Origin of the sequence: Plantactinospora alkalitolerans (assembly GCF_015690345.1) — a bacterium.
GTDB lineage: Bacteria > Actinomycetota > Actinomycetes > Mycobacteriales > Micromonosporaceae > Plantactinospora > Plantactinospora alkalitolerans.
This window is the reverse complement of sequence record NZ_JADPUN010000074.1, coordinates 1-57,361: the sequence shown is the minus strand read 5'-3', so window position 1 is coordinate 57,361 and position 57,361 is coordinate 1. Positions and strand designations below refer to the sequence as shown.

52 protein-coding genes (1 of these 52 cut by a window edge) are annotated in these 57,361 nt (G+C 71.8%); 18 read left to right on the top strand and 34 right to left on the bottom strand.

Annotated features, from left to right (window positions below):
- Positions 1-1,963: the 3' portion of a 1-deoxy-D-xylulose-5-phosphate synthase gene (gene dxs / locus I0C86_RS05175; RefSeq protein WP_196200035.1), read on the top strand. 38 nt of this gene lie to the left of the window's left edge; only the last 1,963 of its 2,001 coding nucleotides appear in the window; the start codon falls outside the window, past its left edge; it ends in the stop codon at positions 1,961-1,963.
- Positions 1,964-2,098: 135 nt separating this feature from the next.
- Here dxs and I0C86_RS05170 read toward each other — a convergent pair whose 3' ends face one another.
- Positions 2,099-3,289 (bottom strand): hypothetical protein, encoded by a 1,191-nt coding sequence (locus I0C86_RS05170; protein WP_196200034.1) that lies wholly within the window; start codon positions 3,287-3,289, stop codon positions 2,099-2,101.
- A gap of 398 nt (positions 3,290-3,687) precedes the next feature.
- Between I0C86_RS05170 and I0C86_RS05165 the strand changes: the two genes are divergently transcribed.
- Together I0C86_RS05165 and I0C86_RS05160 are read left to right on the top strand one after the other, a co-directional pair.
- Positions 3,688-5,487 (top strand): hypothetical protein, encoded by a 1,800-nt coding sequence (locus I0C86_RS05165; protein ID WP_407676266.1) that lies wholly within the window; start codon positions 3,688-3,690, stop codon positions 5,485-5,487.
- Positions 5,484-7,466, top strand: coding sequence for a hypothetical protein (locus I0C86_RS05160; RefSeq protein WP_230393579.1), 1,983 nt, complete (start codon positions 5,484-5,486; stop codon positions 7,464-7,466). Before I0C86_RS05165 ends, I0C86_RS05160 begins: the two co-directional genes overlap by 4 nt.
- Positions 7,467-7,514: 48 nt before the next feature.
- Here I0C86_RS05160 and I0C86_RS05155 read toward each other — a convergent pair whose 3' ends face one another.
- The gene (locus I0C86_RS05155; RefSeq protein WP_323373471.1) at positions 7,515-9,314 is read right to left on the bottom strand and encodes a hypothetical protein; all 1,800 of its coding nucleotides are present in this window, start codon (positions 9,312-9,314) and stop codon (positions 7,515-7,517) included.
- Positions 9,315-9,441: 127 nt separating this feature from the next.
- Here I0C86_RS05155 and I0C86_RS05150 point away from each other — a divergent pair, with 127 nt between their 5' ends.
- The 3 genes from I0C86_RS05150 to I0C86_RS05140 all read left to right on the top strand — a co-directional run bounded on the left by I0C86_RS05150 (position 9,442) and on the right by I0C86_RS05140 (position 12,821).
- Positions 9,442-10,809 carry an outer membrane protein assembly factor BamB family protein gene (locus tag I0C86_RS05150; RefSeq protein ID WP_196200031.1) on the top strand — a complete coding sequence of 456 codons (1,368 nt, stop codon included), beginning with the start codon at positions 9,442-9,444 and terminating at the stop codon, positions 10,807-10,809.
- Between the two features lie 103 nt (positions 10,810-10,912).
- Complete coding sequence (locus tag I0C86_RS05145; RefSeq protein ID WP_196200045.1) at positions 10,913-11,599, top strand: response regulator transcription factor; 687 nt, start codon at positions 10,913-10,915, stop codon at positions 11,597-11,599.
- Positions 11,600-11,621: 22 nt separating this feature from the next.
- Positions 11,622-12,821 carry a sensor histidine kinase gene (locus I0C86_RS05140; RefSeq protein ID WP_196200030.1) on the top strand — a complete coding sequence of 400 codons (1,200 nt, stop codon included), beginning with the start codon at positions 11,622-11,624 and terminating at the stop codon, positions 12,819-12,821.
- 53 nt (positions 12,822-12,874) lie between these two features.
- On the opposite strand, the gene I0C86_RS42930 is transcribed toward I0C86_RS05140, so the two are convergent.
- Complete coding sequence (locus I0C86_RS42930) at positions 12,875-13,807, bottom strand: DUF2637 domain-containing protein (RefSeq protein WP_323373468.1); 933 nt, start codon at positions 13,805-13,807, stop codon at positions 12,875-12,877.
- Between the two features lie 218 nt (positions 13,808-14,025).
- Between I0C86_RS42930 and I0C86_RS05130 the strand changes: the two genes are divergently transcribed.
- On the top strand, positions 14,026-14,406 hold the full coding sequence (locus tag I0C86_RS05130; protein WP_196200029.1) for a VOC family protein: 381 nt from the start codon (positions 14,026-14,028) through the stop codon (positions 14,404-14,406).
- 89 nt (positions 14,407-14,495) lie between these two features.
- Here the strand turns inward: I0C86_RS05130 and I0C86_RS05125 are convergent, their stop codons facing one another.
- The 5 genes from I0C86_RS05125 to I0C86_RS05105 form a co-directional block, all read right to left on the bottom strand.
- A complete protein-coding gene (locus I0C86_RS05125) occupies positions 14,496-15,248 on the bottom strand; it encodes a class I SAM-dependent methyltransferase (RefSeq protein WP_196200028.1) in 753 nt (250 codons plus the stop codon).
- Between the two features lie 76 nt (positions 15,249-15,324).
- Complete coding sequence (gene pip / locus I0C86_RS05120) at positions 15,325-16,290, bottom strand: prolyl aminopeptidase (RefSeq protein ID WP_196200027.1); 966 nt, start codon at positions 16,288-16,290, stop codon at positions 15,325-15,327.
- A gap of 65 nt (positions 16,291-16,355) precedes the next feature.
- The gene (locus I0C86_RS05115; RefSeq protein ID WP_196200026.1) at positions 16,356-17,843 is read right to left on the bottom strand and encodes a B12-binding domain-containing radical SAM protein; all 1,488 of its coding nucleotides are present in this window, start codon (positions 17,841-17,843) and stop codon (positions 16,356-16,358) included.
- Between the two features lie 167 nt (positions 17,844-18,010).
- Positions 18,011-20,113 (bottom strand): 3-hydroxyacyl-CoA dehydrogenase NAD-binding domain-containing protein, encoded by a 2,103-nt coding sequence (locus tag I0C86_RS05110; RefSeq protein ID WP_196200025.1) that lies wholly within the window; start codon positions 20,111-20,113, stop codon positions 18,011-18,013.
- Positions 20,110-21,309, bottom strand: coding sequence for a thiolase family protein (locus I0C86_RS05105; RefSeq protein ID WP_196200024.1), 1,200 nt, complete (start codon positions 21,307-21,309; stop codon positions 20,110-20,112). Before I0C86_RS05105 ends, I0C86_RS05110 begins: the two co-directional genes overlap by 4 nt.
- A gap of 127 nt (positions 21,310-21,436) precedes the next feature.
- Here I0C86_RS05105 and I0C86_RS44345 point away from each other — a divergent pair, with 127 nt between their 5' ends.
- The gene (locus I0C86_RS44345; protein ID WP_255527613.1) at positions 21,437-21,571 is read left to right on the top strand and encodes a hypothetical protein; all 135 of its coding nucleotides are present in this window, start codon (positions 21,437-21,439) and stop codon (positions 21,569-21,571) included.
- Positions 21,568-22,602 carry a UDP-glucose 4-epimerase GalE gene (gene galE, locus I0C86_RS05100; protein ID WP_196200023.1) on the top strand — a complete coding sequence of 345 codons (1,035 nt, stop codon included), beginning with the start codon at positions 21,568-21,570 and terminating at the stop codon, positions 22,600-22,602. Before I0C86_RS44345 ends, galE begins: the two co-directional genes overlap by 4 nt.
- 104 nt (positions 22,603-22,706) lie before the next feature.
- Here the strand turns inward: galE and I0C86_RS05095 are convergent, their stop codons facing one another.
- Both I0C86_RS05095 and I0C86_RS05090 read right to left on the bottom strand, forming a co-directional pair.
- A complete protein-coding gene (locus tag I0C86_RS05095; RefSeq protein WP_196200022.1) occupies positions 22,707-24,026 on the bottom strand; it encodes a ribonuclease D in 1,320 nt (439 codons plus the stop codon).
- A gap of 94 nt (positions 24,027-24,120) precedes the next feature.
- Positions 24,121-24,693 (bottom strand): DUF3000 domain-containing protein, encoded by a 573-nt coding sequence (locus I0C86_RS05090; protein WP_196200021.1) that lies wholly within the window; start codon positions 24,691-24,693, stop codon positions 24,121-24,123.
- Between the two features lie 179 nt (positions 24,694-24,872).
- Here I0C86_RS05090 and hemE point away from each other — a divergent pair, with 179 nt between their 5' ends.
- The 3 genes from hemE to hemQ are packed head-to-tail and all read left to right on the top strand — an operon-like array spanning position 24,873 to position 28,187.
- On the top strand, positions 24,873-25,955 hold the full coding sequence (gene hemE, locus I0C86_RS05085; protein WP_196200020.1) for a uroporphyrinogen decarboxylase: 1,083 nt from the start codon (positions 24,873-24,875) through the stop codon (positions 25,953-25,955).
- Positions 25,956-25,989: 34 nt separating this feature from the next.
- Positions 25,990-27,468, top strand: coding sequence for a protoporphyrinogen oxidase (gene hemG / locus I0C86_RS05080; protein ID WP_323373467.1), 1,479 nt, complete (start codon positions 25,990-25,992; stop codon positions 27,466-27,468).
- Positions 27,465-28,187 (top strand): hydrogen peroxide-dependent heme synthase, encoded by a 723-nt coding sequence (gene hemQ / locus I0C86_RS05075; RefSeq protein WP_196200019.1) that lies wholly within the window; start codon positions 27,465-27,467, stop codon positions 28,185-28,187. The genes hemG and hemQ overlap by 4 nt, the downstream gene beginning before the upstream one ends.
- Positions 28,188-28,229: 42 nt before the next feature.
- Here the strand turns inward: hemQ and I0C86_RS05070 are convergent, their stop codons facing one another.
- The 3 genes from I0C86_RS05070 to msrB form a co-directional block, all read right to left on the bottom strand.
- Positions 28,230-28,715: a GNAT family N-acetyltransferase gene (locus I0C86_RS05070; protein WP_196200018.1), complete on the bottom strand. Its 486-nt coding sequence runs from the start codon at positions 28,713-28,715 to the stop codon at positions 28,230-28,232.
- A 66-nt stretch (positions 28,716-28,781) separates the two neighbouring features.
- Positions 28,782-29,042: a Prokaryotic metallothionein gene (locus I0C86_RS05065; RefSeq protein ID WP_196200017.1), complete on the bottom strand. Its 261-nt coding sequence runs from the start codon at positions 29,040-29,042 to the stop codon at positions 28,782-28,784.
- Between the two features lie 35 nt (positions 29,043-29,077).
- Positions 29,078-29,512 carry a peptide-methionine (R)-S-oxide reductase MsrB gene (gene msrB, locus I0C86_RS05060; RefSeq protein WP_196200016.1) on the bottom strand — a complete coding sequence of 145 codons (435 nt, stop codon included), beginning with the start codon at positions 29,510-29,512 and terminating at the stop codon, positions 29,078-29,080.
- 134 nt (positions 29,513-29,646) lie between these two features.
- On the opposite strand from msrB, the gene I0C86_RS05055 reads away from it, so the two are divergent.
- Together I0C86_RS05055 and ligD are read left to right on the top strand one after the other, a co-directional pair.
- Positions 29,647-30,108, top strand: coding sequence for a hypothetical protein (locus I0C86_RS05055; protein WP_196200015.1), 462 nt, complete (start codon positions 29,647-29,649; stop codon positions 30,106-30,108).
- Positions 30,109-30,153: 45 nt separating this feature from the next.
- Complete coding sequence (gene ligD / locus I0C86_RS05050) at positions 30,154-31,182, top strand: non-homologous end-joining DNA ligase (protein ID WP_196200014.1); 1,029 nt, start codon at positions 30,154-30,156, stop codon at positions 31,180-31,182.
- Positions 31,183-31,306: 124 nt separating this feature from the next.
- Here ligD and I0C86_RS05045 read toward each other — a convergent pair whose 3' ends face one another.
- The 4 genes from I0C86_RS05045 to I0C86_RS05030 all read right to left on the bottom strand — a co-directional run bounded on the left by I0C86_RS05045 (position 31,307) and on the right by I0C86_RS05030 (position 35,740).
- A complete protein-coding gene (locus I0C86_RS05045) occupies positions 31,307-31,774 on the bottom strand; it encodes a GNAT family N-acetyltransferase (protein ID WP_196200013.1) in 468 nt (155 codons plus the stop codon).
- Between the two features lie 73 nt (positions 31,775-31,847).
- Positions 31,848-32,846, bottom strand: coding sequence for an NAD(P)-dependent alcohol dehydrogenase (locus I0C86_RS05040; protein WP_196200043.1), 999 nt, complete (start codon positions 32,844-32,846; stop codon positions 31,848-31,850).
- A 139-nt stretch (positions 32,847-32,985) separates the two neighbouring features.
- Positions 32,986-34,554, bottom strand: a complete 1,569-nt coding sequence (locus I0C86_RS05035; RefSeq protein WP_230393576.1) for an alpha/beta hydrolase — start codon at positions 34,552-34,554, stop codon at positions 32,986-32,988.
- A 94-nt stretch (positions 34,555-34,648) separates the two neighbouring features.
- The gene (locus I0C86_RS05030) at positions 34,649-35,740 is read right to left on the bottom strand and encodes an ATP-dependent DNA ligase (RefSeq protein WP_196200012.1); all 1,092 of its coding nucleotides are present in this window, start codon (positions 35,738-35,740) and stop codon (positions 34,649-34,651) included.
- A gap of 131 nt (positions 35,741-35,871) precedes the next feature.
- On the opposite strand from I0C86_RS05030, the gene I0C86_RS05025 reads away from it, so the two are divergent.
- Positions 35,872-36,096 carry a hypothetical protein gene (locus I0C86_RS05025; protein ID WP_196200011.1) on the top strand — a complete coding sequence of 75 codons (225 nt, stop codon included), beginning with the start codon at positions 35,872-35,874 and terminating at the stop codon, positions 36,094-36,096.
- Between the two features lie 147 nt (positions 36,097-36,243).
- On the opposite strand, the gene I0C86_RS05020 is transcribed toward I0C86_RS05025, so the two are convergent.
- Positions 36,244-36,447, bottom strand: coding sequence for a hypothetical protein (locus I0C86_RS05020; protein ID WP_192767836.1), 204 nt, complete (start codon positions 36,445-36,447; stop codon positions 36,244-36,246).
- 190 nt (positions 36,448-36,637) lie between these two features.
- A complete protein-coding gene (locus I0C86_RS05015; RefSeq protein WP_196200010.1) occupies positions 36,638-37,837 on the bottom strand; it encodes an FAD-dependent monooxygenase in 1,200 nt (399 codons plus the stop codon).
- A gap of 90 nt (positions 37,838-37,927) precedes the next feature.
- On the opposite strand from I0C86_RS05015, the gene I0C86_RS05010 reads away from it, so the two are divergent.
- Entirely contained in the window at positions 37,928-38,614 is a 687-nt protein-coding gene (locus tag I0C86_RS05010; protein WP_323373466.1) for a TetR/AcrR family transcriptional regulator, read from the top strand.
- A gap of 37 nt (positions 38,615-38,651) precedes the next feature.
- Here the strand turns inward: I0C86_RS05010 and I0C86_RS44340 are convergent, their stop codons facing one another.
- The 8 genes from I0C86_RS44340 to I0C86_RS04975 all read right to left on the bottom strand — a co-directional run bounded on the left by I0C86_RS44340 (position 38,652) and on the right by I0C86_RS04975 (position 47,555).
- Positions 38,652-38,777 carry a hypothetical protein gene (locus I0C86_RS44340; protein WP_255527612.1) on the bottom strand — a complete coding sequence of 42 codons (126 nt, stop codon included), beginning with the start codon at positions 38,775-38,777 and terminating at the stop codon, positions 38,652-38,654.
- Positions 38,778-38,782: 5 nt separating this feature from the next.
- Complete coding sequence (gene nrfD, locus I0C86_RS05005; RefSeq protein ID WP_196200009.1) at positions 38,783-39,808, bottom strand: NrfD/PsrC family molybdoenzyme membrane anchor subunit; 1,026 nt, start codon at positions 39,806-39,808, stop codon at positions 38,783-38,785.
- A gap of 34 nt (positions 39,809-39,842) precedes the next feature.
- On the bottom strand, positions 39,843-40,814 hold the full coding sequence (locus I0C86_RS05000; RefSeq protein WP_196200008.1) for a 4Fe-4S dicluster domain-containing protein: 972 nt from the start codon (positions 40,812-40,814) through the stop codon (positions 39,843-39,845).
- A gap of 5 nt (positions 40,815-40,819) precedes the next feature.
- Entirely contained in the window at positions 40,820-44,104 is a 3,285-nt protein-coding gene (gene fdh / locus I0C86_RS44335) for a formate dehydrogenase (protein WP_323373465.1), read from the bottom strand.
- Positions 44,105-44,148: 44 nt separating this feature from the next.
- Positions 44,149-44,439 carry a hypothetical protein gene (locus I0C86_RS04990; RefSeq protein WP_196200007.1) on the bottom strand — a complete coding sequence of 97 codons (291 nt, stop codon included), beginning with the start codon at positions 44,437-44,439 and terminating at the stop codon, positions 44,149-44,151.
- A gap of 182 nt (positions 44,440-44,621) precedes the next feature.
- Positions 44,622-45,650, bottom strand: coding sequence for a glutathione S-transferase family protein (locus tag I0C86_RS04985; protein WP_196200006.1), 1,029 nt, complete (start codon positions 45,648-45,650; stop codon positions 44,622-44,624).
- A gap of 288 nt (positions 45,651-45,938) precedes the next feature.
- Entirely contained in the window at positions 45,939-46,415 is a 477-nt protein-coding gene (locus I0C86_RS04980; protein ID WP_196200039.1) for a GNAT family N-acetyltransferase, read from the bottom strand.
- Positions 46,416-46,634: 219 nt separating this feature from the next.
- Positions 46,635-47,555, bottom strand: a complete 921-nt coding sequence (locus I0C86_RS04975; protein ID WP_196200005.1) for a DNA-3-methyladenine glycosylase family protein — start codon at positions 47,553-47,555, stop codon at positions 46,635-46,637.
- Positions 47,556-47,815: 260 nt separating this feature from the next.
- On the opposite strand from I0C86_RS04975, the gene I0C86_RS04970 reads away from it, so the two are divergent.
- Entirely contained in the window at positions 47,816-48,559 is a 744-nt protein-coding gene (locus I0C86_RS04970) for a ThuA domain-containing protein (protein ID WP_196200004.1), read from the top strand.
- Positions 48,556-49,617, top strand: a complete 1,062-nt coding sequence (locus I0C86_RS04965) for a Gfo/Idh/MocA family protein (protein ID WP_196200003.1) — start codon at positions 48,556-48,558, stop codon at positions 49,615-49,617. Before I0C86_RS04970 ends, I0C86_RS04965 begins: the two co-directional genes overlap by 4 nt.
- Positions 49,618-49,955: 338 nt before the next feature.
- Here the strand turns inward: I0C86_RS04965 and I0C86_RS04960 are convergent, their stop codons facing one another.
- The 7 genes from I0C86_RS04960 to I0C86_RS04930 all read right to left on the bottom strand — a co-directional run.
- Complete coding sequence (locus I0C86_RS04960; protein WP_323373464.1) at positions 49,956-50,936, bottom strand: Pecanex-like protein 1; 981 nt, start codon at positions 50,934-50,936, stop codon at positions 49,956-49,958.
- A gap of 631 nt (positions 50,937-51,567) precedes the next feature.
- Positions 51,568-52,194, bottom strand: coding sequence for a hypothetical protein (locus I0C86_RS04955; RefSeq protein WP_230393582.1), 627 nt, complete (start codon positions 52,192-52,194; stop codon positions 51,568-51,570).
- Positions 52,195-52,476: 282 nt separating this feature from the next.
- Positions 52,477-53,247, bottom strand: coding sequence for a zf-HC2 domain-containing protein (locus tag I0C86_RS04950; protein WP_196200001.1), 771 nt, complete (start codon positions 53,245-53,247; stop codon positions 52,477-52,479).
- Positions 53,244-53,948: a sigma-70 family RNA polymerase sigma factor gene (locus I0C86_RS04945; protein WP_196200000.1), complete on the bottom strand. Its 705-nt coding sequence runs from the start codon at positions 53,946-53,948 to the stop codon at positions 53,244-53,246. The genes I0C86_RS04950 and I0C86_RS04945 overlap by 4 nt, the downstream gene beginning before the upstream one ends.
- Before the next feature lie 189 nt (positions 53,949-54,137).
- On the bottom strand, positions 54,138-54,995 hold the full coding sequence (locus tag I0C86_RS04940) for a spermidine synthase (protein ID WP_196199999.1): 858 nt from the start codon (positions 54,993-54,995) through the stop codon (positions 54,138-54,140).
- Between the two features lie 99 nt (positions 54,996-55,094).
- Positions 55,095-56,045: a hypothetical protein gene (locus I0C86_RS04935; RefSeq protein WP_196199998.1), complete on the bottom strand. Its 951-nt coding sequence runs from the start codon at positions 56,043-56,045 to the stop codon at positions 55,095-55,097.
- On the bottom strand, positions 56,042-57,361 hold a 1,320-nt coding region (locus I0C86_RS04930), incomplete at its 5' end, for an SbcC/MukB-like Walker B domain-containing protein (RefSeq protein ID WP_196199997.1). The genes I0C86_RS04935 and I0C86_RS04930, both read right to left, overlap by 4 nt.

The following is a 57,361-nucleotide window of genomic DNA, read 5'->3' as shown; positions in this document are numbered from 1 at the left end:
GCTGCTGGGCGCGGTTCGTGGACCGCAGGACGTCAAACGGATGTCCGCCGACGAACTCGCCCTGCTCGCCGCCGAGATCCGTGACTTCCTTGTCGCCAAGGTGTCCCGGACCGGCGGGCACCTCGGCCCGAACCTCGGGGTCGTCGAGCTGACCCTCGCCATGCACCGGGTCTTCGACTCGCCCCGGGACCGCTTTCTGTTCGACACCGGCCACCAGGCCTACGTGCACAAGATGGTCACCGGCCGGCAGGAGGGCTTCGACCGGCTGAAGCAGCGGGGCGGCCTGTCGGGCTATCCGAGCCAGGCCGAGAGCGAGCACGACCTGATCGAGAACTCGCACGCCTCGACCGCGCTCTCCTATGCGGACGGGCTGGCGAAGGCGTACGCGCTGCGCGGCGAGTCGCGCAACGTGGTCGCGGTGGTCGGTGACGGGGCGCTCACCGGGGGCATGTGCTGGGAGGCGCTGAACAACATCGCCACCGCCCGCAATCCGCTGGTCATCGTCGTCAACGACAACGGCCGGTCGTACGCGCCGACCATCGGCGGACTCGCCGACCACCTCTCGACACTGCGCCTCAACCCGGGCTACGAGAAGGTGCTCGACGCCGTCAAGGAGGCGCTCGGCTCCACCCCGCTGGTCGGCAGGCCGATGTACGAGGTCCTGCACGCGGTCAAGAAGGGCATCAAGGACGCGGTGGCCCCGCAGGCCATGTTCGAGGACCTGGGCATCAAGTACCTCGGCCCGGTCGACGGACACGACGTGGCCGCGATGGAATCGGCACTGCGCCGGGCCAAGGGCTTCGGCGGCCCGGTGATAGTGCACGCGGTGACCCGCAAGGGTCTGGGCTACCGCCCGGCGGAGGAGGACGACGCCGACTGCCTGCACAGCCCGGGCGCGTTCGACGTGGAGACCGGCAAGATGCTCGCCGCCTCCTCGCTGAAGTGGACGCAGGTCTTCGCCGACGAACTGGTCGCGGTCGCCGACGAACGGCCCGACGTGGTCGGCATCACCGCCGCGATGGCCGAGCCGACCGGGATCGCCGCGCTGGCCCGCAAGTATCCGGAACGTGTCTACGACGTCGGCATCGCCGAACAGCACGCGGCCACCTCGGCCGCCGGCCTCGCCCTCGGTGGCCTGCATCCGGTGGTGGCCATCTACGCGACCTTCCTCAACCGCGCGTTCGACCAGGTGCTGCTCGACGTGGCGATGCACAAGCTGCCGGTGACGTTCGTGCTGGACCGGGCCGGCATCACCGGTCCGGACGGCCCGAGCCACTACGGCATCTGGGACATGTCCGTGTTCGGGGTGGTCCCCGGACTGCGGATCGCCGCACCCCGGGACGCCGCGACACTGCGGGCGGAGTTGCGCGAGGCAGTCGCGGTCGAGGACGGGCCGACCGTGGTGCGGTTCCCGACCGGAGCGGTCGCGGCCGACCTGCCGGCGATCCGACGGGTCACTGCCGCCGGCTCGCTGTCGGGTGGCGTGGACGTGCTGGCCGAATCCGCCCGTACCGACGTGCTGCTGGTCGCGGTGGGGGCGTTCGGGCACCTCGGCATGGAGGTGGCCGCCCGGGTCGCCGAGCAGGGTTACGGCGTCACCGTCGTCGACCCGCGCTGGGTCCGGCCGATCCCACCGGAGCTGGTCACCCTGGCCAGCGCGCACCGGCTGGTGGTCTCGGTGGAGGACGGCGTGCGGGCCGGCGGCGTCGGCGACGCACTGGCCAAGGCGATGCGGGACGCCGACGTGCGGGTGCCGATGCGCGATCTGGGCGTACCGCCGGTCTGGCAGCCGCACGGCACCCGGGCGCAGATCCTGGCCGACCTGGGGCTGACGGCGCAGGACGTGGCCCGGGACATCACCGGCTGGGTCTCCCAGCTCGACGACGAGTCCATCGCGTCGGTCCGGGTGACCGCCGCCAACGGCGGCGACCGGGCGGCGAAGGGTCGCAACGGGCGCCGCTGATCCCGGCTACCGAACGAGGGGCCCGGTCGACCTGACCGGGCCCCTCGTCGCATGACCGGGCGGTTCGGGTGCGCGCGACCGGGCGCCGGTCAGCCGCGACCGGACGAGCCGCTCAGTTGCCGCCGGACGAGCCGGTCAGTTGCCGCCGAACGAGCGGTCGACGGTCTTCTCGGGGCTGACCATGAGGCTGTACGTCTGCCTGCTGGTCGGCTTGTCCAGCACGATCAGCCCCGGGCGGTCGACCCGGCGGGGCGTACCGGGCGGCAGCGTGAGACTGACGTCCGGGCTGTCCTCCCAGCTCAGTACGACGACGGGGCTGGGCAGCGGCAGGACGTACCCCTGGAGCGGTTCGACCCGGTCCGCGGCCGACACCACCGGCGGACCGGCGGTGGGCCGCACCATCACGGCGGTCATCATCCCGTCGGCGGTGCGCCAGCTGAGCTGCTCGAGCTTGCTCGGCCGTCCGGTGTCGTCGAGCGCGACCTCGGCCAGCGTCTTCGTCTTGACCTGGTCGATCGGCCACGACGCCGGCACCGATCCGGGGTGGGCCCGGCCGTGCACGCGGTGCGGGATGCTGCCGAACGCCCCGGTCTTCTCGCCGAGTGCGCAGGTGTCGAGCCCGCGCAGCGCCGCCGCCGCCGATCCGGTGTCGTCGGTGATCAGCGGATAGCGCGGCCCCACCGCACCGGTGCCGAGATCGACGAGCCGGTCGGCGGACTTGCCGTTCGGCAGCGACTCGCTGGGGCGCAACCGGGCGGTGACGGTCGCGGCGGCGCAGGCCGGCAGGGCGACCGGGCCGGTGAGGCCGTCCGTGATGGCCAGCGTCTGGCGGTCCGGTCCGAGGAGGCGGTCCACCCGGGCCGAGACGAGATAGCGCCGACCGGTGGAAAGCTGCACCGGCAGTACGTCGGAATAGACCAGGTAGCCCGGATCGGTGTACTCGACCGCCCGCTCGACGTGGAAGTCCGGACCGTTCCCGGCCAGTTGCAGCAGCCAGGACGCCGATTCACCAGGTACGTCGGCGGCGACGAGTGCCAGCCGGCCGCCGTCCACCTCGCCGAGCCAGAGGATCCCCGACGACGGGAGGTAGACCCGGTCCTCGACCGGTGAGCGCCACTCGTCCACGGCCTTCGCCACGGCGGTGGTCGCTTGTGGATCCCCGGCCAGCGAGCCTCGGGACGGCCACACCGCGAGGGTGCCGTCCAGTGTGTCGTAGCCGACCCGCAGCGCGACCGCCGGTTCCTTCGGTATGGTGCCGCAGCCACCCGCGAGGAGAGCCAGCACCAACGCCGCGCCGGTGATCCCGGTACGAGGGACTGAACCCACCTCTGCGCCCCCGATCCACCTCAGCTGTCTACAGAAGCCACATCCTACGAGATCTCGGACGCCGGCCGGGCGTCACCCGGCAAAGCCAGCCGATCGGGTACGCCCCGGCGCGGGGGCGCCGCCGGACGCTGCTCGCCCTGCGGTAACCGGCGCCCCAGGCATCCGGGACCAATCGGGTGCTCCTGTAGACTCCGCCGACTGTGACGCTTGCCGAGCCACGTCTCGAAACCACACCGGACCCGGAGGGCCCCGAGTCCGGAGGCCGCACGGCGACCGGAACCGAGAGGGGCGCGGCGCAGCCGGCAGGTTCGGACGCCGGCCCCGGAACGGGGTCGGCCGCCACGCCCGGTACGGGCCCGGCCGCCGACTCCGAGGCGGCTTCGCGATCCGGTGCCGCGATCGAGGATCCGGGTACGCCGGACCGGAACAGCGGAGCCCCGACGGCCCGCCCGGCACGCTGGCCGACCTGGCGCCGCGATCTCGCGGTGTACGCGTTCTTCCTGGTCGCCGCCTTCTGGGTGACCAGCCAGATCTGGCTCGACCCGGCCGGTCGGGTGGCGTCGCTCTACAGCAGCGATCCGGCCCAGGTGCAGTACTTCCTCGCCCACTCGGTCCGGGTGGTGCTGCACGGCGAATTCCCGTTCTTCACCGACCGGTTGAACTATCCTGACGGTGTCAACCTGATGGCCAACACGGCGATCCTGGGGCTGGGCATCCCCATGGTGCCGCTGACGTTGCTGTTCGGGCCGGCGGTCTCGTTCGTGACCCTGGTGACGCTCGGGCTGGCCGGCACCGCCTCCGCCTGGTACTACGTGATCTCCCGCCATCTGGTCAAGGCACCGGTCGCGGCCATCGTCGGCGGCTGGTTCTGTGGCTTCTCCCCGGCGCTGCTGTCGCACGCCAACTGGCATCCGAACATCATCTCGCAGTTCCTCCTGCCGTTCATCGTCTGGCGGGTCATGGTGCTGACCCGGTCCACCCGGGTGATCCGGGACGGTGTGATCCTCGCGCTGCTGGTCAGCTACCAGGCGTTCATCAACGAGGAGATCCTGCTCTTCACCGCGATGGCCTGTGGGATCTTCCTGTTCGCCGTCGTGGTGCAGCAGCCGGGTCGGTGGCGCGCGGCGTGGCGACCGCTCGCCGGCGGCCTGGCGGTCTGCGCGGTACTCGCCGGAGCGCTGCTCGCGTACCCGCTTCTCGTGCAGTTCGCCGGCCGGCAGGCGTACCACGGGCTGAGCGACGCGGTCCGGGACTACGGCAACGACCTCGCGGCGTTCTTCGTGCCCGGCTCCACCACGCTGGGCGGGAACCAGCGGGCCAACCTCGACCTGGCGCCGAACTACTCGGAGGAGAACGCGTTCTTCGGCTGGAGCCTCGCACTGCTGACCGTGGCGATCGTGGTCTGGCTCCGGCGTGAAGTGATCATCCGGGCCCTCGCGGTCACCGGCCTGCTCTTCGCGGTGCTCTCCCTCGGCGAGCGGATCTCCTGGTGGAACCGGGGTGCGTTCTGGGGGCCGTGGGACGTCCTGGTCAAGGCGCCGCTGCTGGACGCGGTGGTGCCGACCCGGTTCGGCCTGATCACCACCGTCGTGATCGGACTTCTTCTCGCCCTGGCGACCGACCGGGCCTGGGCGCTGGAGATCGCCGAGCGACGGACGCTGCGTACGGTGGTGGCGGCCGCGCTGGCCATCGCGCTGGTGCCGATCCTGCCGCTGCCGCTGCGGGAGATCGGCCGGCCACCCGTGCCGACCTTCATCACGTCCGGTCAGTGGCGGCCCTTCGTCGGCCCCGAGCAGACGCTGGTACCGGTGCCGATCCCCGCGATGGGACACACCAACGGAATGCGCTGGGCCGCGTCCACCAACCTGGACTTCAAGATCCCCGGGGGCTACTTCCTCGCGCCCCGCAACGGGAACACCGGCGACCCGGGACGGTTCGGTGGCCGCCCGAGCGGACTCAGCGCGGTACTCGACGACGTGGCCAAGACCGGCCGCCCGGCGACCCTGACGGACCGGCAGCGTCGGCGCGCCATGGACGAACTGCGCCACTGGCGGGCCGCGATCCTGGTACTGCCGGTACGGCAGGACAACGTCGAGGCGTTGCACCGCACCGTCGACCAGATCGCCGGCCCCGCCCAACGCCGGGCGGACGTGTGGGTCTGGGACGTCCGCCCGCTGACCGACCGTACCGCGGGGTGAGCGGGCCGGGTCGTTCCGCCGAGACCGCCACCGGCGTCGCGGTCCCGACGGAGGTGCCCGGGTCGCCGCCGGTGACCGGCCGGTGGCGGATCCGGCCGGACGGCTGGCCGGCCCGCACCGGCTGGTTCCAGGCGCTACGGTCCCGTACCGGCTGGTTCCGAGCCGTACGCTCCGGGGCCGGGCGACGTCGCGGGCCGCTCGTCGACGGAGCCGTTATCGCCGTCTACGTCGCCGTGGCGGGCTACGTCACCTCCGGGCTCTGGCTGCACCGGGACCGGATGACGTACGCGGACAACGACATGATGCTCTTCGAGTGGATGCTCGCCCGGGCCGCCCGGGCGGTGACCCAGCTGGAGAACCCGCTCCACAGCACCGCGTTGAACGCGCCCGACGGGGTCAACCTGATGGCGAACACGTCGGTGCTGGGCCTCGGCGTGCCGCTGACCCCGGTGACCCTGCTGTTCGGTTCGCAGACCAGCTACCTGCTCGCGGTGGTGCTGTCCCTGGCCGGTACGGCCGCCGCCTGGTACCTGTTCCTGTCCCGCCGGATCGTCGCGTCCCGGTTCGGGGCGGCGGTCGCCGGGCTCTTCTGCGGGTTCGCGCCCGGAATGATCTCCCAGGCCACCGGCCACCTGCACATGATCTCGCAGTTCCTGGTTCCGGCGATTCTCTGGGTGGTCTTCGACCCGCGCACGGATCGGGTGGTGCGCCGGGGTGTGCTGCTCGGACTGCTGGTGACCTACCAGGTCTTCCTCGGCGAGGAGGTGCTGGCCTTCCTGGTCCTCGCCTGCGGGCTGTTCACCGTCGGCTACGCCGTGGCGGCTCCGGCGACGGCGCGACGGCTGGCCCCGGCGTTCCTCGGTCGGCTGGGCGTGGGCGCGGTCACCGCGACGGTGCTGCTGGCGTACCCGCTGTGGTTCCAGTTCTTCGGCCCCGGGCACTACCGGGGACTGCCGTTCGACCCCGCCGCGTACGCCCTGGACCTGGAGTCGTTCACCGCGGTGGCCCGGCAGTCGATCACCGGTTACGACTCGGTGCCCGGCCTGCTCTCCCCGAACGCGACCGAGGAGAACTCCTTCTTCGGCCTGGGGCTGATCGTGCTCTGCGCGGTGATCGCGATCTGGCAGTGGCGGCGGCCCCTGGTCAAGGCCCTGGTGCTCTGTGCCGTGGTCTTCGCCGCGCTGGCGCTGGGCGAGACCGTACGGCTGGGCGGGCAACCGCTCGACCTGCCCGGCCCGTACCGGCTGGTCGAGGGGTTGCCCCTGATCGACCTGGCGGTACCGGCCCGGTTCCCGCTGATCTGCGTCCCGGCCCTGGCGATCCTGCTGGCGATCTCCTTTCACTGGGTCTTCGACCGCGCCGGGGCGGCCAGCCCGACCGGAGACGACCCCGGCGACCCCGGGAAGAACCCCGGGACCGACCGGCCGGCTCCGCTGGGCGGACGGGTGCCGATCCGGCTGCTCTGGACCGGTGCGGTCGTCGCCGTGCTGCTGCCGGTGGCACCGGTGCCGCTGGTCACCAAGCCGGTCTGGCCGGTACCGGAGTTCATCGCCAGCGGCGAGTGGCGGTCGTACGTGCCGCCGGGGCGCACCCTGGTGCCGGTGCCGCCGACGACGGGCAGCGAGGCGACCGCCGGAATGTACTGGTCGGCCCGGACCGGGCTGGCGTTCACCACGCCCGGCGGGTACTTCATCGGCCCCACCGGCCCGGACGACCAGCAGGCCCGCTGGGGTTCGCCGGACCGGCCGACGGCGGTGCTGCTCGGCCGGGTCGCCCGCAGCGGCGAGGTGCCGGTGATCGGCGACACCGAACGCCGGCAGGCGATCGAGGATCTCCGGCACTGGCGGGCGGCGATCGTGGTGCAGGGCGGCCTGCACCGGGGTACACCGGTGAAGGAGACGCTCGACCGGCTGCTCGGCCCGGGCCGGGACATCTCCGGCGCCTGGGTGTGGGACGTCCGCGCCCAGGTCGGCGACTGAGCCGCCGGCAGGGCAGGTCGAGGTCCACCGCGCCCAGGTTCCGGCGTGTCAGCCGACCAGCGGGCGTACGTCCCAGAGCCAGACGTCGTCCACCCGCTGGCCCGGACCGAGCAGCCCGGCCAGCAGGACGTGCAGCGCCGGGGTGGCCGGATGGTCGCCGAGCACCACCACCGACGCCTTCCAGAACCGCAGATCCTCGATCGCCTGGCGCCGGTTCTCCTCGGTGACCGCCGGCGCCGCGCCCCGGTCCATCGTTCCGTAGATCAACATGCTGGTCGGCCGGGACGGGGCGCCGAACACGCCGCTGCCCTCCGCGTTCGGCCCGATGAAATAGCCTGCCGGGATCGGGAACGCCTGTTCGGTCAGGGCGCTCCATCTCAGTGTGGAAAGGCCGTGCACGTTGCTCGGAATGGGCACCGGCACCAGGGTGCGGCCCGGCGGTACGTACGGCCGCCAGGCTCCGGAGGTGATGAAGTGCGGCGGCAGGTCGATGTGCTGGGCCGGCAACGGGCGGGGGAAGATCGGCAGCAGTGCGAGCGCGATGGCCGCGTACGCCAGGATCCGCAGCCGTGGCCCGCCCGGAGCCGTCCGGGTCCGGGCAACCTCGTTCCAGGCCAGCGCGATCAGGATGCCGACGGCCGCGACGGTGACCAGGCTCAGCCGGGTGGGCATCATCATCTCGACCAGCGGAAGGTCCTCCGGCAGCAGGTGCCAGGGACCCTCGATCTCGGTCACCCGGCCGTCGATCCGGACCTGCCGCCCCAGCGAGGCGAGCGCGAATCCGACGGCGAGCAGCGAGGCGATCCGGGCGGTCACCGAGGTCCGCCAGAGCAGCACGGCGACCAGTACGGCGAGCCCGACGAGCGGCCAACCGAGCCAGGTGTTCTGCTCGGTCATCCCGATGGTCCGCTCCACCTCCGGCGAGCCGGCGATGGTGTCCCGGGAGTACGTCACGAAGGCCCGCAGGTCCTCGCCCCAGTTGTGGAAGACCCCGCCCTGCAGTCCGCGGTAGGACTGCGGACCGTTGAACTGGTACCAGATCGGGTAGCCGGCCAGCAGCAGCGCCAGTGCGGCCCCGACGCCGAGCCCGCGGACGAAGTTCCACGCCCGGGCCCGGACCTGCGACCACCGGAACACGGCGTACAGCAGCACGATCGCCGCGCAGGCCAGCGCGGTGAGCAGCAGCATCTCCTCGTTGATGAAGATCTGGTACGCCACCAGCAGGCCCAGGACCACTCCGCCCCGCAGCCAGCGACCCGGCTCGCCGAGCCGGAGCACCCGGACCACGATGAGCGGAAGCAGGAAGTTCGACGCGAAGTTCGGCTGGCCGTTGGCGTGGTGGATGATCCCCGGCGCGAAGCCGAGGAACGCGCCGCCGACGAACGCCGCGCCCCGGGAGGCGACCAGGTGGCGGGAGAGCATCCAGTAGGAGGTCGCGGCCGTGGCGGCGAGCGCACCGCCGAGATAGACCGAGTACGACACCTGCGGGCCGAACAACAGGGTTATCGGGGCCAGTGGCAGGCTGATGCCGAGTACCGACGTGTTGGCCATCATGTTGACCCCGTCCGGCGCGTTCTGCCGGGCCGAGAAGAGCGGGTTCTCCAGGTGTCGGACCGAGTACGCGCCGTGCGCCAGCAGCCACTCGAACCAGCTGTGGTCGGTGGGCAGATGCGACGACACCCGGTGCTGGATGTCGGCCCAGTAGTTGGCGCAGACGAACACGCCGAGCAGCACGTACGCTCCGATGACCAGTACGTCGGCCCGTGCGGGCGCCCGGAGTCCACGCCACCGGCGGGGTCGACCGGTCTCGGCCTGGCCGGCCTCGGCGTCCGAAGAGTTGTCCACCACCGGAACTGCCACGAGGCGCCATCGTACAGGTGGCTTCGCGTCCGATTTGCCGCTACCCGGGGTGGTCCATCCGGAGTGTGCCGGAGCCTGGCGTGCGGACGCCGCCGGACCGTCGGAAGGGAACTGGATGCCCACCATCGAACTGGGTGAACTCGGTGCCGAGCCGCAGCACGACCGGGTGTGGCCCGGCGAACCGCCGTCCCGACCCGGCCGCCGCCGGTCGAGGTTCCTCCGGGTCGGGCTGCCGGCGCTGCTCGCCGCGCTGCTCGCCACCATGGCCGCCGGGAACCCGTTTCCCGGGCCGTGGCGGGAGGTGGACGTCCCGGCGCCGCTCGGCGCGACGGTTCTGCTGGACCGGGACTGGTTGTTCGTCATCGCCGGGTTGGACTCGAACGGGTCGGGCCAGGAACTCACCGGGTACCGGCTGCCCGAGGGCACGTCGCGCTGGCGGACGACCCTGCCGCCCGGCGAGGTGGGTCAGCCGATGCTGCTCGGCGACATGCTGGTGCTCGTGTCGCACGCGGAACAGTCGCCGAGCGGACGAAGCCGGGTGACGGCGGTGGACGCGAGGACCGGGGCGATCTCCTGGGACCGCGAGATGACGGTGGACACCGTCACCGGCGCGGGTGACCTCGTCGTCTGGGCCGGGCCCGAGGGCTGGAAGCCGCCGGACGGGCTCGAGGAGGACCCGGTGCAGTACCGCCCGGCGGGGACCCTGCAGGCGATCGACCCGGCGTCGGGAAGGCCGCGCTGGTCGCTGTCGACGCCGGCCGGCGCCCGACGCACGTACAAGTATTCGCCGTTCGGCCAGGTAGCGGAGATGGCGCTGGTCCTGTCGTCGGGGCGGGTCGAGATGCTTGACCTCGCCACCAGCGCCGTCACCCGGACCGCCCAGCTGCCACCACCGCCCGCCGACCGTCCGGACGTCTACTGGTACGTCGATCTCGTCGGCGACCTCTTCGTCGTGTACGAGGAACGGTCGGCGACCGCGTACGGGCCGACCGGGCTGGACCGCAGATGGTCGATCCCGAGGGACGACAGCCAGGAGTACGGGCCGGTTGAATGCGGCGCCTACCTCTGCACCCACCTGCGGGACAACGGGATGCGGATCTGGGACGCCCGGACCGGCCGGCTCCGGTGGTCGGATCCCCGCTGGATCAACCTGAGGCAGGTCGGCGACGTGTTCATCGCCACCGCCCTGACCGAATCCGATACCCCCGACCTGCAGTACGCGGTCGAGCCCGCCACCGGACGGGTGCTCGCCGAACTGGGCTCCTGGCAGTCGATGGAGATTGAGTCCGAGGATCCCCGGAGAATCGGGATCCGGATCGGCGGCGACCGTCGGGCCTGGGTGACCGAGGTCGACACGAGGACCCTGCGGACCCGGCTGCTGACGGTCCTTTCGGGGATCTCCGCGGACTGCGGGCTCACCGGGGAGACGCTGCACTGCCGACGGACCGACGGCTCGATCGGACTGTGGCAGCTCCAGCGGTAGCCGAGGCCGGACGCGTCGGCGACACCGGCGCAGGCGCGTCCCCGGCCGGTGACTTGTCGGCCACGGATAGGTTGTCCCTGGACGAGCGGCCGGGGAGGTCATGGTGCGGGTACTTGTGGTGGAGGACGAGCGCAACCTCGCCGACGCGATCGTCCGGGGTCTGCGTCGGCAGGGCATGGCCGTCGACGTGGCCTACGACGGATCCGCCGGACACGAGATGGCCTTCGTCACCCGGTACGACGTGGTGGTGCTGGACCGGGACCTGCCCGGCATGCACGGTGACCAGATCTGCGCCGACCTGGTCACCTCGGGTGCGCTCACCCGGGTGCTGATGCTGACCGCGAGCGGCACCGTCGCCGACCGGGTGGAGGGGTTGCAACTCGGTGCCGACGACTACCTGCCGAAACCCTTCGCCTTCGACGAACTGGTGGCCCGGGTGCAGGCCCTCGGCCGCCGCGCCACCCCGGTGACCCCGCCGGTGCTCACCGTGGCCGACCTGGTGGTCGACCCGGCCAAGCGGGTCGCCACCCGGGGCGGGGTGGTGGTGGACCTGGCCCGCAAGGAGTTCGGCGTGCTGGAAGAGTTGATCAAGGCGCGCGGTGCGGTGGTCTCCAGCGAGGAACTCCTCGAACGAGTCTGGGACGCCAACACCGACCCGTTCACCACCACCGTCCGGGTGACCGTGATGACCCTGCGCAAGAAACTCGGCGATCCACCACTGATCGAGACGGTGGTCGGCGCCGGCTACCGGGTGCCCGATCCCTACGTGCCGGGCCAGGTGAGCGCGTGACCGCGTACGGCGAGGAGGAGGCATGACCGTCTATCTGACCGGCCGTCGGCCCCGGTTGCGCCCGACCCTGCGGCTCCGGCTGACCCTGCTCAACGGGGTACTGCTGATCGGCGCCGGCGCGATCCTGCTGCTGCTCGCCTGGTTGCTGGTCGGCGACGCGCTGCGGCCGGCCGATCAGTTGCAGCCCGGCACGATCGTCGAGCTGACCGATGGCCGGACGATCGACGCGAGGCAGTGGCAGGAGCAGGTCGTCCAGGCGCATTCGCGGGAGTTGCTGGCCAAGGGCCTGGTGGCGCTGCTGGCGATCAGCGTGGTCGGTGTCGCCGGGGCGTACGCGGTCGCCGGTCGGGCACTCCGGCCGCTGCACCAGGTCACCTCGACGGCACGGCGGCTCGGCGAGGCCACCCTGGACCAGCGGATCCGCTACTCCGGCGCGGACGACGAGGTAGCCGAGCTGGCGGGGACCTTCGACGCCATGCTGGACCGGATCGGCGGCGCCTTCGAGGCGCAGAAACGCTTCGTCGCCAACGCCTCCCACGAACTACGTACGCCGCTGGCGGTGATGCGCACCGAGATCGACGTGACGATGGCCGACGACGAGGCGGACGTCGCGGAGTACCGCCGGATGGCGACCGTGGTCCGGGACGCTTCCGAACGCGCCAACAACCTGGTCGACGCGCTCCTCGTACTGGCTCGCAGTGAGGCCCAGGCGGGCCGGCGGCTGGCCCGCAAGGCGCCGACCGACCTTGCCACCGGGGCGAGTGCCGCGCTCTCCGCGATGCGGGCCGAGGCGACCCGGCTCAAACTCCAGGTCGACACGAGCCTGGAACCGGCGCCGGTGGTCGGCGACCCGGGTCTGCTCGAGCGGCTGGCCGGCAACCTGGTCGAGAACGCGGTCCGCTACAACCACCTGCACGGCCGGATGTGGGTGCGTACCGGTTCGGATGCCGAGCAGGCCTGGCTGGTCGTCGGCAACACCGGTTTCGAGGTGGAGCAGAGCGACGTACCCGGCTTGTTCGAGGCGTTCCGCCGCGGCGGTCGGGAGCGTACCGGCGCCCGGGGCTCCGGGCTCGGGCTGTCGATCGTCCGGGCGGTCTGCGACGCGCACGGCGGCACCGTCACCGCCGTGGCCCAGAGCGACGGCGGGCTGGAGGTCACCGTGACGCTGCCGGCGGCCGACACCACCCCGGTGGTCGCCGCGTCGGCGGTCGTCGGCCTGTAAGGAAGGGCCCCTTCTTATCGCTTTTTGTAGAAGAAGGGCCCCTTCCTAACACCTCAGGCGACCAGGTCGAGTTCGCGGACCTGACGCCGGATCGTCCGGAGCCGGGCTGTGGTGATACCCAGTTCCTGCGCCACGTCGGCGTCGCTGGCGTCGGGGCGGGCCTCCTGGATCGCCGCGGCCAGCGCCGCCGTCTCGGTTATCGGCCGACGAGGACGGGCCGGGGTGGGGGCGCCCGTCGTACTGCCGGACGACGAGGCCCGCTTTCGTGGCGTACCCGACGTTGCCACCTGGCGGGGTCGGGCGGCGCGATCGGCCGGTACGGTACCGGCCGGTACGGTACTGGCCGCTGCGGGACTGGCCGGTACGGGACCGGCCGGTACGGGACCGGTTGCTACGGGGTCGTTCTGAGGGGAATGCTCCGGAGTGGAGTCGCTCGGTCCGGCCGACCTCGAAATCGACTGGGAGCCCGTTCGGGAAGCGCCCGTCGCGACGGCGGTCGCGACGGCAGGCTCCTCGACCCGTCCGTCCTTCTCCGCCCGGCCGTCCTCCTCCACGGGGCCGGCGGTATCCGCCCGCCGGGCCTTCTCCGCCTGTTCGGTGGAGATCCGGCCGCCCAGCTCGACCAGGCAGATGCTGGCCACCACGATCAGCCCGTCGACCGAGAGCGGCAGCAGGTACGGCGACGCGCCCGTCTCGCCGTACCGGGCGGCGACCCCGACCATGTGCCAGTACGACACCCAGGCGGCGATCCCGGCGATGGTGGCGGTGGCCGCCATCCTGGCGAACGCCAGCGAGCGGCGGTGCACCGGCACCCGGGAGATCAGCTCGACGGTGAGCAGGAGTGCCAGCGGTGGCCAGGCGGCAATGGCCTGGCTGATCGGGTTGTCCCGGGCGTGCAGGACGTTGGCCACCACCGAGGCGGCGACCCCGAGGGTCAGGGTCGCGCGTACGGCCCAGCGGACACGGCGAAGCTGTGGGAGGGGCACCTTTCACTCCTTGCTTGTCGTCGTGCTTCCTCTCGGTCCAGCGGACCAGTCGGCCCGACCGCCGCTCATCCTTACGGTCAGCGGCGACCAGCCGGTGCTATACCGGGATCTCCGGCGTGTCGCTCACAACGGGTTTGTGTTCCGTGTGCTCACCGTGCGACGCTCGGCCGTTGTCGGCCGGGAGAAGAAGACAGCAAATTCTCCACTGTGGAGGAAACGTGAGTTCGACGATCTACAACATCAGCTTCGACTGCGCCGACCCGTACGAGTTGTCCGGTTTCTGGGCCGAGGCGCTCGACCGCTCCCGCCACCCGGAGGACCAGCCCGGCGCCGACGAGACGGTGCTGCTCCCAGCGGACGGCGTCGGTCCGCAGGTCTACTTCCAGCGGGTGCCGGAGGGCAGGTCGGCAAAGAACCGACTGCACATCTGCCTGCAACCGACCGACCGGGCCCGGGACGCGGAGGTCGAACGCCTCCTCGGGTTGGGTGCCACCCACGTCGCCGACCATCGCGAGCCGGACGGCACCGGTTGGGCGGTCCTCGCCGACCCGGAGGGCAACGAGTTCTGCGTCCTGCGCAGCGCCGCCGAACGCAGGTAAGGAAGGGCCCCTTCTTATCGCTTTCTGTAGAAGAGGGGCCCCTTCCTAACAGCCCTTCCGGGGCGAGCTAACAGCCCTTCCGGGGCGAGCTAACAGCCCTTCCGGGCCAGCAGGGCGAACGTGTTGGGCAGTTGCCCCTGCCAGGCTGCTGCGGTGACGCCGTCGGGGCGCCAGAACGGCTCGGCGAACTCGGCAAGGTGCCGCAGTTCCAGCCCGGCTGCGAGTACCGCGTTCACGATCTCGCCGAGCGTCCGCTGCCACTCCCGCGCGCCATTGGCGGGAAAGGTGTCGTTGACGTGCGACCGCGCGAAGTAGCCGCGGTCGGGTCGGATCCGTGGTTCGTCGGAGTCCCAGCTCCAGAGCGGCACCGCCGGATGGCTCTCGTAGACGAACAGGTGGCCGGCGGGTCGGAGCAGCCGCGCGACGTCCCGCGCCCAGACGGCCAGATCCGGAATCCAGATCAGCGCACCCTTGCCGGTGTAGACGAGGTCGGCGCATCCGTCGCGCAGTGGAGCGCCGGGCAGTTCGGCGATGACGTACCGGCAGGGGATCCGCAACGCGCCCGCCCGGCGGCCGGCGGCGGTGGCCGCCACGGAGCTGAAGTCGACACCGACCACGGACCGCGCACCGGCGTGGACCAGGGCGGCGTCGTCGAGGCCGTGCCCGCTCTGCAGGTGTACGACGGTTGGCGACGACCGCAGCAGCGGCCGGAGGAGCGCGAGTTCCTGCGGGAACAGGGCTGAGCCGTGTCGCGCCCGGTCCAGCAGTTGGTGGTACTCCCGAACGTGCTTCTCGGACGCGTCTTCCCAGGCCGTCCGGTTCCGCCTGATCTCAGGATCCATCGTCCGACTGTCGACGCCTCCGCGCCGTACGTCCAGTCCTTCGCTTCGCCGGCGGGTCGTTCAACCGCACGCTGGTTCAGTTCGCCGTCGTGGCGAACCTGTCCAGAGTGTCGCGTACCCGGATCCGGGACGTGTCGCTGCCGGTGTGCCCGGAGTCTTCGACCACGACCAGTTCGGCGTCGGGCCAGGCGCGGGCGAGCGCCCAGGCGGTGTCGAGCGGGCTGCTCAGATCGAGGCGACCATGGATCAGCACGCCGGGGATGCCGGCCAGTCGAACCGCGTCGCGTAGCAGGGCATCCTCGGCCAGCCACGCGCCGTGCGCGAAGTAGTGCGCGCAGATCCGGACGAACGCCAGCAGCGCGTCGGGGGCCCGGTTGCTGTACGCGTCGGGTGTTCCGTTCGGCTCCATCGAGATGACCGTGTCCTCCCAGGCACACCAGGAGTTGGCGGCCCGGCCGCGTACGTCCGGGTCGGGGTGCTCCATCAGGCGCGCGTACGCGGCGACGAGGTCGCCGTCCCGGTCGGCCTCGGGTACGCCGTCGCGGAACCGTTCCCACTGCTCGGGGAAGAAGCGGCCGACTCCCCGGTAGAGCCAGTCGATCTCCGAGCGACGGGTCGTGGTGACGCCGAAGAGCACGATCTCGGAGACCCGCTCCGGGTGGCGTTCGGCGTACGCGAGGATGAGCGTGGAGCCCCACGAGCCGCCGTAGAGCAGCCACCGGTCGATGCCCAGGTGTTCCCGGAGCCGTTCCATGTCGGCGAGCAGGTGCCCGGTGGTGTTGCGGCTCAGGTCCGTGCCGGGATCGCTGGCGTGCGGCGTACTACGTCCGCAGCCACGCTGGTCGAACAGGACGAGCCGGTACCGGGCCGGGTCGAAGTAGCGGCGGATCCCCGGCGAGGCGCCGGACCCCGGTCCGCCGTGTACGACGAGCGCCGGCTTGCCCCGTGGCTTGCCGCAGGCCTCCCAGTACACGTGGTTGTCGTCCCCGACGTCGAGCAGCCCGTGGTCGTACGGATCGACCGGTGGATACAGCTCGACCATGTTCCGATCCTTCCGATCCGGGTCCGATTCCCCCGGCCCGACAATCCGACGAGGGGACGGTGCCGTCACGGTAGCCCGGTGATGTTCGCACTTCCCAGCCCGGGCGCCCCGTCCGGCCGGGCGGTCCGGGTCCGATGATCCGCGCGAGCGGTGTGATCGGTCGGGACCGTCCGGCGGTCAGTGGCCGGGCGCTCGCCGAAGCCGCCGAGCACCGCCTCGAGCAGCGGCAGTGCGTGCAACACCCGGCGGGCCCGGATCACCGCGTCCCAGGCCGGTTCGAACTTCTTCCACCCGCCCGCGTACGCGACATGTCGCAGCCGCCCCCGCAGGCTGTCCTTGCCGGCCGCCCCGCGCCAGATCGCCGGCCAGCGGTAGAAGTTCCGGTACGCCCGGTGGTAGCCGTCGGTGAGTTGACTCGCGGTGAGCCGGCTCGGCCGGTAGACGACCTGGCGGGTGTCGTACCGGTCCCAGTCCCGGTGCAGCATCCGCCCCTCGGCCTCCATCCGGTCGTACAGGGCGGTTCCCGGGTACGGGGTGAGGATATGGAAGGTGGCCGTCTCCACGCCCTGCTCCACCGCCCAGTCCACCGTACGGTCGAACACGTCGGGCCCGTCGTCGAGCCCGAAGACGAAGCTGCCGTTGACCATCACCCCGTGGTCGTGCAGCCGGCGGACCACGGCGGAGTAGTCACGGCCGATGTTCTGCCGCTTGCGGGTGGCCGCGAGGTTGCCGTCGTTGACCGTCTCGAATCCCACGAAGAGGCTGCGCAGCCCGGCCCCGACGGCGCGTTCGAGCAGGTCGGGGGCGAGCACGGCGTCGACGGTGCCGGCCGCCTGCCAGAGCCGGCCCATCCCGGCCATCCCGTCGAACAGGGCGGTGGCGAAGCGCCGGTTGCCGAACAGATGGTCGTCGAGGAAGTACAGGTGCTGGCCGGGCAGCCGGTCGATCTCGGCGAGCGCGTCGTCGACCGCCTGGGTGTAGAACGACTTCCCACCGGCGAAGAACGCGTCCTTGTAGCAGAAGTCGCAGTGGTGGGGACAACCCCGGGACACGACGATCGAGTTCGGTACCAGGTAGCGGTGCCGGGCGATCAGGTCCCGGCGTACCGGGGGCAGACCGGCGAGGGTGCGGGTGGTGGAGACGTACCGCCGCTGCGGCTCGCGGCGGCGCAGGTCGGCCAGGAACACCGGCCAGGTGTCCTCGCCGGGGCCGAGGAAGATCGTGTCGGCATGTCGGGCGGCCTCGTCCGGCAGCGCGGTGACGTGCAGGCCACCGAGTACGACGTACGCGCCACGGGCCCGGTAGTGGTCGGCGATCTCGTACGACCGGCGGGCCGAGGTGATGTAGACCTGGATCACCACGAGGTCGGGCGTCACCCCGTCATCGAGGTTCAGCCGCTCGACGTGCTCGTCGTGCAGGCTGACCTGGGTGTCCGGTGGCAGGTAGCCGGCCAGGGTGGCCAGTCCCAGGGGTGGGAACAGCGAGTACTTGACCGGTCGGAAGAACGGGCTGGTCGCCTCGGTCAGGGCCGGCAGGATCAGTTTGACACGCATGGTGTCGACGCTAGGCAGCGCTTGCGGGGCCGCTGTGCCGTCGAGGTGCAGACCTCGTGAAGAAAGATCTGCCGATCGCGGTGACCGGGGACCCTGGCGTACGGCGCGGGAGGTGCCGCGAGCCGGACAGGTCCCCGATCACCACGATCTCGGGGGATGGAGAACGATCAGGAGGGCAGGCTGGCCACGCCCGGGGGCAGGAAGCGGCGGCCGGTGACCCGTTCGGAGGTGCCGCTCCGGTCCAGGTACGGCGTGACGCCGCCGAGGTGGAACGGCCAGCCCGCGCCGAGCAGCATGCACAGGTCGATGTCCTGTGGCTCGGCCACCACGCCCTCGTCCAGCATCAGCCGGGTCTCCTGGGCGAGCGCGTCCAGCGCGCGCTGACGTACCTCTTCGGAGGTCAGCGGCGACGAACCTACCTGGAGCAGCCCGGCGACCTCGGGGTTGACGGCACCGTCGACCACGAACGGCTGGCCGGACTCGGCGATCCGCCGCAGGTTCTCGCTGACCCCGAACCGGTCCGGGAACGCGGCGTGCAGCGTCCCGCCGACGTGGTACGCCACCGCCGGTCCGACGAGTTGGAGGAGTGCCAGCGGGCGCATCGGCAGGCCGAGCGGGTCGAGCGCGGCGTCGGCCACCTCCGGCGGGGTGCCCGCGTCCACGGCCGCGAAGATCTCGCCGAGGAAGCGGGTGAGCAGCCGGTTCACCACGAACGCCGGGGCGTCGGCGACCAGTACGCAGGACTTGCGCAGTGTCTTGCCGACCGCGAACGCGGTGGCCAGGGTGGCGTCGTCGGTCCGCTCGCCCCGGACGATCTCCAGCAGGGGCAGGACGGCGACCGGGTTGAAGAAGTGGAACCCGACCACCCGCTCCGGATGTTCCAGGTCGGCGGCCATGGCGCTGACCGACAGCGAGGAGGTGTTGGTCGCGAGCACCGCCTCCGGCGGAACGATCTTCTCCAGTTCCGCCCACACCTGCTTCTTGACGGCCAGGTCCTCGAAGACGGCCTCGATCACGAAGTCGGCGTCGGCGAAGACGCTCTTGTCGACCGAGCCGCTGACCAGGCCGCGCAGCGTGGCGGCCGTACCCTCGGCGAGTCGGCCCTTGCCGACCAGCTTGTCGATCTCGCCGTGCACGTAGCCGACGCCTTTGTCCACCCTGGACTGGTCGAGGTCGGTGAGCACCACCGGCACCTGGAGCCGGCGGGCGAACAGGAGCGCGAGCTGCGAGGCCATCAGGCCGGCGCCGACGATGCCGACCTTGGTCACCGGACGGGCCAGCTCCTTGTCCGGTGCGCCGGCCGGTCGCTTGGCCCGCCGCTGCACCAGGTCGAAGGAGTACAGGCCGCTGCGTAGCTCCTCGCTGAAGACCAGCTCGGCCAGCGCCTCCACCTCGGCGACCATTCCGGCGGGCAGGTCCTCCGGGTTCTCGCCCGGGGTACGCCGGGCCGGCGCCTCCCGGGCCAGCTCCAGCAGCTCCAGCGCCTTGTACGCGGCCGGGACCGCGCCGTGCAACCGCTCGTCCAGCATCTGCCGGGCGAAGTAGAGCACGCCGTCCCACATCTCGCGGTCGACCTCGGGCCGGGTCACCTCGACGTCGCCGCGCACCACCCCGGCGGCCCACTCCAGTGAGCGTTCCAGGAAGTCGGCCGGTTCGAGGACCACGTCGGCGATGCCCAGCTCGGCCGCCTGCTTCGGCTTGAGCATCTTGTTCTGCATCAGCGGGTTCTGGATGATCACCTGCGCGGCACCGGCGATGCCGATCAGGTTCGGCAGCAGTTGGGTACCGCCCCAGCCCGGGACCAGACCGAGGGAGACCTCGGGCAGGGCCAGCGCCGCCGCGCCGCCGGAGAGGGTCCGGTAGTGACAGTGCAGGGCCAGCTCCAGGCCGCCGCCCATGGCGGCACCGTTGACGAAGGCGAACGTCGGCACGGTGCTGCCGCGCAGCCGGGCGAAGACCCGGTGTCCGAGCAGACCGATCTCGCGGGCCTGGTCCCGGTCGGCCAGCAGCGGCAGGCCGGTCAGGTCGGCGCCGACGCAGAAGATGTACGGCTTGCCGGTGACCGCGATGAACGCCGGATCGGCCGCCAACGCTCCGGTGACCGCCTCGTCCAGACTGGACAGTCCGGCCGGACCGAAGGTGTTCGGCCGGGTGTGGTCGAAGCCGTTGTCCAGGGTGATCAGTGCGGCCGGACGGTCCAGGCCGGGTACGTCCACCAGCCGCAGCAACGACCGGGTGACCACCTCGTTGGGGTTACGCGGAACCGTCACTTGTCCTCGCCGCCTTCCCAGTTGGGGTTCTCCCAGATGACCGTGCCACCCATGCCGATACCGATGCACATCGCGGTGACGCCGTACCGCACCTCGGGGTGCTCCGCGAACTGCCGGGAGAGCTGGGTCATCAGCCGTACCCCGGAGGAGGCGAGCGGATGGCCGATGGCGATCGCGCCGCCCCACTGGTTGACCCGGGGGTCGTCGTCGGCGATGCCGAAGTGGTCGAGGAAGGCCAGCACCTGTACCGCGAACGCCTCGTTCAGCTCGAACAGGCCGATGTCCTCGATGGACAGTCCGGCGATCCGCAGCGCCTTCTCGGTCGACGGGATCGGGCCGTAGCCCATCACCTCCGGCTCGACCCCGACGAAGCCGTACGAGACCAGCCGCATCCCCACCGGCAGCCCCAGTTCCCGGGCGACGTCCTCGGCGGCGAGCAGGCTGGCGGTGGCGCCGTCGTTGAGCCCGGCCGCGTTGCCGGCGGTGACCCGCCCGTGTGGCCGGAACGGCGTCTTCAGGGTGGCCAGCTTCGCGAGCGACGTCTCGCGGGGCGCCTCGTCGACGCTGGCCAGCCCCCAGCCGGTTTCCGGGTCGCGTACCGCCACCGGCACCAGGTCGCCCTGGAGTTTGCCGTTGGCGTACGCCTTGGCGGTCCTGAGCTGTGAGGCGAGCGCGAACGCGTCGGCGCGCTCCTTGGTGATCTGCGGGACCCGGTCGTGCAGGTTCTCCGCCGTGGAGCCCATCACCAGGGCGGACGGGTCGACCAGTTTCTCGGCCAGGATTCTCGGGTTCGGATCGACGCCCTCACCCATCGGATGCCGGCCCATGTGCTCGACCCCGCCGGCGATCGCCACGTCGTACGCGCCCATGGCGATGCCGCCGGCTACGGTGGTGACCGCGGTCATCGCGCCGGCGCACATCCGGTCGATGGCGTAACCCGGCACGGTCCTGGGCAGACCCGCCAGCAGCGCGGCGGTTCGGCCGATGGTGAGGCCCTGGTCGCCGATCTGGGTGGTGGCGGCGATGGCCACCTCGTCGACCCGCTCCGGCGGCAGCTGCGGGTTCCGCCGCATCAGTTCGCGGATGCAACGGATCACCAGATCGTCGGCGCGGGTGTGGGCGTACATCCCACCTGCCTTGCCGAACGGGGTGCGGACGCCGTCGACGAAGACGACCTCCCGGACTTCACGGGGCACTTGAGCCTCCTCTTCGACCACGATCCGGCTTCGCACCGGAGGACGGTCGACGGCACGGGCATGTACCTCGGATGCTACTAGCCGGTAACTAATGTCGTTCGAGTCCCCCGTGTGGTCCGGAGCACATATGGTCCGGCTGGATGACCGTAATCCCGCCATCAGCCGTCAAACGGCCACCAATGGCGAAAAGCGGCTGGATCGGGCGTGCGGCATCGACGCCGGTGGCCCGGATGTGTCGGCGCGGGCGGAGGTGCGGAAATGAAGGTGCTGGTCGCTGGGGGTGCGGGCTTCATCGGCAGCACCATCGCGTCGGCCTGCCTGGATGGCGGCATCGAGCCGGTGATCCTGGACAACCTCTGCACCGGGCGGGTCGAGTTCACCCGGGGCCGGACCTTCTACCGGGGCGACATCGCCGACGGCCCGCTGGTCGACCGGATCTTCGCCGAGCATCCCGAGATCAGCGCCGTGGTGCACGCGGCGGCGCTGATCGTGGTGCCGGAGTCGGTGGCCGAGCCGCTGCGCTACTACCGGGAGAACGTCGCCAAGTCGCTGGACTTCGTCGACCACGTACTGCGCAACGGGACGCACCGGTACGTCTTCAGCTCCTCCGCCTCGATCTACCGCACCGGTGAGGACTTCTCCGTCGACGAGACGTCGCCGCTGGAGCCGACCAGCCCGTACGCCCGGACCAAGGCGTTGATGGAGATGGTGCTCGCCGACACCGCCGAGGCCACCCCGCTGCGGGTGCTCTCGCTGCGCTACTTCAACCCGATCGGCGCGGATCCCGAACTGCGTACCGGACTCCAGGTGGCCCGGCCGACCCATGCCCTGGGCCGGATGATCAGTGCCTGGGAGGACGACGAGGAGTTCCTGATCACCGGCACCGACTGGCCCACCCGGGACGGCTCCGGAATCCGTGACTACGTACACGTCTGGGACCTGGCCCGGGCGCACGTCCAGGCGCTGCGCCGGTTCGACGAGATCCTTCCGGCCGGCGGCGACCGGTCCGTGGAGGTGGTCAACCTCGGTACCGGCGACGGCACCACGGTGCGGGAACTCGTCGCCGCCTTCGCCGAGGCGGTGGGGCCGCTGCGGATCCGGGAGGCACCGGCCCGGCCGGGCGACGGAGCCGGCTCGTTCACCCGCAGCACCCGGTGTCGCAGCCTCCTCGACTGGAAGCCGGAGTTCTCGGTCGCGGACGCGATCCGGCACTCCCTGGCCTGGGCCCGGATCCGCGACCAGGTGCTCGGTGCCCGTGCGGAGGTGCCGGTGGAGCGGGTTCCGGCGCGCTGACGCCCGGCACCTCCCGATCGTCCTCGGCCGGAACCCCCGCCGTCGGCGGTACCGGGTCACCCGGCCGGTGAGGTCCGGCCGGGTGACCATCGATGCCAGGGACGTCAGGCCGGTTCGACCAGCGCCACCGCGAGTTCCTCGGAGATCAGGCCGACCTGCCAGCTCCGGGCGCCGTAACCGCGCAGCGTCTCGGCGACCGTCTCCGGGCTGATCTCCTCGGGCGGGATCCAGGCCATCCGGCGTACCGAGTCGGGTGTGATCAGGTTCTCCGGCGGCAGGGTGTGCGCGGCGGCGATCCGGGTGACCACCTCACGGCACCTCGCCAGCCGGGCCGCCGCCACCGGATCCCGTTCCGCCCAGCGGTGCGGCGGCGGCGGGCCGTCGATCGTCGGGCTCACCGGCAACGCGTCGTCCGGCAGTTGCCGGGCGTCGGCCAACGCGTCCAGCCAGGTGCGGACGAGCCGGCGTACCGACCGTCCGCCGAAGCCGGGCAGCATCAGCAGGGTCCGCTCGTCCTTCGGATCCATCTCGGCGGCAGCGATGATCGCCGCGTCCGGCAGTACCCGGCCGGGTGCGGAGTCGCGACGGGAGGCGATCTCGTCCCGGGCGTACCACAGCGACCGGACCCGGGCCTGGGCCCGCGCCCCCCGGACCCGGTGGATGCCGGAGGTACGACGCCACGGGTCGGGACGCTGCCGGAGCGGCTGGGCACCCCAGGCCACCAGCGCGGCGAACTCCTCCGCCGCCCACTTGTCCTTGCCCTGGCGTTCCAGCTCGACCGCCAGCGCGTCCCGCAGGTCCGTGAGCATCTCCACGTCCAGCGCGGCGTAGGTCAGCCAGGACTCCGGCAGCGGCCGGCTGGACCAGTCGGCGGCGGAATGGTGCTTCTCGAGGGTGAAGCCGAGTAGCGCTTCGGTCAGCGCGGCCAGACCGACCCGCTCGAAACCGGCCAGCCGGGCGGCCAGTTCGGTGTCGAAGAGTCGGCGTGGGCGTAGGCCGAGGTCGGCCAGGCAGGCGAGGTCCTGACTGGCGGCATGGAGTACCCACTCGGCGTCGGCGATGGCCTCGTCGAGGGTACGGAGATCGCCCAGGGGCAGCGGGTCGATGAGCACGGTGCCCGCCCCGGCTCGCCGGAGCTGGACCAGGTAGGCGCGTTGACTGTATCGATAGCCGGAGGCGCGTTCGGCGTCAACGGCGACCGGGCCGGTGCCCTCGGCGAATCGGGACACCAGGTCGGCCAGGCCGGCGGGTGTCTCGATCGGCGCCGGGGTGCCGTCACGAGGGGCGAGAAGCGGTACGGGCCCGCCGGGCGTTGGGTCGGGCCCCACGGTCTCGGGTTCCGGCGCGGGCGCCGGAAGGCTGTGCGGCTCGTCCCCTGCTCGGCGTTGCGCGGCCCGACGGCGCAGGGGTGGTTCGTCGGTCACCTGACAACCCTAGTCTTAGCCCCGATCCCTCCGACGCAGCCGGTCCGGCGAGTCGGGTCCGGTGCGACGGCTGGGGCGATTGGAACGATTGGGATCAGGCGGCCCCGGCGGGGCGGGACTGGGGCAGCGCGGTGACTCCGGGCGGCGGCAGGCCGGCGGTGGAGGCGAGCAGGGTGCACCAGGCCAGCAGATGGGCCCGCAGGTCGTCGTCCGTCGGGGTCCAGGAGGCGCGGATCTCGATGTCACCGGCGGCCGGCGGGCCGGACAGGTCACCGAACCGGGTCGACATGGTCTGTGTCACCGTGCCGCCGAGCGCCCGGTACGCGGCCTCCCGGGTCTGGAGCGCATCGGTCAGCCAGGTCCAGCCGACGCCGGGCAGCAGCGGGTCGGCGGCGAGGTCGATCTCGAGTTCGGCGGTGACGTAGGTGACCAGGCGCAGGGTGCCCTGCCACGCCTCGTGCCCGGCGGGATCGTGCAGCAGGATCAGGCGTCCGGTCGCCACCTCCTCGCCGCCGCGCCGCACCAGAGCGCTCAGCGCGAAGGCGTACGGGGCCAGCCGCTGCGGGGCGCCGACCTCTTCCAGCAGGATCTCCGCGCGCGGCTCCGCCGAGCGCAACCCGGCCACCGCGCGGGCGAAGGTCTCGGGTTGCACGATCGGGGACGCCATATCCGCAGCCTAAGCCGATCGTGTGCGAGGTGGTGGACCGCCGCGCCGGGCAGGTGGGGCCCGGGGGCGCCGACGGGCCCGGGGCTGGCGGCCCGTGGTCAGCTCCGGGTTGGCCGGGTACGCCACAAAACCCGGCGGTGCGCGTCGCCGGCAACGGGCCGCGTGGCACGATTGCGCCGATGAGCACCACGACTGCGGGCAACGCCGCCCGAGACGACAGACCGACCACCGGCGGGCCGGCGGATTCAGCGTTCGTCCGGGCCTGCCGGCGCGAGCCGGTACCGCACACCCCGGTCTGGTTCATGCGGCAGGCGGGCCGCTCGCTGCCGGAGTACCGGGAGGTCCGGGCCGGCATCGGCATGCTGGACTCCTGTCGCCGGCCCGAACTGGTCCGCGAGATCACCCTCCAGCCGGTACGCCGGCACCACGTCGACGCGGCGATCCTGTTCAGCGACATCGTCGTACCGGTGGCCGCCGCCGGGGTGGACCTGGACATCGTGCCCGGCACCGGCCCGGTGGTGGCCGAGCCGGTCCGCACCCTCGCCGACGTCGAGCGGATCCGCCCGATCGACCCCGCCGATGTGTCCTATGTGGACGAGGCGGTCCGGCTGCTCGTCGGCGAACTCGGGAACACCCCGCTGATCGGGTTCGCCGGTGCGCCGTTCACCCTGGCCAGCTACCTCGTCGAGGGCGGGCCGTCGCGCAACCACCTGCGAACCAAGGCGCTGATGCACGGCGCTCCCGACATCTGGCACGCGCTGCTCGGCCGGCTGGCCGAGATCACCCTGACCTTCCTCCGGGTGCAGATCGCCGCCGGTGTCTCGGCGGTCCAGCTCTTCGACTCGTGGGCCGGAGCGCTCTCCGAGGCCGACTACCGTCGGTTCGTGCTGCCGCACTCGGCGGCGGTGCTGGGCGGGCTGGCCGGCGCCGGCGTGCCACGCATCCACTTCGGGGTCGGCACCGCCGAACTGCTCGGCGCGATGTCCGAGGCCGGGGCGGACGTCGTCGGAGTGGACTGGCGTACCTCGCTGGACGCGGCGACCGTGCGGATCGGGCCGGACAAGGCGATACAGGGCAATCTCGACCCGGCGCTCCTGTTCGCGCCCTGGCCGGTGATCGAGGCCGAGGTGCGGCGGGTGCTCGCCGAGGGCGCCAACACGCCCGGACACATCTTCAACCTCGGGCACGGAGTGCTGCCGGAGACCGACCCGGAGGTGTTGACCCGGGTCGTCGCCCTGGTCCACGAGGCGTCCGCGAGCTGACCGGGAAGGCGGGCCGCGTGAGCGAGGTGACGGCGTGAACGGCACGACATCCGGCGGTGGCCTGCGGATCGCCGTGGTCGGTGGCGGAATCGCCGGGCTGGCCGCCGCCGTACGGCTGCGCGACCGGCTTCCCCCGGACACCACGATCACCGTGTACGAGCAGTCCGGCGACCTCGGCGGCAAGCTCCGCACCGGTTCGCTGGCCGGTTCGACTGTCGAGTTCGGCGCCGAGGCGTTCCTGGTCCGTGACCCGGACGGCGGGGACTCCGCCGCGGTCGCGCTGGCCCGCCGGGTCGGGCTGGCCGACGAGCTGGTGAATCCCGCGACCGGGCGGGCGGCACTGGCGATCGGTGACGAGCTGCGACCGATGCCCGCCGGCACCTTGGTCGGGGTACCCGGAGACCTGGACTCGGTGGCGGCGGTGGCCCGGCCGGCGGCGGAGCGGGACCGCGACGGCGGCGGCCCGTTGCTCGCGCCGGCCGAGGATCCGACGGTCGGCGAGCTGGTCCGGCGCCGGCTCGGCGACGAGGTGGTCGACCGGCTGGTCGACCCGATGCTCGGCGGGGTCTACGCCGGCCGGGCCGACGAACTGTCCCTGGCCGCGACGATGCCCGGACTGGCCCACGCGGCACGGACCGAGTCGACCCTCACCGGGGCCGTACGGGCGGCCCTGGCCGCCGCACCACGCCCGGCCGGCGCACCGGTCTTCGCGACCGTACGCGGCGGGGTGAGCCGGCTGGTGGCCGCCGCCGCCGCGACCAGCCGCGCCCAGATCAGGTTGAACGCGGCGGTACGTGAACTCGTGCCCATCCCGACCGGCTGGCGGCTGGTCATCGGCCCGACCCGCGAACCGGAGCTGGTCGAGGTCGACGCGGTGGTGCTGGCCCTGCCGGCCCGCCCGGCCGCCCGGCTGCTGGCCGGCGTCGACGTCGCGGTCGGCGCGTTGGTCGGCCGGCTGGACTACGCCAGCATGGCGCTGGTCAGCCTGGCGCTGCCCGAGGGCGCGCTCTCCACCGCGACCTCCCACGCCGGCGGGCCGACCGGATCCGACGCGCTGGTGCCGGCGGAGCTGTCCGGCTTCCTGGTGCCGGCGACCGAGGGCACTCTGATCAAGGCGGCCACCTTCTTCACCAGCAAGTGGGCGCACCTGCGACGGCCGGACGGCACCGTGCTGCTGCGCGCCTCGGTCGGCCGGTACGGCGAGGAGCACCTCCTGCAACGCGCCGACGACGAGCTGGTCTCGGCCGTACACCGGGAGTTGGCCGCGCTGCTCGGGCCCGGGCTGCCCGAACCGGTCGCCAGCCACGTGCAACGCTGGGGCGGGGCCCTGCCGCAGTACGCCCCCGGTCACCTGGACCGGGTGGCCGCGGCCCGGACGGCCCTGCGGACCGCGCATCCCCACCTTGCGCTGGCCGGTGCCGGCTACGACGGGGTGGGCATCCCGATCTGTGTACGGTCCGGGGAGACCGCGGCGGAGGAGATCATCAAGGTGTTGGGAGTGTCGAGGGCATGAGCGCGGAGCAGAGCGACGGTTCGGAGCAGAGCAACGCGGCGCGGCTGCGGAAGCTGAACGAGAGCATCCGGTACACGATGTGGTCGGTGTTCCGGGCCGCCGGCCCGCTGCCGGAGGCGCGCGACGGCGTCGCCGCCGAGGTGGAGTCGCTGTTCTCCGAGCTCGCCGGCAAGGACGTGGAGGTGCGGGGCAGCTACGACGTCTCCGGGCTGCGCGCCGACGCCGACCTGATGATCTGGTGGCACTCGGCGTCGAGTGACGCGCTCCAGGACGCGTACGGGCGACTGCGGCGTACCGTCCTCGGCCGGAACCTCGTCCCGGTCTGGTCGCAGATGGCACTGCACCGGCCGGCGGAGTTCAACAAGAGCCACGTTCCGGCGTTCCTGGCCGGCGAGCCCGCTCGCGCCTACATCTGCGTCTACCCGTTCGTCCGCTCGTACGAGTGGTACCTGCTGCCGGATGCCGAACGCCGGGAGATGCTGGCCGAGCACGGCAGGATGGCGCGCGGCTATCCGGACGTCCGGGCGAACACGGTGGCCTCGTTCGCGCTCGGCGACTACGAGTGGATGCTCGCCTTCGAGGCCGACGAGTTGCACCGGATCGTCGACCTGATGCGGGACCTGCGGGCCTCCCGGGCCCGCCGGCACGTCCGCGAGGAGCTGCCGTTCTACACTGGCCGCCGTCGCGACATCGGCGAGCTGGTCAACGCGCTTCCGTAGTCACCACCGTCGCCGGAACGCGGTCAGTGTCCCGGGTCGCGATCAGTGTCCCGGGTCGCGCCGCATCGGGACGTGCGGGATGCCGTCCTCGACGTACTCCGGACCGCTGGGGGTGAAGCCGTAGCGGGCGTAGAAGTCGACCAGGTACGACTGGGCCTCCAGTACGCACGTCCGGTGTCCGACCACGGTCAGCGCCTCGGCCATCAGTCGCCCGGCGTGCCCGCCGCCCCGGTCGGACCGGGCCACGGCGACCCGGCCGATCCGCTCCACGCCGTCGGGGTCGGAGAGCAGCCGGAGGTACGCGATCGGCAGCCCGTTCCGGGACAGCCACAGGTGCCGGGCGCCCGGCTCGACGTCGCGCCCGTCGAGTTCGGGGTAGGCGCACTCCTGCTCCACGACGAAGACGTCGACCCGGAGCTTCAGCAGGTCGTGCAGGGTCCGGGCGTTGAGGTCGGCGAAGGACGCGACCCGGAACTCGGCCTGTTGCGTGGAATGCGCCTGCGGCGGGTGCGTCTGCGGCTGATGCATCCCGCGATGTTAGTGCGCCCGCGCCGCGGGCCGCCGCTGACCGCCCTGTCGGGCGGCCGCGGACGGTCAGGCCGGTCGGGCTCCCACGGCGTCCCGGATCTCCGCCCCGCGCTCGCCTTCGACCGCCCGCGCGCAGTGCGCACAGCAGAAGAACCGGCCGGACACCTCGACGCCGTGTCCGATGATCCGGACCCCGCAGTGTTCACAGACCGGGGCGAGCTTGTGGGCCGCACACTCGAACGAGTCGAACGTGTGCACGTCGCCGCTCATGGTCCGGACCTCGAACGCCAGCCAGTAGTCGTTTCCGCAGACCTCGCAGGTCGCCATGACAAACCCCCCGTTTAGGACATCTGCCCCAGATCCTACGTGCCCAGCGGGTCGAGGCGCATGGAGACCGAGTTGATGCAGTACCGGGCGTTCGTCGAGGTGTACCCCTCACCGTCGAAGCGGTGCCCGAGGTGGGAGTCACAGTTGGCACACCGGACCTCGACCCGGACCATCCCGAGCGAGTGGTCCTCCACGTAACGGATCGCGCCGGGCAGCGCCTTGTCGAAGCTCGGCCAGCCGCAGTGCGAGTCGAACTTCGTGTCACTGGCGAAGAGTTCCACGCCGCAGGCCCGGCAGTGGTAGGTGCCGGGAGTCGTGGTCTCCACGTACTCCCCGGTCCAGGGGCGTTCCGTGCCGGCCTTGCGCAGCACCCGGAACTCCTCCGGGCTCAGCCGTACCCGCCACTCTTCCTCGCTGGTCGGAAGCCCGCTCTGCCCGTCGGTCCGGGCACTGTTGTCGTCGACAGCCATACCCCTACGGTACGGCGGAGATCTTCGACCCGACGGGCACCGGGTAATCACCGGTCGGGACATCCGGTCGTTGACAGGACATGCGGGCGGCCACCAGGCCGGGCGGGAACAGTCGGAGGCGGCACCAGGATCCGGTGCTGGCCGAATTCCGGCTGACCTGGCGGCAGGCGCTGGTCCGAGGGCTCCGCTGGGGCGGACTGGGCAGTGCCGCCGTGCTCGTGATCGTCACCTCCGTACCCGGCGAGCGTGAGCTGTCGGAACTGGTCTGGATCGCCGTACTCGTGCCGCTGCCGCTCGGTGCGCTGTGCGGGACCGCCACCCGGTTCCGGGTCCTGACCCGGCTCGACGAGACGGGGATCCGCAGCCGTTCGTTCGGCCCGCGCGCCTTCGTGTCCTGGCACAGCGCGATCGCCGTCCGGGCGGAGCGCCGTGGCGCCCGTACCCTCGTCGCGGTCTATCTCGTCGACGGCAGCACGCTGCGGCTCCGGGCGCCGTACGACGGCGGACCGCTGGACCGGGATCCCCGGTTCGAACAGAAGCTGGTGTTGATCGGCCAGCTCTGGGAGGCGCATCTGTACGGCAACCCGCCCGACTGATCCCCATCGGCCGCCGATGTCGGACCGGTGGCATAGGGTCGCGGGATGGGTGGCAGCGCGAAGGCGAAGCCCGTCGAGGTCGAGGTGGCCGGGCACACGGTACGGCTGAGCAGTCCGGACCGGGTCTACTTTCCGCGTCGAGGGTTCACCAAAAAGGACATGTTCGACTACTACCTCTCGGTCGGCGATGGGATCATGCGGGCCCTCGGCAACCGGCCGACGGCGTTGCAGCGCTTCCCCGAGGGCATCGAGGGGGAGATGTTCTACCAGAAGCGGGTGCCGGCCCGGGGCGTACCGCCGTGGATCCAGACCGCGAAGATCCAGTTTCCGAGCGGCCGGAGCGCCGACGAACTCTGCCCTGCCGATCTGGCCCACGTCGCCTGGGCCGCCCAGATGGGGACGGTGGTGTTCCACCCCTGGCCGGTCCGGGGCACCGACGTGGACCGCCCGGACGAGCTGCGGATCGACCTCGACCCGCAGCCGGGCACCGACTTCGGCGACGCGGTCGAGGCGGCCGGCGAGGTGCGGGCGCTGCTCGACGAGTTGGGCGCGGTCGGCTACCCGAAGACCTCCGGCGGCCGGGGAGTGCACATCTACCTGCGGATCGAGCCCCGCTGGACCTTCACCGAGGTGCGTCGAGCCGTGATCGCCTTCGCCCGGGAGATCGAACGCCGCCGCCCGGAGCTGGTCACCACCTCGTGGTGGAAGGAACAGCGCGGCGAGAAGGTCTTCGTCGACTACAACCAGATGGCCCGGGACCGGACCATCGCCTGCGCCTACTCGCTGCGAGCCAACGCCCGGGCCACCGTCTCGACACCGGTCACCTGGGACGAACTTCCGGACGTGGAGCCGGACGACTTCGACCTGCGTACCGTGCCGGAGCGGGTGGCGAAGATCGGCGATCCGCACGCCGGCATCGACGACACACCCTGGGACATCACGCCGCTGCTCGAATGGGCCGACCGCGACGACCACGACGGCTCCGGCGACCTGCCCTACCCGCCCGACCATCCGAAAATGCCCGGCGAACCGAAACGGGTCCAGCCGTCCAAGGACCGGGACCGCAAGGCCTGACCGGCCGAGGGCGTCGACGCGCTGGGTCGACTCCGTCGGCAGGGCACATACCGGTTGAGTGATATGCCACCAAGTCATAATTATGCCGCCGAGTCATATCGCTCAACGGCACATCATCCAGGCGTCAGAGCGACAGTTTCATGCCCTCGTGGCTGGGCTGGAAGCCGAGCGAGACGTAGAAGCGGTGCGCGTCCGTACGCTGTTTGTCGGTGGTCAGCTGGACCAGTCCGCAGCCGCGCTCCCGGGCCTGGTCCACGGCCCAGGTCATCATCGCCCGGCCGATCCCGGCGCCACGCAGGTCGGACCGGACCCGTACCGCCTCGATCTGGAGCCGTTCGGCGCCGCGTCGGCTCATCGACGGGATGAAGGTGAGCTGCATCGTGCCGACCAGTTCACCGCCGCGCTCGGCGACCACCAGTTCGTTGCGCGGATCGGCGTCGACAGCGTCGAATCCGGCCCAGTAGGCGGCGTCGATCTCCTCGCTCACCGGATGTCCCGGATACCGCGCGGCGCTGACCTCGTCGTCGTGCAACATCGCCACGATCGCCGGTACGTCGGCCCGGAGCGCCGTCCGGAGGACCAGGTCTGCCATTGCGAAAGCGTGACACATCGGGTCCGGTCGACTGCGGGGCCCCGGCCCGGTGGTCGACCGGCGGACGCTGGCGTCACACCGTGATGACGACCTTCGCGCGGGCGTGCTCCACCTCGAGGTACCGGATCGCCGCCGGTGCCTCGACCAGCGGGTACGTCTGGTCGATGACCGGGACGACCGCCTCGGACTCGACGAGTTCCCGGAGTGCCGCCAGGAGTTCGCTGCCCCGAGGCCCGTCGGTGAGGGTGAGTACCCGGTGGCGGAGGAAGCGTGACCGCGCCATCCCACTGAGAGTGAGCCCCATCGGCCCGAACAGTCGGGGACGGCTGCCGGAGACGCCGCCACCGGAGAGGATGAGCGTGCCGGTGGGGGTCAGCACCCGCCGGTACTCGCCCAACGAACGGTTCGCCACCAGATCGAACACGACGTCGTACCGCTGGCTGCCGCGGGTGAAGTCCTCCCGGGTGTAGTCGATGACGTGCTCCGCGCCGATCGACCGGACCAGATCCACGTTCCTGGTGCTGCACACGCCTGTCACTTTCGCGCCGAACGACCTGGCGATCTGGACGGCGAACGTTCCCACGCCACCCGACGCGCCATTGATCAGGACCCGCTGTCCGGCCTGTACCCCCGCCTTGCGCAGGCCCATCAGCGCGGTGCTTCCGGCCAGCGGGATCGCGGCCGCCTGCGCGAAGGTCAGGTTGGCCGGCTTGTGCTCCACCAGGCTGTCCGCGGCGCAGACGTACTCGGCGAACGCGCCGTCGGCGTCACCGACGTCGCCGTACACCTCGTCGCCGGGCCGGAACCGGGTCACCCGACTGCCGACCGCTTCCACCCGGCCGGCGAAGTCGCTGCCCCGGATCTTTCTCTTCGGCCCGCCGAAGCCGAACACCGGGCGGAACGCCAGCCGTGCCAGGTACGGGTCGCCGCGCATGATGTGCCAGTCACGCGCGTTGACGGCGGCGGCGTGTACCCGGACCAGCACCTCGTTGTCGGCCGCCACCGGCTGATCGACGTCCCGCAGTTCCAAGAGGTCAGATGGGCCGTACCGGTCCTGGAAGATCGCCTTCATCGGTGTCTCCGTCATCCGCGGGAACGTGCTGGTCCGTGCCTGGAAACCAGGGTAGGAGCGCCCGTTCGTCGCTGGATCGGCCCAAAGTACGTCCCGCCGGATCAGTCCAAAGTACGAGGATCGATCCGTCCGGGGCCGCTCACCGGGCCGGGCAACTCGTGTCCTCGCGTGGCGCCTGGAGATCGATCAGGTAGGCGTCGACGGCATTGGTGATGCACTTCGTCTGGGGGTAGGCGGTGTGCCCCTCGCCCTGCCAGGTCAGCACCACCCCGACATCGAGCATCTCGGCCAGCTTGGGCGTCTGCTCGTACGGGGTGGCCGGGTCGCCGGTGGTGCCGACGACCACGATCGGCGGCGCGCCGGTCGCCGGCCCGGTCGGGTACGGGTCACGCTGCGCCGGCCAGAACTCACAGCTCAGCATCCCGGTCGCGAGCGGGGCGCCGAACAGCGGGTACTTCCGGCGCCAGTCCGACTGGAGGCTGCGGATCCGGTCGACGCCGACCTTGGTGTCCTCGTCGGCGCAGTTGACCGCGAGGTTGGCGTCGAAGAGGTTGGTGTAGCCGCCGTTGGCATCCCGTTCGGCGTACGCGTCGGCCAGTTCGAAGGTCCCCTTCGGGTTGCCGTCGGCGAGGGTGTCGATGGCGGCGGCCAGTTTCTCCCAGCCTGCCTCGGTGTAGAGCGAGGAGATCACCGCGTAGAAGATCCATCCCGCGGTCGCCTCGCGGCCCTTCGAGTCGCGTACCGGCGAGACCCGGGCCTTCTCGATCGCCTCGGTCACCGCCGTGCGGGCGTCCGGTGCGATCGGGCAGCGGCCGGGCGTGCGCCTGCACCAGTTGGCGAAGTTGGTGAAGGCCCGCTCGAAGCCCTTGGCCTGGCTCTCCGAGCCGGCCACCATGTCCTGCTTCGGATCGACCGCCCCGTCGAGCACGAGGGCCCGGACGTTGCGTGGAAAGAGTTGCGCGTACGTCGCCCCGAGCAGCGTTCCGTAGGAGTATCCGAGATAGCTCAGCTTCTCGTCGCCGACGGCGGTCCGGATCGCGTCCATGTCCCGCGCTGCCTGCTCGGTGGCGAACAGGCGCAGCCGATCGCCGTACTTCTCGCCGCAGCCTGCGCCGATCTTGCGGTTGAGCGCCACCAGTTCGTCGAACTCGGCCTGGCTCTCCGGGTCGGGTTCGAAGCCGAAGGTGGCGTCCAGGTCGGCGTCCGGCACGCACTTGACCGGGGAGGACCGGGAGACGCCGCGCGGATCGAAGCCGACGATGTCGAACCGCCGGGTGACGTCGTCGGGCAGCCCGCCGAAGGCCGAACCGAACGACAGGTAGACCGCCGAGTCCACACCCGAGCCGCCCGGCCCGCCCGGGTTGACCAGCAGTGAGCCGATCCGGTCCCGCTGCTTGCTGGACCGGATCCGCAGCAGGGCGATCTCGACCTTGTCGCCGCCCGCACCGGCCGCGCCGCCCGCGTTCCAGTCCCCGGGTACGGAGATGGTGGCGCAGTCGTACCGCATGCCGGCCGCACCCCGCCCGACGAGTTTGCGCGGCACCTCCGGACACGGCTTCCAGGTCGGGCCGGCGCCGCTCGATGCCGTCGGGCTGTTCCGTTCGCCCTCGCCTTCCCGGTCGAACACCGGAAGGGTGCACCCGGCGGCGAGCAGGACGACGGCGACGAAACCGACCAGGGGCAGTCGGCGAAGGTGCGTGCGGGCCAAGAGAATCCTCCGTGATCTTCTCGATCGCCAGGCTACGCGGTCGGGCACGACGGCGTGGGGGTGCCGGACGACGGGAGCCGGCGTCGGGTGCAGGTCAGGCGGTGGCCGCCGGATCGCCCCGGAGTACCTGGTCGACGTCGAACCGGATGGGGCGGTCGAGCTGGTCGTACCCGCAGGAGCGCGGCTCGCGGTCGGGCCGCCAGCGGACGAACTGCGCGGTGTGCCGGAACCGGTCGCCCTCCATCGCGTCGTAGCCGACCTCGACCACGAGTTCGGGCCGCAGCGGCTCCCACTCCAGGCTCTTGGTGCCGGACCACCGGCTCGGTCCGCCCGGAATCCGCTGTCCACTGGTGTGGTCGCCGTGGATCCACGGATGGTCGGCCATCTCGCCCCGGTACGGCGCCAGTTCGTCGAGGAGTTCGGCCCGGCGCGCGGCGGTGAACGACGCCGACACACCGACGTGGTGCAGGGTGCCCGCGTCGTCGTAGAGCCCGAGCAGCAGCGAGCCGACCACCGGGCCGGACTTGTGCCAGCGGAATCCGGCGACCACGACGTCCGCCGTACGGGTGTGCTTGACCTTGAACATGAGCCGTTTCCCGGGCTCGTACGGGATGTCGGCCGGCTTGGCGACCAGCCCGTCCAGCCCGGCCCCCTCGAAGATCTCGAACCAGCGGCGCGCCGTTTCCGGGTCGTCGGTCGTCTGGGTGACGTGCACCGGAGGGACGGCTCCGCTCAGCGCCTCGACGAGCCGTGCCCGACGCCGGGCGTACGGCTGGTCCAGCAGTACCTCGTCGCCGATCGCGAGCAGGTCGAAGGCGACGAGGTCGGCCGGGGTGGTCTCGGCCAGCATGGCGACCCGGGAGGCGGCCGGATGGATGCGCTGGCTCAGCAACTCGAAGTCCAGCCGGGGGCCACCGTCCGGACCGTCCCGGCGGATCACGATCAGCTCGCCGTCGACCGCGCAGCGCGTCGGCAGTTGCTGCCGGGCCTGGGCCACGACCTCGGGAAAGTAGCGGGTCAGCGTCTTGCCACCCCGGCTGGCCAGCTCGACCTCGTCGCCGTCCCGGAAGACGATGCACCGGAAGCCGTCCCACTTCGGTTCGTAGGTCATCCCCTCGGCCGTGGGAATCTTCGGCACGCTCCGGGCCAGCATCGGCTCGACGGGCGGGTTGATCGGCAGGTCCACCGGCCAAGTCAACCAGATCGTCGCCCGCCCGTGGTGCTCCTCGTCCGCCACAACCGCCACAACCGTCCCGGCAGCATCTTCACTGCTCCGATCGGGTCGGTGTTTTCCCAGGTCAGAGCTATGTTCGCCGGATGCGTGACTGGGTCTGCGCCTGCTGCGGACGGTGGCAGGTGAGCATCGAGCGGATCGGCGGGGGATACCTCTACCGGCTGGCGTACCGCTATCGCCGGGAGGTGGGTGGGCTGGACGTACTGGGTGAGGTGGGCAGCGTCGCCGCGCTGGAGCGGCTGCTGCTGACCCGTACGCCGGTGACCCTGGCCGATCTCCGTGAGCTGCCGGCCGGGCCTGGCGGATGAATCCACTTCCTGAGGTCGATCGGCCCACCACTTCGGGTGGCGCAGCAGGGCCTGGCGTGCGTACCCGGTGAGCCGATCGGCCGTTGTTCTACAGGGCCTTGTCGTCGCGTGGCCGTCCAGTTCCCTGTCGGGCCGTCGAATGGTTACCTACAGTGTTTTCGCGATCTCCGCGAGCACGTCGGCCGGGACCTCCACGGCCGTCTCGTGTGCCGGAATGTCGAGCTGGGCGAGCGCCTCGGGGTCGGAGATCCGCCAGCCCTGCACGACGAAGGTGCCTCGGTCGGTGCGGTACAACGACGGGCAGTTGTTGACCTGGGACTGCGCCGTCTTGCGAACAAAGGTGAGCTTCACGTTTGTGCCTCTCGCTCCTTTTAAGCCACTATGGGCCTGATGCCGAGTGGTGCTGTGTTGCATTATGCGGCTATTCGGGCCGTTCGGGCACTGATCGCGGCAACGTGGTGGATGAATGTAGGTGAATGGCCGATTCATCTCGCGTCGGATCCGGGGATCCTTCGGAATCGATTCGAGTGCCACCCGGAGTTCAGACTCCGTCGGGCCGGGGCGGTTGCCAGTCGGCGTACCGGGCCATCGAGCGAAGCGCGGTGCGGGGCGGGGTGAGTCGGAGCAAGGCGTTACGGAGCGTGACCGCCAGTGGGTTCCGGAGCTGCTGTCCGAACCGGCCGATCCGGTACGAGGCGCGGGCCACGTGCTGGCTGCGGGGACGACGCTGGCGGTCGTAGCGGATCAGTGCGGCGGTCACGTCGCCGGCACCGGCACCGGCACCGGCACCGTCGCCCACCGCCGCGCCGAGCACCACCGCGTCCTCGATCGCCTGTGCGGCGCCCTGACCCAGATTGGGTGTCATCGCGTGGGCGGCGTCGCCGAGCAGCGCGACCGCGCCGCGCGAGTAGTTCGGCAGCGGGGTGCCGAGGTGGTAGATGTCGTTCCGGAGCACCGTGTCGGCGCCGGTGGCGGCCAGCAGGTCCGGGATCGGCGCGTGCCACGACCCGAACCGGTCCCGGACGGCGCGCAGCTCGTCCGGGTCGCGACCGCCGGCCGGGGCGTTGACCGCGCCGAACCAGTAGATCCGGCCGTCGCCGAGCGGAACCATGCCGAACTCCGCGCCCGGCCCCCAGCTGATCGCGACGTACAGCTCGCCGCCCCAGGGGCCGTCGGTGACCCCGCGCCAGGTGGTCGACCCGGCGTACACCGGTGGGGGAGCGTCCGGCCACAACCGGGCCCGTACGGTGCTGCGGATCCCGTCCGCGCCCACCACCAGGTCGGCGCCGACCGTGATCCGGGTGCCGTCGTGCCGGTAGCTGACCTCGGCCGGCGGTCCGGCGACCACCTCGACCACCTCCGCCCCGGTGACCAGTGTCGTGCCGGCCGGCAGCGCGGCCCGGAGAATGGCGTGCAACGTCGCCCGGTGGATGCCCAGCGACTCCGTGCCGAGCTGGTCGGTCAGCTCGGTGGCCTCGATCCGGAACAGCCAGCGACCGTCGGCGGTACGGCTGCCGCCGGGTGCCTCGACCTGACCGCCGGCCCGGACCTGGTCGCCCACCCCGAGCGCGTCGAGCCCGGCCAGGGCGTTGGACATCAGCGTGAGCCCGGCGCCCACCGCGCCGAACGCCGGTGCCCGCTCCAGGATGGTGACCTGCCAACCCCGTCGGGACAGCGCCAGTCCGGCGCAGAGCCCGCCGATGCCGGCGCCCACGACCACGGCCGTCCGGTTGTTCGTCATCGTCCACCTCACGAATCCGCTGTGCCGCGTCCTTCTACATCTGTAGAAAGACATACTACAGCCGTAGAAAAACCGAGTGAAGGAGCGCGGGTGGCTGTCCGGAGGAACCGGTTCGCCGTCATCACCGACGCGGCGATCGAACTCGTGGCGGAGTTGGGCATGCGGGGACTGACCCACCGCGCGGTCGACGCCCGCGCCGAACTGCCGCTCGGCTCCACGTCGGCGTACTTCCGGACCCGGAAGGCGCTGATCGAGGCGGTCGTACGCCGACTCGCCGACCTCGACCGGGCCGACGTCGACCGGGCCGACGTCGACCGGGCCGACGTCGACCGGGCCGACGTCGAAGCCACCGGACCGCCCACGGAACCACTCGGGCCCCGGGACCTCGACCTGCTCGCCGGTCGGATCGCCGGCCTCCTCGACCAGTGGCTGACCAGCGGCCGCACCCGGACGCTGGCCAGGTACGCCTGCCTGCTCGAGGCCACCCACCACCCCGAACTGCGCGACATCCTGTCGTACGGGACCGCGTCCCGGACCCAGGCCCGCGCGCTGCTCGCCCGGGCGGGTGCGGTGAACCCGGAGCAGCGCGGCAACCACCTCGTCGCCTGCGTCGACGGGCTGCTCTTCGACCGCCTCGTCGGCGCCGGCTCGCTCACCGCACCACCACCGGGCAGCGAGCAGAGCCGCGCGGACCTCCACCAGGCCGTCCGGACCGTCCTGTTCGCGATGGCCGGGACCGACCTCCCGGAAACCGGAGATCCACCCACCCGCGGCTGACCGGTGCGGTGCTATCCCGACCGGGTACAGCGGAACGTCACACCCGTCGCCGGCCCGCTCGGCGGCGGGACCGGCGACCGTCCGGAACCTCGCGCCGTGCGGCGAGGACGGCCGCCGCACAGGTGCCGAGCACGATCCCGGCGAACGGCAGGTATCTCGCCACGGCCCTCATGGTCGGCGCCTCCGGCTTTCGGCACGGGCTTCCAGCCGCTCCCGCTGCGGCGTCACGGTGTACTTCGGGTCCCGGGCCGATGCCACCCCGGCATGGAAGATCCCGAACCGGAGGCAGATGGACCCGGCGATCATCGCCACCGCGCCCGCCCTCGTCAGCACCCGGTTCCGGACGGGCAGGGACAGCGCCAGGGCGCCGCCCGCCATCAGCACGTGGCTGGCCCGCAGCAGCGCACCGCCGAGGCCCCGGCGCAGCGGCTCGCCCACCATGCCGAGCCGCCGTTCCATCCGGTGTGCCGTCGCCAGTTCGGTGACGGCACCGAGCAGCGCGGCACGCCGGGCCGGGCCGGCCTCCCGGTCCGGCGCGACGAGCAGCCCGAGCGCCCCGGCCGAGGCGGCGGCCGAGCCCACGAAGACGATCGGCAGCTCCGCGTGCGCCTCGTGCCACACCGGCACGGCGGTGTCGGAGATCAACGCCGCCGTGTACGCGGCGACGGCCGGACCGGCGACGCCGGCGCCGAGGGTACCGAGCCGGCCGAGCCGGGGCAGCCGCCCGGTGACCGCGCTGCCGGCGGCGAGCATCGCGAGCGGGCCGTACCCGGCGAGCAGCCAGGAACCGATGCTCATCGGGGAGGTCACCTTGACCACCCGGAGCATGTGGAGAAAACGTTCGGGACGGCCCAGGTCGTGCACCAGCGAGTAGAGCGACCCGGCGATCGCGACGGCGGCACCGGCCTTCAGCCCCCGGGCCAGCCGAGGCCGACCGGTGAGTTCGGCCGCGGCGGCGAGCGTCGAGGAGGCCCCGGCCAGCCCACCGAGGAACAGGTAGCCGGCGATGTCGGGGGCCTGCCAGGGCGGCGACTTCAGCACCGGCTGGCCGTAGTACGAACGGAACTCGGCCTTCGACACCATCAGCCGCTCGCCGCGCTGCCGGCGCTCCGGCCGCCCGGCCGAGCCGATCAGGGCGTCCCGCTCCACCGGAAGCTCGACCGAGGTGTCGAGTCGGACGTCGGTGTGGCTCATGACGGCTCCTTACCGAGCCGGCCGGTTCGCCCGCTCATCGCCGGGCTCCCGGGATCGTGACGGCGGCGAGGGCGACCAGCAGACCCACGGCGGCCAGCCCGGCCCGGCGCCACATCGCGGGCAGGTCCCGGGTGGTGACGACCGGGTCCGGCGGCAGGCCGTAGACCTCGGGCTCGTCGAGCAGCAGGAAGAACGCGCCGGCACCGCCGACCCCGTCCTGCGGATCGGCGCCGTAGAGCCGGGCGCTGGTCACGCCGGCGTCGTGCAGGTCCCGTACCCGGCCGGCGGCCCGCTCGCGAAGCTCGGCGAGCTCACCGAACTGAATCGAGTCGGTGGGGCAGCTCTTGGCGCAGGCGGGCTCCTGGCCGACCGAGAGCCGGTCATAGCAGAGGGTGCACTTCGAGACCAGCCCGTTCGACGGGCGCTTGTCGATCACCCCGTACGGGCATGCCGGTACGCAGTAGCCGCAGCCGTTGCAGACGTCCTCCTGCACCACCACGGTGCCGAACTCGGTGCGGAACAACGCGCCCGTGGGGCAGACGTCCAGGCAGGCCGCGTGGGTGCAGTGCTTGCACACGTCGGAGGACATCAACCAGCGGAAGTCCATGTCAGCCGCGGCGGCGACGTGGCCGTCGGGCGGCGCCGAGGCGGGCAGGCCGAGGGAGACCGCGGTCCGTCCACCGGCCGACCGGAGCAGGTCGGGCGGCAGCTCGGTGGGGGCCAGATGAGTCTCCTGACGACCCAGCCGGCGCGGCTGTTCGATGAAGGCGACGTGCCGCCAACTGTCGGCACCGAGACTGCCGGTGTTGTCGTACGACATGCCGGTGAAGAGCAGCCCGTCCTCCGGAACCGCGTTCCATTCCTTGCAGGCCACCTCACACGCCTTGCAGCCGATGCAGACGCTGGTGTCGGTGAAGAAGCCGACCCGTTCCGGGGGCTCGGCGTAGCCACCGGCGGTGGCCGGATCCCGCTCCCCGCCGGTCGCCTCGCGCAGATCGAGAGCCATCGCGGTCACGCCTCCGTTCCGGTGCGCTCGGTGATCCCGGCACGGCGCTGGTAGTCCCGGACCAGCGCCACCCGGTCCGGACCACGCGGCCGCCGACCCGGGCGGATGTCCGCCGACAGCGCCTTGCTCTCCTGGATGTGCGAGTTGGGATCCAGCGAGATCGAGGTGAGTTCGTTGGCCGCGTCGCCCCGGCTGTGGCCGTTCGGTCCCCAGTGGAACGGCAGCCCGATCTGGTGGATGATCCGTCCGTCGACGTGCAGCGGTGCCACCCGCTCGGTCACCAGGACCCGGGCCTCGATCGCGTTGCGGGCGGTGACGATGGTGGCCCAGTCGGCGTGCACGAGGCCCCGCTCGGCGGCCAGTTCGGGGGAGACCTCGCAGAAGAACTCCGGTTGCAGTTCGGCCAGGTAGGGGGTGTGCCGACTCATCCCGCCGGCCGTGAAGTGCTCGGTCAGCCGGTAGGTGGTGACCACGTACGGAAAGATCTGCGCGCCGCGCTGAGAACCGTTCGGGTGGTACCGGTTGTGTTCGTGTGGCCGCAGCAGCCGGGCCGGATTGCGCTGCTGCCGGTAGAGCAGGTTGTCCATCGGGGAGTCCTGCGGCTCGTAGTGGGTGGGCAGCGGCCCGTCGGCGACCCCGGTGGGCGTGTACAGCCAGCCGAGCCCGTCGGCCTGCATGATGAAGGCGTCGGTGCCGCGCAGTGCGGCGACTCCCCGGGCACCGTCCGGCGGCTCGTAGTCCGGTCGCTTCGTCGGCTCGAAGTCGGGTACGTCGTACCCGGTCCACCGGCCGACTTCCTCGTCCCACCAGACGAACTTCTTGCGTTCGCTCCATGGCCTGCCGTCCGGCCGGGCGGAGGCCCGGTTGTAGAGCATCCGGCGGTTCGCCGGCCAGGCCCAGGCCCACTCGGGAGAGACCCAGCTCTGCTCCTCCGCCGGCTTGCGGCGGGCGGCCTGGTTGACCCCGTCGGAGTAGACCCCGCAGTAGATCCAGCATCCGCAGACCGTCGACCCGTCGTCGGCCAGTTCGGTGTACGTCGACAGCGGCCGGCCGTCGGAGTTCCAGCCGTTGATCTCGGCGAGCACCGCCTCGGCGACCGGCTCGGCGATACTGCCGGTTGTCGGGTAGTCCCAGGTCAGGTCGAGGATCGGCCGGTCCATCGGGTCGGTCGAGCCGGCCAGTTTCTGCCGGATGATCCGGCCCAGGTGGTACATGAACCACAGATCGCTGCGCCGGTCGTCGGTCGGCTCCACGGCCTGGTGGTGCCATTGCAGCAGCCGGTTGGTGTTGGTGAAGCTGCCGGCCTTCTCGGTGTGCGCGGCGGCCGGCAGGACGAAGACCTCCGTACCGATCCGTTCGGTGACCAGCTCGCCCGATTCGATCTCGGGGCCGTCCTTCCACCAGGTGGCACTCTCGATCATGTTCAGGTCCCGGACGACCAGCCAGTCCAGGTTGGCCATCCCGAACCGCTGCATCCGGGAGTTCGCCGAGCCGACCGCCGGGTTCTGCCCGAGCAGGAAGTAGCCCTTGCAGGTGCCGCCGAGCTGTTCCAGCGTGGTGTCGTAGTGGGAGTGGCTGCCGGTGATCCGGGGCAGGTAGTTGAAGCAGAAGTCGTTGTCGGCCCGGGCGGCGGGCCCCCACCAGGCCTTGAGCAGGCTCACCAGGTAGGCCCGCATGTTCGCCCAGAACCCCTTCCGGGCGGCGTCGGCGAGGATGAAGTCGTCGAGGGTCTGCGCCTTGTGCGCGTGCGGCATCGGGATGTAGCCGGGCAGCAGGTTGAACAGGGTCGGAATGTCGGTCGAGCCCTGGATGCTGGCGTGTCCGCGCAGCGCCTGGATGCCGCCGCCGGGTCGGCCGATGTTGCCCAGCAGCAGTTGCAGGATGCTGGCCGACCGGATGAACTGCGATCCGTCGGTGTGCTGGGTCCAGCCGACCGCGTAGACGAACTCGCTGGTGCGCTCCGGTCCGGAGTTGTCGACCAGGTGCCGGCAGACCTCGGCGAAGACCTCGGGCGGGATGCCGCAGATCCGCTCGACCATCTCCGGCGTGTAGCGGGAGAAGTGCCGCCTGAGGATCTGGTAGACACAGCGGGGGTCCTGCAGCGTCGGGTCACGCCGGGCCTGGCCGTCCAGGGCGGCGGTACCCGAGCCGTGTTTCTCGCCCTCGCCGGATCCGTGCTCGCCGGCATCGCGACCGGGGGAGCCGGGCCGGTCGATCTGGGCCGCCTGCCGGGCCATGTACTGGTTGTCGCGTTCGCCGCTGGCCGAGACCAACTGGACACCCTCGTACTGCCAGGTCTCCTCGGCGTACTGGTGGCTCTGCGGGTCGAATCCGGAGAAGAGACCGTCCAGGTCCTCGGTGTCCTGGAACCGTTCGTCGATGATCGTGGCAGCGTTCGTGTACGCCAGCACGTACTCCCGGAAGTCCTTCCCCTCGGTCAGTACGTGGTTGATGATCCCGCCGAGGAAGGCGACGTCGGTGCCGGCCCGGATCGGCACGAACAGGTCGGCGAGGGCACTGGTCCGGGTGAACCGGGGATCGACGTGGATCACCGTGGCGCCCCGGGCCTTGGCCGCCAGCACCCACTGGAAGCCCACCGGGTGCGCCTCGGCGAAGTTGGAGCCCTCGATGATGATGCAGTCGGCGTGCTGCATGTCCTGCATGAAGGTGGTCGCGCCGCCGCGCCCGAACGACGTACCGAGGCCGATCACCGTGGAGCTGTGGCAGACCCGGGCCTGGTTTTCCACCTGGACCACCCCGAGCGCGGTGAACAGCTTCTTGATCAGGTAGTTCTCCTCGTTGTCCAGGGTGGCGCCGCCCAGGCTGGCGATCCCCATCGTCCGGGCCAGCAGGCCGCCGTCCTCCTCCTCCCACTGCCAGGTCTCCCGACGGGTCCGGATCACCCGGTCGGCGATCATCTCCATCGCGGTGGCCAGGTCGAGGTCCTGCCACTGCGTGCCGTACGGCGGTCGGTAGCGGACCTTGTCCAGCCGGCCCGAGTCGGTGGTCAGTTGCAGCGAGGCGGCACCCTTCGGGCAGAGTCTGCCCCGGCTGATCGGCGAGTCGGGATCCCCCTCGATCTGCACCACCCGCTCGTCGCGGACGTACACGTTCTGGGCGCAGCCCACGGCACAGTAGGGGCAGATCGACTTGACCACCCGGTCCGCGCTGGCAGTGCGCGCCGAGAGGGCATCGCTCCGCCGCGATTTCACCGAGGCCGCCCGGCCGGTGCGGTCCGCCCCGGTGAGCTGGCGCCACACCGGCCACGAACCGATCGGAAGTTGGCGCACGGCGGGCTCCTGTCCTCGATGCCTGGCGGGCGGCGCCGGTCCGGCTACCGGCCCGGCCGGGTCAATTGGTCACGGCGGGCCCGGGTGCGCATCCATTCGTGTACCGGCCCGGCCGGCGGCGGGGGCGCCTCGCGCGGGTTGACCAGGCACTGGGTTCGGGACGGCAGCATCCCTGGACGCGTCCGCTGCGCCCTGCTGACCGTGCCGCCACCGTCGGCTGGAATCCCGGTGCCGACCAGGTACGCCTGACCGGGTGGGATGCCCAGCGCCGCGCCGATCTCCTGGTAGCTCCGGCCGAGGCCGACCAGGTGCAGCACCGCCGCCTTGCTCGCCATGCCGCCCCCGCCCTCGCCCGTCGCGCAGCATGCCGGCGTTCCAGCGCCGCCGGCGTCCAACCACCAATAATCCTCTCATTTCGCTTATATCGGCGCGGTCGGTTTGGTCGTGCCGGTGGTCCGCGCAGCACGCAGCCGGTGCCGGTCGCGAAGCCCACGGCCGGCACCGGGCAGATCGGCGGTCAGGCCCCCAGCGGGGTGTGTCCGGCCGGGACGGTCTCGTCGGCCCGGGGCGGTGCCGGCGGGCTGCCCGCACCGAACGGACGCCCACCGAGCGCCTCCCGGCCGTGCGGATCCAGCCAGTTCGTCAGGTCCGGGCCATCCGGCACGATGCCGGTCGGGTTGATGTCCCGGTGCACCTCGTAGTAGTGCCGCTTGATGTGGTCGAAGTCGATGGTGTCGCCGAAGCCCGGCGTCTGGAACAGGTCCCGGGCGTACGCCCACAGCACCGGCTGCTCGGTGAGCTTCTGCCGGTTGCACTTGAAGTGGCCGTGGTAGACCGGATCGAACCGGACCAGCGTGGTGAAGAGCCGGACGTCGGCCTCGGTGATGGTGTCGCCGACCAGGTAGCGCTGGCCCGCCAGCCGGGCCGACAGCCAGTCGAGCCGGTCGAAGAGCCGCCGGTACGCCCTCGCGTACGCCTCCTGGCTGCCGGCGAAACCACACCGGTAGACCCCGTTGTTCACGTCGGCGAAGACCACGGCGTTGACCTCGTCGATCTCGCCCCGCAGCGCCTCGGGATAGAGGTCGGGGGCATCGGACCGGTGGTGCTCCCGCCACTGCGTCGACAGGTCCAGGGTGATCTGGGCGTAGTCGTTGGTCACCACCTGCCCGGTCGGTACGTCCACCATCGCCGGAACGGTGATTCCCCGCTCGTACCCGGGGAACCGGGCGAAGAACGCCTCCTGGAGGCGCTCGATGCCGAGCACCGGGTCGCGACCGCCGGGGTCGAGGTCGAACGTCCAGCTCCGGGCATCGTGGGTCGGCCCGGCGACCCCCATCGACAGTACGTCCTCCAGCCCCAGCAGCCGGCGGACGATGATGACCCGGTTCGCCCACGGGCACGCCCGACTCACCACCAGCCGGTACCGGCCGGGTTCCACCGGGTAGCCGTCCTGCCCGTTGGCGGTGATCCGCGTCGCGATGTAGCGCTGGTCGCGGGTGAACTCCCCGCCTGGGTTGACGTAACTGCCGTCTTTCGTGTTCGACATGTCGCTATCGTCCCCCAGCCACTCCGCTCCGCAACCGCCGCCCCGTCGGCCCGATGGCCGGCGCCGGACCGCGCGGCGGCCAGCCGGGCCGACTGCCCGGCGACATCGCGCAGCGCCGGGACGTCGCCGGGAACGCCGTCCTCGATGTTCACCCCACGGCGCTGGTGTCCACCTACTTGGTGTCCACCTACCTGAGCGGCCGTTCCGTCCTGACACCCGGACGACCGTCGCCGACGCGCTGCTCACCGTGTCCGGCTGAGGTGGCCGGGCCGGGGGCGGCAGGACCCCCTACCGGTGCTTCTCCAGGTACACCAGTCCCGGGCCGGTGTCGATCGAACGGTGCGCGAACACGACGTACCCGTGACGGCGGTAGAGCCGCACGTTGTCCTCGCTGTCGGCACCGGTGAACAACTCGAACCGGCGTACCGGGGCCGGGCAGGCGTCCTCGGCGGCCCGTAGCAGGCTGCTGCCGATGCCCCGGCCGTGCAGATCGGGTGCGACGGCGAGCCGGCCGATGTGACCGGTGCCGTCCTCGATCCTGGCCCGGACCGCGCCGACGAGCCGGGTACCGAGCCGCGCCGCCAGCACGATGCCACCATCGGCCAGTACGGCGCGCAGTTCGTCGAGCGTCTCGGTTAGCGGTGGCAGCATCGGCTGTCGGTAGCGCTGCGCCTCACTGACGTACGCCGCCCGCTGAACGGTCAGGATCTCGCCGGCATCAGCGCCCCCGGCCGGCGCGACGATGACGGAGGAACCGGCGGCGATCGGGGAACCGGCGGCGATCGGGGAACCGGCGGCGATCGGGGAACCGGGGGCGACGGAGGAACCGGGGGCGATCGGGGAACCGGCGGAGGAAGTGGAGCGCGAAGTCGACACCCTCGTCAGGCAACCACACCCATTTTCGGCCCGGCATCCGCACCCGCACAGCCCAGATGTTAGGAAGGGGCCCTTCTTCTACAGAAAACGATAAGAAGGGGCCCTTCCTTACCAGCGGGCGAAGGAGCGGATCGGCATCCGGGGGCCGAACCGGGGCGCGTGCAGACCGTCGGCCGCGAGCAGGCCGCAGACCCGGCCCCGGTGGCCCCGGAAGGGCTCCAGCAGGGCCAGCATCCGCGCGTCGTCGCCCCGGACCTCACCGGCCAGCGCCCAGGCGACCGTGTTCGGAATGTGGTAGTCGCCGACGCTCACCGCGTCGGGGTCACCGAAGGCGATCCGTACCACCTCGGCCGCCGTCCAGGGGCCGATCCCGACGATCGCGGTGAGCCGGCGGGTCGCCTCGGCCGGATCGACGCAGCGTTCCAGCCGCTCCGCGAGGGCCGCCGCCCGGCGCAGCGTGTCGGCGCGCCGCTGCTCCACCCCGAACGGATGGAACACCCAGTACGGCGCGGCGGCGATCACCGCCGGTTCCGGCGGTGCCCAGAGCCCTCGTACCGGGCCGGGAGCGGGCTCGCCGAAGTGCCGCACCGTCGCCGCGTACGCCCGGAACGCCTCCTTGCCGGTGACCTTCTGTTCGAGGATCGCCCGAAGCAGTCGGGGGAAGATCTGCCCGGTGGCCGGCAGCCGCAGTCCTCGGTGGGCGCGCGCCAACCGGTCCACCACCGGATGGCCGGCGGCGAGCCCGTCGAAGCCGGTCAGGTCGTCCCGGAGCCCGGCCACGGCGTCGGCCCGGTCCAGTACCCAGTCCGCGCCCGGTCCGTAGCCGTCGGCGACCAGTTCGTCGGCGCGTCGGCGCAGTGCGAGGGTCCCGGGTCCGGCAGGTGTGCGGGTGGCCCACCAGAAGGTTCCGTCGACGAATCGGGCGCAGGGGTCGTGTGCCCCCATTGCCAGCGACTGGACCGAGCCGGCGAGGTGGTAGCCCGCCGGTGGGCGCAGCACCCGACTCGCCGTCGGCCCGGTTCCGGTCATCCGGACACTCTGCCACGCCCTCGGCGCCAGCTGACCGTCCGGGCTGCGCTGCCGCCCACCACGGCGACGGCGTCGGCTGCCGCACCGAGTGCGGCGGGCGGCACCGTGCCCTGCCGTGGCGCCCGCAGGCTCAGCGGACGCCGGCCGCCCGCCCGCGCCGAGCAGGTCTCGGCGAACGTCCCACCGACCATCGGTGGCGTGGCCGGCGCCGCTCGCAGAGAATGCCGGAGGACCCTGTCCCGACGACGAAGCGAGCGCCGATGGCTGACGAACCGATCCGGGTGACGGTGTGGGGCGAGGGCCGGCACGAGAAACGCGATGCGAATGTGCTGGCGCACTATCCGGACGGGATGCACGCGACGATCGCGGCGGGCATCGCGGAGCATGCCGGCCCGGCGGTCACGGTGCGCTGCACCACGTTGGATGATCCGGAGCAGGGCCTGCCGGACTCGCTGCTGGCCGACACCGACGTGCTGACCTGGTGGGGGCACATAGCGCACGACGAGGTGAGCGACGACCTGGTCGACCGGGTGCAGCGCGCCGTGCTCGCCGGGATGGGTCTGATCGTGCTGCACTCCGGGCACTACTCCAAGATCTTCAAACGGCTGATGGGTACGAGCTGCGCCCTGCGCTGGCGCAACGGCGACGACCGGGAGCTGGTCTGGACGGTGGATCCGGCACATCCGGTCGCGGCCGGTGTGCCGAGCCCGATCGAGATAACCAACCAGGAGATGTACGGCGAGTTCTTCGACATTCCCGCGCCCGACGAGCTCGTCTTCGTCAGCTCGTTCACCGGCGGCGAGGTGTTCCGCAGCGGCTGCGCCTGGCGCCGTGGTCGGGGCCGGATCTTCTACTTCAGCCCCGGTGACCAGGACTATCCGGTATACCACCACCCCGACGTACGCCGGGTGATCGCCAACGCCGCGGTCTGGGCGGCGCCGTCCGCCACGCGGGAGCCGACACCGATCTCCTACGCGCCCACCGACTGGTTCGCGAAGCCATGAGCCCGTTCCGGGCCGGGTCGTTGCGGACGGTGGTCGTCGGCGCCGGCGCGATGGGCACGGAGTGGCTGCGTGCGATCGACGCGAGCCCGGACGTGGAACTGGCCGCCGTGGTCGACCTCGACGCCTCGGCCGCCGCCCGCGCGGCGCGTGGTGCCCCGTCGGCGACCACCCTCGACGAGGTCGCGGCCGATGCGGACTTCGTCGTCGACGCCACCGTGCCGGCCGCCCACTTCGCGGTCACCGCGTCGGCGTTGCGGCTGGGTCTGCCGGTGCTGGGCGAGAAGCCACTGGCGGAGACGCTGCCGCAGGCGTTGACGCTGGCCGCGCTCTCGTCGCTGACCGGCGCGCCGTTCGCGGTCAGCCAGTCGCGGCGGTTCGAGCCTCATCTGACGGCGTTCAAGTCCTCGCTCGGTTCGCTGGGCCCGGTCGGTTCACTGACCACGGAGTTCTACCGCGGCCCACGGTTCGGCGGGTTCCGCGAGACGATGGCGCACCCGCTGCTGCTGGACATGGCCATCCACGCCTTCGACACGGCCCGCTACCTGCTCGACGACGAGCCGGTCTCGGTCTACTGCGACGCGTACAACCCGGCGTGGAGCTGGTACGCCGGCGACGCGTCGGTCAACGCGCTGTTCCGCTTCGCGTCGGGCGCCCGGTACTCGTACCTGGCCTCGTGGTGCGCCACCGGCCGCGACACCTCGTGGAACGGAAGCTGGCGTGCGGTGGCGGAGCGGGGCACGGTCCTCTGGGACGGCGACCACGACCCGGCGTCGGGCTCCGGCGCCCCGAACACGCTGCTGGCGAGCATCAGCGGCTCGCTCGCGGCGTTCGTCGACGCGCTGCGAGCCGGGCGGCGGCCGGCGACCGACGTACACCGCAATGTGATGAGCCTGGCGATGGTCCTGTGCGCGGTCGAGTCCGCCGACACAGGTGCGCCGGTGCGCCTCGACGAAAGCCTGGCCCGCGCGCACGCGGCGGCGGTCCAGGCGGCCGCCCCCGACGTCGGCGACGTGCTCCGCTCCTGGCCGTCGGTCCGCGAGGCCCTCGCACGAGGCTGACCGCGATCACCCCCCGGTCGGACCGTTTGTTGACCGGCTTCGCGTTTGGTCGCCGGCTTCCAGCGGGTCGCCGGCTTCCGGGCGCCGAGCTGGTCGGCGGTCGAGATCGGGCGCAGACGGGACGGCACCGGAACGCCCGTGCGCGTTCCGGTGCCGTCCGGCCTGTAGCGGTGCAGGTGTTTCCCGACCTGGCCCTGGTGCCGTCCCTCCCTTCGGATCTACGTCGTCGGATTCACCTGGCGGTGGTGGGTTGGGGACCGTGTCACCACCGGTTCGTGCGGGATTGGCGGGAGCGTCGACCGCTCAGGCCATCGGCCGGCTGACCAGCCGGCCGGGGATCACCGGACGGTGATCCGGACTACGTCGAACGCCGGCACCTGGTTGGCGCGGGCCATCATCGGGATCCGGTGCGAACCGTCGCCCGCCCAGACCGAGCACTGCGCCTGGCCCCGCTGGGCGAGACCGGGGACGGTCACCGTGACGGTGTCCGGCGTCGCGCCGCCCTTGCCGTCCTCGGTGGCGACGAAGAACGCCGGGACCGGCGCCGGGTCGGGCGCGTTGCGGTTGCTGGTCAGCATCCGGCAGGACGAGTGGAAGTGGCCGCGGACCAGGCCGTCCTCGTTGAGGAACGAGCTCTCCTTGTAGTAGCCACCGGCGGCGGCACCCAGGAAGCGGTCCCGGACCAGGTTGCGGGTGCTGACCCGGAGCGTGAACTGCTGGTTGACCCGGACCGAGGTCGGCGCCTGGGTGATCAGCAGGCTGGGGTTGTCCTCCGGCGCGCCGACCTCGCCGAACTCGGTTCCGACGCAACGCTCGCCGTTCTGGAAGCCGTCGTGCGCCTGCAGGTCGCTGCCCGAGCAGTCGGCGCCCAGCGGTTCGAGGGCGGTCGGGTTGCCGGGCGCGGTGCTCGTCGACGGGCCGGTGCTCGGCGTGCAGTTGCCGCTGCCGTTCTGGTTGCCGCGCCCACGCTGGGCCAGCGTGCCCGGCTGCTGCCCGTCACCGGGGTGCTGGACCGCGCCGTGGTCGTGGTACGACCGGGTTTCCGGCTTGCTGGCGGTGCCCGGGCCGGTGGCCGTCCCGGTGGGGGCCGGGGTCGCACCCGCGCCGGCCGAGGGGCTGGCCCCGGGCGCGGTGGTGGCGGGCGCGGCCGTGGTCGGGCAGGCCCGTGCCTTCGTGCGGCCGCCCCAGGTGCCGGCGTTGGAGACCTGCGTCACGGCGACGATCGCGCCGAACACGCCGAGCGTGGCAAGCACGGCAATCAGGCGCTTGTTCCGTGGCGGGCGGTTCGAGCGCCGTGAGGAGCGGACGGGGGTGTTCACGTGGTGCCACCTCTTTCTGGAGAGGGTTCGGTCAGCGAGGTCGGATCAGCGGACCAGGCTGGGGGTGCCGACGACCAGGAGGTCGTCAGCCTGGGCGGGTGCTGGACGGGCCGATGTGGTGGACCCGGATGTCGGTGCCGGCGATCGGCGCGCCGTGGACCCGGCGGGGGTCGCCGTATGTGGCGCTGACCAGGGGTAGCGACGGATCGGGTGACGATCCTGGCCGCCGGGTGGCGGCACGTCTATCGTCACCATCTTCCTGCCTTTCCGAATAATCAACCGGTAACACTGCGAAAAACCGTACGGAATGCGTTGCCTGAGAGTCAAACCGTGGTAGAGAAGATAGGAATCTCTTGAGGTCCGCTTAAAAGGAATTTATGTTTCGGGTGGTGAACGGTTCGCATCAGCCGTTCGGACGATCCCTGCGGTTCAACGACTGCGGTGGGCAAGTTGGTGGAGTTTTCGGTCGGATCGGTGGCGGACACACCGCGGCGCCGGCCCCTGGGCAGGGCCGGCGCCGCAGCCGGAAGGCGACCGTTGCCGCGCGCCGCGTTCCGGATCACGGCGGCGACCGACCGCGCCTACCCTGGCAACGGCCGGCCGCCGGGTCTGTGGGGCCACGGCGGCCGGGTCAGTAGTTCGGAGCCCCCGCGCCGCCGCCCTGTACGTCCTCGACCGGTGGCGGGGCGACCGCCTTGGGGGTTCCGGTCGGCAGGCAGCTGAGGTTCTTCGTGCCGGTCGGCGTCACCACGAACCAGGTGCCGGCGACGCCCTGGCCGCGCCACTGTCCGGGCTTCTTGTCGCCGATGTAGCGGTAGACCGGCCAGTTCCCGATGGTGACCTGCCTGGTGCCGTCCGGCCGGGCGACCGTGCCGACCTTGTCGTCGGCAATGCCTTTGAGATCCGGCTTTCCGTCCGTGAGCACCGGTGGCCAGACCCGGGCGCAGTCGCCGACGCAGGTGCTCTTCGGCGGCTTCGCCGAGTCCTTGTCGAACCGGTAGAGGACGAAGCCCTTGTCGTCGGTCACGACCTGGCCCATCCGGGCCACCTTCCTGCCGACCAACCCGTCGGTGAGGTTGACGTCCGCGACCTCGACCGGTTCGGGGGTGGGCGATGCGCTCGGCTCCGGAGTGGACTCGGTCCCGGCGTTGGCCACCGGCTTGACGTCGGTGGCGTTGTTCGGGTTCGCCGGCGTCGGCGCGCAGGCTGCCAGCGCCGCCAGTGCTCCACCGGCGACGACGACGCCGGCCCGCTTCATCAGTGCCACGTGCCCTCCTTCGCTGGACAGGTCGCCGGGAAGTACGGGCCGAGCCGTCGCTCGGATGGGGCAATTGGTAGTGGACAATTTCACAGACAATCGTTGAACCCGACCGGTGCGGGGTGCGTGTGAAACGGAAGCGGCGTCTCTTTCCCGCTTCCGTACCGGGGTCGGCGAGTGACGCCGGGTCGATTTGGCCGCGCAATTGTTCGGGCCGTGGTCGCCCGGGAACATTCCGTGTTTCCGACGGCGTCCGGCCGCCCGCACAACGTCGCGAACCGATCAGAGCGGAACGGTCACCAGATCGCTGGTCACCTTGCCGTCATCGTCGATCACCTGTACCTGTATCCGGTCGATCTGGGCCAGCGAAGTGGCGGTGGACGCCTGCAGGGTCAGCGGCCTGGGCTGGGCCGCCGTGCCGTATCCGGCGGGCGGCACCTTCCAACTGGAGACGACCTCGGGCGGACCGTCGTCGCGGAGCAGCACGAGCCGGCAGATTCGGGGCCCGGTCAGTTTGCTCAGCGCGAAGGAGAGTTGAGTGCCGAACGGCGTCGACGCGAGGATCAGGTCGGCCTGCACCCCGCTGCTCCGGTCGGTGACACTGAACCGCTCGCCCTTCGGCAGGTCCGGGCCACCGATACCCGGCACGGCGGAGCCGGTGGCCGACGGACCCGGGGTGACCGGCGGCTGTGCCGTGGTTCCCTGCGGCCCGGCCACCCGGGTTCCGACGAACAACGCCAGACCGGTCAACATCACCAGGAGTACGGCGCTGGCCGCGAGGCTGTAGAGGCGTCTGCTCCGGTCCCGTCGCCGCTCCGCGCCCACCGCCGCCACGACCCGGTCGAAGAGTGCGTCGGCCGGGTCGGCGCGCTCGACCATCAGAAGGTCCCGGCCGTCGACCTCGCCGAGCAGGTCCACCACCGGCAGGAACGACTCGAGTTCCTCGATGCACTGGGTGCAGGTCGCCAGATGCTCCTCGAACCGTTCGGCGTCCCGCTCGTCGAGGACGCCGAGTGCGTACGAGGCGACCTCCCGGTGGCTCTCCCCGGTCATTCCGTCACCCCCCGCTCCCGCAGGGCCGTGCGCAGCGCCCGGAGGGCGTAGTAGACCCGGGACTTCGCGGTGCCGAGTGGCAGCCCCAGCTCCTCGGCGGCCTCCGGCACCGTACGCCCCTGGAAGTACGTCGCCACCAGGACTTCGCGGTGCGGCTGACTCAGCGTCCGCAGCGCGTCGGTGATCGTCATCATCCGGAGCACCCGTTCGGTGTCGTCGGACTCGGAGAACCCTTCCAGGTCGCGGTCGTACGTCTCGGCCGGCCGCGCCTGCTCGCTGCGGTGGTCGTCGATGACGATCCGCCGGGCGACCGTGACCAGCCAGGGACGCAGCGACGACTGCCCCTGGGTGCCCAGCCGGTGTGCGTTGCGCCAGGCGCGCAGCAGCGTCTCCTGCACGACGTCCTCGGCCCGCTGGCGGTCACCGCCGGTCAGCCGCAACACGAACATCAGCAGGGGCTTGGCGTGTTCCTGGTAGAGCAGTTGAACGAGCTCGTCTGAATGCCTCGTCTCGGCCCTCGTCTCGGCGGGTTCGGCATGGTGGCGGCCGGCAGCCGATCGCGGCGTCACCGGCCCATCATTGCGGTCCGCAGGGCGCCCGTCGAGACTTTTCCGGTACCGATTTGACCGCCGTTGCGACGTGGCGCACATTCGCCCCGGCATGACCTGGCCGCCGTACCAACCGCCGGCTACCGCCTGCATCGCACCCATACCTCCGCGTCGAACGCGTCGCACCCGGGCCACCGGCGATCCGGGCCGAGTTGAGCCGCCAGCCAGAGGTACGGATTCCGTACCGGGCCGGATCAACGCGGGTCGGGGAAGTTGCCGGGGCACCGGGTCGGCCGGCCCGATCGGTCGGATCGGCCGGTTGCGCCGAGGCGACCGGATGGGCTAAATCGCGACTCCGAAGGTCCCCGGCGGGGGCGGGGCCGACGGCCGGGCGGCGGCGTCGCCGACCACCCGCGCGCCACCGGCGAAGCGGTCCAGGTCGGCGCCGTACAGCACCCGGCCGGGGAACCAGTCACCGGCGGTACGGCGGATCAGGTCGGCCACCGGCAGTTCGGTCCGGCCGGCGACCAGCACCAGGTTGCCGTACCGCCGGCCGCGCAGCACCGCCGAATCGGCGATCAGGCAGGACTCCGGCAGCACGCTGCGGACGGTGGCGACCTGGGCCCGGGCATGCCGCAGCGGCGGCCCGTCGGCGACGTTCACCAGGTAGGTGCCGCCCGGCCGCAGCACCCGGGCCGCCTCGGCGGCGAACTCCACCGAGGTCAGGTGCGCGGGTGTCCGGGCGCCGGCGAACACGTCGGCGACGATCAGGTCGTACCCGGCGTCGGGGCACGATCCGAGCACCGCCCGGGCGTCGCCCACCCGGACCCGCAGCCGTGGGTCCGCCGGCCAGGGCAGTTCGCGGCGGACCAGCTCCACCAGGGCCGCGTCGATCTCGACCACCCGCTGGGTCGAACCGGGTCGGGTCGCACAGACGTACCGGGGCAGGGTCAGCGCCCCGCCGCCGAGGTGCAGCACCCGCAGCGGTGCTCCGGCCGGCGCGACGAGGTCGACGACGATGGCGAACCGGCGGACGTACTCGAACTCCAGGTGGGTCGGGTCGGCCAGGTCGACGTGCGACTGCGGTGCCCCGTCGACCAGCAGGGTGTACGAGCGGGGCCGGTCCGGGTCCGGGCTCACCTCCGCCAGGCCGGTGTCGACCTTGGCCGCGATCAGGTCGGTACGTCGTTTTCGGCCCACCCGACAAGTATCCGGGACGGGCCGCCGCTTTCCGCATCCGGTCGTCGAAGGAGCCCCTGCGCCCACCCCGAGGCCGGGAAGAACGGCGGCCCGCTCCCGCTATGTGGCGTTGCTGGCGAAGGTCAGGGCGCGGTGCAGTAACCGGCCGTCGCCGAGTCGGGCGCGCAGCCGGCGCTCCAGCCCGGCGATCGGAATCAGGTTCTGCGGTGCTCTGGGGTCCTTGTACGGCGTGGAGGCGAACCGGGGCAGGGTCACCAGGGACAGGTGGGCGAGGGCGATCGCCTGCTGCTCCGCCAGCTCGACCGAGCACTCGACCCGGACGATTCCGGCCCAGGGCCCCCGGCCACCTCCGGGCAGCCGGAGATACCAGGAGTAGCCGCCCCAGGCCGTGCCGAGCCGGAACACCGGGGAGCGTTCGCCGGGGCGTAGCCCGGTGACCAGCGCGGTGTGCCGGGCGTCCAGATACTGGCTGTGCTGCGTCTTGATGTAGCCGAGCGTCCGGGGGAGCTGACGCCGGTTCCGCAGCGGTCCGTCCACCACCAGCAGGTCGCCGTCGTCCCGGACCGCGCCGGAGACCTTCACCTCCAACGCGGTCAGCGGCCCCTGCACGGCGGCGGGCAGTTTGCTCATCTCGCCGGTGCCGCCGACCCGGTGCACCGTGTACCGGATCTGCCCGGCGACGACGTCCCCGGCGGACGGGCTGGCGGTGAACAGACCCCGTTCGACCTCCGCACCGGCCAGTTCCGCCGCACCCCGGCGCAGGTCGCACCGGACCACGCCGGCGGCGTACGACGCGGCGACGCCGGGAAAGGACCCGCCGTCCGGCTCCTCGGTCCAGACGCTGGCGTCGATCCGGCGCACCCCGTCGACCAGCAGCACGACGTCGGGCGGCTCGATCCCGTCCGGGGCGGTGAGCGGCCGCCACTCGTCCGGCGGCAGTTCGACGTCGGTCTGCACCTGGGCGCTGCTCGGCGCGGCGGGGCCGCCGGCCGCCTCGAACGAGGCCCCGTACGCCGGATCCCAGGCATCGACGAAGAGCCGGGCGCTCACCGGCCGGTCCGTTCGACCCGGGAACTGCGGGCGTCCTTGCGCACCTCGAACCGGACCGGTATCCGTTCGGCGAGCGCCGGTACGTGGGTCACCACCCCGACCATCCGGTCACCCCGGGCGGCCAGGTTCTCCAGGGTGGCGGCGACGGTGTCCAGGGTCGCGGCGTCCAGGGTGCCGAAGCCCTCGTCGAGGACGATCGACTCCAGGCTCGCGGTGGTGGTGGACAACCCGGCGAGCTGCTCGGACAGGGCGAGTGCCAGCGCCAGCGAGGCCTGGAAGGTCTCTCCGCCGGAGAGGGTCCGCACTCCCCGGCGCAGCCCGGCGTCGTAGTGGTCGACCACGAAGAACTCGCCCTTGTCGTGCCCGAGGTCGTACTGGCCGCCGGTGAGTTCGCGGAGGATCCCGGAGGCGCCGTCGACGAGCAGGTCGAGCGCCTCCGCCAGCAGCCACCGCTCGAAGTTGTTGGCCCGCAGGTGTCCGGCCAGCGCCCTTGCGACCCGGCCCTCGCGTTCGTGCCCGGTCCGCTGCCCGGTCAGCTCCCGGGCCTGTTCGCGGCGCTCGACCAGCCGGCGGTGCGCGGCCTCGGCCCGCTCCACCTCGACCGCCGCCAGCCGGACCGGGTCGTCGTCGCCGGCCGGCCCCTCGAGCCCGACGGCGTCGAACAGCCCGGCGATCCGGGTCACGGCCGCCGCGACGGCTTCGTGCGCTCCGGTCACCGCCGAGGACACGTCGACCCGGTCGCGACGCCGTTCGTCGGCCGCCCGGGTCGCCCAGTCGGAGAGTCCGGCCCAGGCGGCGGAGACGTCGTCGCGGTCGGCGGCCGGTGGGCCGAGCCGGGCCACCTTGTCCCGGATGGTGTCGAAGGCACGCCAGGCGCCTCGGAGCCGCTCCTGCGCCGCCTCGGCCCCGGCTCGGGCCCGCCGGGCAGCCTCCCGGGCGGACCGGACCGCCGTACCGGCGCTCTCCAGGTCGCGGCCGAGCCGGGTGAGCAGCGCGAGTTCCTGGCGCAGCGCGTCCGGACCGGGAGAGTCGGCCAGCCGGAGGTCGAGCTCTGCCAGCCGGGCGGGGAGGTGTTCGTGCCGGACCCGGGCCTGGTCGAGGGTGCGTTCCAGTTCCCGGGCGGCCCGCTCCCGCTCGGTGAGCAGTCGGGTGGCGGCGTCGGCGGCGGTCCGGGCGGTCTTGCCGGCCGCCTCGGCGGGGGGGAGCGGGGAACCCTCCGGCATCGGCGGCACCGCGGCGACCGGCTGGGTGCAGACCGGACAGGGCGCTCCGGCGTGCAGGTGCGCCCGGAGCGCCCTGTCCGGTCTGCACCCAGC

Excerpts from the sequence above, each read along its gene's own strand:
- I0C86_RS05090 (WP_196200021.1), bottom strand. The coding sequence starts at position 24,693 with ATGGCGTCCCCGATCGTGCAACCCGAGACCTTCGCCCGCGCGGTGGCC.
- msrB (WP_196200016.1), bottom strand. The coding sequence starts at position 29,512 with ATGGCTGTCGACGACAACAGTGCCCGGACCGACGGGCAGAGCGGGCTT.
- I0C86_RS05125 (WP_196200028.1), bottom strand. The coding sequence starts at position 15,248 with ATGGATCCTGAGATCAGGCGGAACCGGACGGCCTGGGAAGACGCGTCC.
- I0C86_RS05025 (WP_196200011.1), top strand. The coding sequence starts at position 35,872 with ATGCGTGACTGGGTCTGCGCCTGCTGCGGACGGTGGCAGGTGAGCATC.
- I0C86_RS05040 (WP_196200043.1), bottom strand. The coding sequence starts at position 32,846 with ATGAAGGCGATCTTCCAGGACCGGTACGGCCCATCTGACCTCTTGGAA.
- I0C86_RS04945 (WP_196200000.1), bottom strand. The coding sequence starts at position 53,948 with ATGCAGGCGGTAGCCGGCGGTTGGTACGGCGGCCAGGTCATGCCGGGG.
- hemE (WP_196200020.1), top strand. The coding sequence starts at position 24,873 with ATGAGCACCACGACTGCGGGCAACGCCGCCCGAGACGACAGACCGACC.
- I0C86_RS04950 (WP_196200001.1), bottom strand. The coding sequence starts at position 53,247 with ATGACCGGGGAGAGCCACCGGGAGGTCGCCTCGTACGCACTCGGCGTC.
- I0C86_RS05065 (WP_196200017.1), bottom strand. The coding sequence starts at position 29,042 with ATGGCGACCTGCGAGGTCTGCGGAAACGACTACTGGCTGGCGTTCGAG.
- I0C86_RS05015 (WP_196200010.1), bottom strand. The coding sequence starts at position 37,837 with ATGACGAACAACCGGACGGCCGTGGTCGTGGGCGCCGGCATCGGCGGG.
- I0C86_RS04970 (WP_196200004.1), top strand. The coding sequence starts at position 47,816 with ATGGCTGACGAACCGATCCGGGTGACGGTGTGGGGCGAGGGCCGGCAC.
- I0C86_RS05140 (WP_196200030.1), top strand. The coding sequence starts at position 11,622 with ATGACCGTCTATCTGACCGGCCGTCGGCCCCGGTTGCGCCCGACCCTG.
- nrfD (WP_196200009.1), bottom strand. The coding sequence starts at position 39,808 with ATGAGCCACACCGACGTCCGACTCGACACCTCGGTCGAGCTTCCGGTG.
- I0C86_RS05070 (WP_196200018.1), bottom strand. The coding sequence starts at position 28,715 with ATGCATCAGCCGCAGACGCACCCGCCGCAGGCGCATTCCACGCAACAG.
- I0C86_RS05115 (WP_196200026.1), bottom strand. The coding sequence starts at position 17,843 with ATGCGTGTCAAACTGATCCTGCCGGCCCTGACCGAGGCGACCAGCCCG.
- hemQ (WP_196200019.1), top strand. The coding sequence starts at position 27,465 with ATGAGCGCGGAGCAGAGCGACGGTTCGGAGCAGAGCAACGCGGCGCGG.
- pip (WP_196200027.1), bottom strand. The coding sequence starts at position 16,290 with ATGGTCGAGCTGTATCCACCGGTCGATCCGTACGACCACGGGCTGCTC.
- I0C86_RS04965 (WP_196200003.1), top strand. The coding sequence starts at position 48,556 with ATGAGCCCGTTCCGGGCCGGGTCGTTGCGGACGGTGGTCGTCGGCGCC.
- I0C86_RS44345 (WP_255527613.1), top strand. The coding sequence starts at position 21,437 with ATGGTCCGGCTGGATGACCGTAATCCCGCCATCAGCCGTCAAACGGCC.
- I0C86_RS04955 (WP_230393582.1), bottom strand. The coding sequence starts at position 52,194 with ATGAAGCGGGCCGGCGTCGTCGTCGCCGGTGGAGCACTGGCGGCGCTG.
- I0C86_RS05150 (WP_196200031.1), top strand. The coding sequence starts at position 9,442 with ATGCCCACCATCGAACTGGGTGAACTCGGTGCCGAGCCGCAGCACGAC.
- I0C86_RS05000 (WP_196200008.1), bottom strand. The coding sequence starts at position 40,814 with ATGGCTCTCGATCTGCGCGAGGCGACCGGCGGGGAGCGGGATCCGGCC.
- ligD (WP_196200014.1), top strand. The coding sequence starts at position 30,154 with ATGGGTGGCAGCGCGAAGGCGAAGCCCGTCGAGGTCGAGGTGGCCGGG.
- galE (WP_196200023.1), top strand. The coding sequence starts at position 21,568 with ATGAAGGTGCTGGTCGCTGGGGGTGCGGGCTTCATCGGCAGCACCATC.
- I0C86_RS04985 (WP_196200006.1), bottom strand. The coding sequence starts at position 45,650 with ATGTCGAACACGAAAGACGGCAGTTACGTCAACCCAGGCGGGGAGTTC.
- I0C86_RS04975 (WP_196200005.1), bottom strand. The coding sequence starts at position 47,555 with ATGACCGGAACCGGGCCGACGGCGAGTCGGGTGCTGCGCCCACCGGCG.
- I0C86_RS05045 (WP_196200013.1), bottom strand. The coding sequence starts at position 31,774 with ATGGCAGACCTGGTCCTCCGGACGGCGCTCCGGGCCGACGTACCGGCG.
- I0C86_RS04990 (WP_196200007.1), bottom strand. The coding sequence starts at position 44,439 with ATGGCGAGCAAGGCGGCGGTGCTGCACCTGGTCGGCCTCGGCCGGAGC.